The following is a 57,671-nucleotide window of genomic DNA, read 5'->3' as shown; positions in this document are numbered from 1 at the left end:
GAAATCGATCCACTTGTGAAAAAAGCGAAGCGTGTTGTAGTAGTAGAAAACAATGCAACTGGTCAGCTTGCTAACATTATGAAAATGAATCTTGGCAATGGTGAGAAAATTTCTAGTCTTTTAAAATACGATGGAAATCCATTCTTGCCGAAAGAGATTTACAACGAATGTAAAAAAGGGGTTGTATTAAATGGCAACATTTAAGGACTTTCGTAACAGTGTAAAACCAAACTGGTGCCCAGGTTGCGGAGACTTCTCGGTGCAGGCTGCGATTCAGCGTGCGGCAGCTAACGTTGGTTTAAATCCAGATGAGCTAGCTGTTATTTCTGGTATCGGCTGTTCCGGTCGTATTTCAGGGTATATTAATTCATATGGTTTGCATAGTATTCACGGACGTGCTCTTCCGATTGCACAAGGTGTGAAAATGGCAAATCGTGATTTAACAGTTATCGCATCAGGTGGTGACGGTGATGGTTTTGCGATTGGTATGGGACATACAATCCATTCTATTCGTCGTAACATTGATATTACGTACATCGTAATGGATAACCAAATTTACGGATTAACAAAAGGTCAAACTTCACCACGTAGTGAAGCTGGATTTAAAACGAAAAGTACACCACAAGGTTCAATTGAACCATCACTAAATGTTATGGAAATGGCTTTAACAGCCGGTGCGACATTTGTGGCGCAAAGCTTTTCAAGTGATTTAAAAGAATTAACGCAAATTATTGAAGCTGGTATTAACCATAAAGGCTTTTCATTAATTAATGTATTTAGTCCATGTGTTACTTACAATAAAGTAAATACTTATGATTGGTTTAAAGAGAATTTAACGAAACTAAGTACAGTAGAAGGATATGATCCATCTAACCGCATGATGGCTATGCAAACATTAATGGAAAAGAACGGGTTAGTAACAGGTTTGATTTATCAAAATACAAAGCAGCCTTCTTACCAAGAGCTTGTAAAAGACTATAGTGAAAAGCCTTTAGTGCAAGCTGATTTGAATATGGATCAGAAAATGTTTGATGAGCTTGTTGCTGAATTTATGTAATGATCGGAGAGAAGGTTGCCACTTGGCAACCTTCTTTTTGAGGGAATAAAAATAATTAATAGATTTGTTTACTTAGAAAATTCAGAATGATAAAATAATATATAAATCGTTGTATAAAAATAGCATGTTCATTAACTGTGAAATGTAATGTAGGATAAGGCTTTTTCTTCGTTAAAGTTGGCTAAACGTTCTATACTATGATAATGTGTATAGGGATAAAGCAATATGCTTTTCAATAGGACAAGATGAAATAATAAAAAGGGAATGTCTATTTGTGTGGGGAAGACTTCATTCTTACGGATGATTAGATCGATTACTCAAGTTTCAAAGGGCAAGTTATCTCTCAAGCTATCTAACATCATTGAGATGGGTCTAAGCGCATTAAAATGGACTACAGAGAGTGTGTATAGTTAAGGGTGAAAGGAGATTACCGATGAACGAGCAACAACGATTAGCAAGTCGACAAGCAAATTCCTCTACGAAAAAAGAAGAGAAAGATTATAGTAAATACTTTGAAAGTGTATACCAACCACCTTCCTTGAAAGATGCGAAAAAGCGTGGGAAAGAAGAAGTTAAAATTGAACGAGATTTTGGCTTACCTGAAGAGTTCCGTGATTTTGGCGCAGGAAGAAAGTTTTACATTCGTACATATGGCTGTCAAATGAATGAGCATGATACAGAAGTAATGGCTGGGATTTTTACAACACTTGGATATGAGCCAACCTTTTCAACTGAAGAGGCAGATGTGATTTTATTAAATACTTGTGCAATTCGTGAAAATGCTGAAAATAAAGTGTTCGGTGAACTTGGTCATTTAAAATCATTAAAGCGAAGAAATCCGGATCTTTTAATTGGTGTATGTGGTTGTATGTCTCAAGAGGAATCTGTTGTAAATAAAATTATGCAAAAAAATCAGCATGTAGATATGGTGTTTGGTACACATAATATTCATAGATTACCGTATATCTTAAAGGACGCAATGTTCTCAAAAGAGACGGTGGTTGAAGTTTGGTCAAAAGAAGGGGATGTAATTGAAAACCTTCCGAAAGTACGTCGTGGTGATATTAAAGCTTGGGTAAATATTATGTATGGCTGTGATAAATTCTGTACATATTGTATTGTACCGTATACACGCGGAAAAGAGCGCAGCAGACGTCCAGAAGATATTATTAAAGAAATTCGCCATTTAGCTGCGAACGGTTATAAAGAAATTACGTTACTTGGACAAAACGTAAACGCATACGGTAAAGACTTTGAAGATATACAATATGGTCTTGGCGATTTAATGGATGAACTTCGTAAAATCGATATCGCACGTATTCGTTTTACAACAAGCCATCCACGTGATTTTGACGATCATTTAATTGATGTTCTTGGAAAAGGTGGTAACCTAGTAGAACATATCCACTTACCGGTTCAATCTGGTAGTACAGATATGCTTAAAATTATGGCGCGTAAATATTCGCGAGAACACTATTTAGCGCTTGTACGAAAAATTAAAGAAACCATTCCGAATGCAGTACTAACGACTGATATTATCGTTGGTTTCCCAAATGAAACGGATGAGCAGTTTGAAGAGACGATGTCGTTATATCGTGAAGTAGGATTTGATACGGCATTCACATTTATTTATTCTCCGCGTGAAGGTACACCAGCTGCAAAAATGCAGGATAATGTTCCGATGGAAGTGAAGAAAGAGCGATTACAACGCTTAAATACACTAGTGAATGAATATGCAGTTAATAAGAATAAGCGTTATATAGGACAAATTGTAGAAGTATTAGTTGATGGGGAAAGTAAGAATAACCCTGAAGTACTTGCGGGATACACACGTACGAATAAACTTGTAAACTTTGTTGCTTCAAAATCTTTAATTGGTCAGCTTGTGAAAGTAAAAGTAACGGAAGCAAAAACTTGGTCTCTTAACGGGGAATTGGTTAAGGAACCGATTGAGGTGAAATAATAGATGAAAGTATATACGAAAGATGAAATTGTTGAGCAAGCGAAAGAATTAGCGAAAATGATCTCTGAAACAGAAGAAGTCGATTTCTTTAAGCGAGCAGAAGCACAAATTCATAAAAATGAAAATGTAAAGCGAGCAATTGATGAAATAAAAGCTTTGCAAAAACAAGCAGTAAACTTGCAACATTATGGGAAATGGGAAGCTTTGAAAAAAGTAGAAGCTGAAATTGATGCACTTCAAGATAAGTTAGATAATATCCCAGTTGTACAGGAGTTTAAATCTTCACAAACATATGTAAATGACTTACTACAGCTAGTTGCTAGTACCATTTCTAACAATGTAACAGATGAAATATTAGTTTCAACTGGCGGCGATGTATTGAAGGGTGAAACTGGTGCAGCGGTAGAAAGTAAAAAAGGAAATTGTGGTTGTTAAAGAGATGTCTTATTGACATCTCTTTTTTTTTTGTGGGTTATATCGTAAATTCTTCTCAAAAAAAAGAATGACACATTCCGCTATTGTCACGCATATGATTAAGTGAATAGTGATTGAGGAGGGTTACGAATGTCCGAATTTAGAGAGATTATTACAAAAGCAGTAGTTGGAAAAGGACGTAAGTATACAAAGTCAACGCATACATGTGAATCGAATAATGAGCCAACAAGTATTTTAGGGTGCTGGGTAATTAACCATTCGTACGAAGCGAGAAAGAATGGGAAACATGTGGAAATTGAAGGTTTCTATGATGTAAACACTTGGTATTCATTTGATGGAAACACAAAGACTGAAGTTGTAACAGAACGTGTTAACTACACTGATGAAGTAAGCATTGGGTATCGTGATAAAAACTTCTCTGGTGACGATTTAGAAATTATTGCTCGTGTAATTCAGCCGCCAAATTGTTTAGAAGCTCTTGTATCGCCAAATGGTAATAAAATTGTTGTGACGGTAGAACGTGAATTTGTAACAGAAGTAGTTGGGGAAACGAAAATTTGTGTAAGTGTAAATCCTGAAGGTTGCGTAGAATCAGACGAGGATTTCCAAGTCGATGATGATGAGTTTGAAGAATTAGATCCGAACTTTATCGTCGATGCAGAAGAAGAGTAAGAGAAAGCTAGGGAGAAGTTCTTCCTAGCTTTTTACAGTACATAAGTGGTGCTGCATGAACATGATTCCTTATGAAATGTGCTATAATGAGGAAAGACTCCTGGAATAGGAGATATGGGTGTCCGTGAAATTTGATATATATGAATATAGATTATTATGTAAGAATTATGGAGGAAAGACATGACGCAATATACGCCTATGATACAGCAATACTTAAAGGTTAAGGCAGACTATCAAGATGCCTTTTTATTTTTCCGATTAGGTGATTTTTATGAAATGTTCTTTGAAGATGCGGTTAAAGCAGCTCATGAACTTGAAATTACATTAACGAGCCGAGATGGTGGTAGTAGTGAACGTATACCGATGTGCGGTGTACCGCATCATGCAGCTAAAAATTATATTGAACAACTTGTTGAAAAAGGATATAAAGTAGCTGTTTGTGAGCAAGTGGAAGATCCAAAAATAGCTAAAGGTGTAGTACGTCGTGAAGTAGTACAACTAATTACGCCAGGAACGATGATGGAAGGGCGTACAATAGACGAGAAAGAGAATAACTTCTTAGCAGCATTAACACATTTCGAAGATGGATCTTATGCGCTAGCTTGTAATGACTTAACGACTGGACAAAATACAGTGACGTTATTAACAGGTTCGGTAGAAGACATTTTATTAGAAGTGTATGCGACTGGTTCGAAAGAAATTGTTGTAGATTCTACTTTTTCAAAAGATGAATTAAATAAATTAACTGAAACATTAAAAATGACGATTTCGTATGAAGATGCAACAACTATTCCAGAAGGACTAGAACATCTTGTGAAAAATGTTTCACAAGCAAAGTTAATTAAAGCAATTGGACGCTTATTTAACTATGTGATAAGAACACAAAAACGTTCGTTAGATCACTTGCAACCAGTAGAAATTTATTACACGAACCAATTTATGAAAATTGATGTGCATTCAAAACGTAATTTAGAGTTAACAGAGACTCTTCGTACGAAGGAAAAGACAGGCTCATTATTATGGCTATTAGACAAAACAAAAACGGCTATGGGTGGGCGTATGTTAAAACAGTGGATGGAACGTCCACTTATCCAGAAAGAAAAAGTTGAAGAGCGTTTAGAAATGGTTGAAACGTTTGTAAATGATTACTTCTTACGTGAAGATTTAAAAGAAAAGTTAAAAGAAGTATATGATTTAGAGCGTTTAGCAGGGAAAGTTGCATTTGGTAATGTAAATGCACGGGACCTATTACAATTAAGACGTTCTTTACTTCAAGTACCAGCTATTTTAGAAGCGATTAGTCTTTTAGATAATGCTTATGCAGCAAGGTTAATTCAAGGTGCGGATCCATGTGAGAGCTTAACTGAATTACTAGGAAGAAGTATTCAAGAAAACCCACCGCTTTCTATTAAAGATGGAGATATTATTAAAGACGGTTATAATGACAAGCTTGATCAATATCGTTACGTTAGTAAAAACGGAAAAACGTGGATTGCTGAGCTTGAAAAACGAGAGCGTGATATTACAGGGGTTAAATCATTAAAAATTGGGTATAACCGTATTTTCGGCTACTACATTGAAGTGACGAAGGCGAATCTTGCAGCACTTCCAGAAGGGCGCTATGAGCGTAAACAAACACTTGCAAATGCAGAACGTTTCATAACAGATGAACTAAAAGAAAAAGAAACATTAATCTTAGAAGCAGAAGAGAAAATTGTACAATTAGAATACGATTTATTTACAGCACTTCGCGAAGAAGTAAAAGCATTCATACCGAAATTGCAACACTTAGCGAAAGTAATTAGTGAACTAGACGTACTGCAAAGCTTTGCGACAGTTAGTGAAGAAGAGCAGTTTGTAAAACCTGTTTTAACAACTAAGCGCGAAATCTTTATTAAAGATGGTCGTCATCCTGTCGTTGAAAAAGTATTGAACGGGAAATTGTATGTACCGAATGATTGTATTATGCCGGAGAAGATGGATGTCTTTTTAATTACAGGACCGAACATGTCTGGTAAAAGTACGTATATGAGACAATTAGCACTTGTTACTGTTATGTCACAAATTGGTTGCTTTGTACCAGCGACAGAAGCAGTATTACCTGTCTTCGATCAAATCTTTACGAGAATTGGTGCAGCAGATGATTTAATCTCAGGTCAAAGTACATTTATGGTTGAAATGTTAGAAGCGAAAAATGCAATTGCAAATGCATCAGAAAGAAGTTTAATTTTATTCGATGAAATTGGACGCGGTACATCTACGTACGATGGTATGGCACTTGCACAAGCAATCATTGAACATATTCATGACCAAATTGGTGCGAAAACATTATTCTCTACACACTATCATGAATTAACAGTGTTAGAAGAAAGTTTAGACCAACTAAAGAATGTACATGTTTCAGCAATTGAAGAGAATGGAAAAGTAGTTTTCCTTCATAAAATTCAAGATGGAGCGGCTGATAAAAGTTACGGAATTCACGTTGCTCAACTTGCCGAGCTTCCAGATAGCTTAATCGCTCGTGCGAAAGAAGTGTTAGCGCAACTAGAAGGACAGGAAGAAATTATTATTCCGAAACGAGTAGAAGTGAAAGTGCAAGAAGTTGCTCCAGAACCAGTTATTGTAAAAGAAGAACCGGCAAAAATACAAGAAAAGAAAGAAGAGACAGACGAAGAATCACAACTATCTTTCTTTGGAGGAGAACAATCTTCGAAAAAACAAGACAAGCCTGTGCTCAATCAAAAAGAAACGGCAGTACTTACACAAATTAAAAAGATTGATTTACTCGATATGACGCCTTTAGAAGCGATGAACGAACTGTATCGTTTACAGAAAAAGTTAAAGAAAGGATGAGTAAGTAGATGGGGAAAATTCGCAAACTCGATGATCAACTCTCTAACTTAATTGCGGCAGGGGAAGTAGTAGAGCGCCCTGCCTCAGTTGTAAAAGAACTCGTGGAAAATTCCATCGATGCGAATAGTACATCTATTGAAATCCACTTAGAAGAAGCTGGGTTATCGAAAATTCGCATCATTGATAATGGAGATGGCATTGCAGAAGAAGATTGTATCGTTGCATTTGAACGCCACGCAACGAGCAAAATTAAAGATGAAAATGATCTATTTCGTATAAGAACGCTCGGTTTCCGTGGAGAGGCCCTGCCGAGTATTGCTTCTGTAAGTGAATTAGAATTAATCACAAGCACCGGTGATGCGCCTGGTACACACCTTATTATTAAAGGTGGAGACATTATAAAACAAGAGAAAACGGCGAGCCGAAAAGGAACAGATATCACAGTACAAAACTTATTCTTTAATACACCAGCGCGCCTTAAATATATGAAAACTATTCATACAGAGCTTGGTAACATTACAGATATCGTGTATCGTATTGCAATGTCACATCCCGAAGTATCGTTAAAACTGTTTCATAATGAAAAAAAATTGCTTCATACATCAGGAAACGGTGATGTAAGACAAGTACTTGCATCGATTTACAGCATTCAAGTTGCGAAGAAGCTGATTCCGATTGAAGCTGAGTCTCTAGACTTTACCATTAAAGGTTATGTAACATTACCAGAAGTAACGAGAGCGTCTCGTAACTATATGTCAACGATTGTAAATGGCCGTTACGTTCGAAATTTCGTATTAATGAAAGCAATTCAGCAAGGATATCATACGTTACTGCCAATCGGACGATACCCAATCAGCTTCTTATCAATTGAAATGGATCCAATGCTTGTTGATGTAAACGTACATCCAGCAAAATTAGAAGTACGCTTTAGTAAAGAACAAGAATTGCTAAAGCTTATCGAAGAAACATTGCAAGCTGCATTCAAAAAAATACAGCTCATTCCAGATGCTGGTGTAACAACGAAGAAAAAAGAAAAAGATGAAAGTGTGCAAGGGCAGTTCCAGTTTGAGCATACAAAGCCGAAAGAACCACAGGTGCCAAACATCGTTTTACCGACTGGCATGGATGAGAAACAAGAAGAAACAACGACTGTGAAACAACCAGCACAACTTTGGCAACCGCCGAAGCAAGAATGGCAACCACCACAGTCACTCGTAAGAGAAGAACAAAGTTGGCAGCCATCTAATAAACCGATAATCGAAGAACCAATTAGGGAAGAAAAATCATGGAACAGTAACGAAGAAGACTTTGAATTAGAAGAATTGGAAGAAGAAGTCGGGGAGATAGAAGAGATTGAAATGAACGGTAATGACCTACCACCGCTTTATCCAATTGGACAAATGCACGGAACATATATTTTCGCTCAAAATGATAACGGGCTATATATGATTGACCAGCATGCAGCACAAGAACGTATCAATTATGAATACTTCCGTGATAAAGTGGGACGAGTTACGCAAGAAGTACAAGAACTACTTGTACCGTACCGTATCGATTTATCTCTTACCGAATTTTTACGTGTTGAAGAGCAGCTAGAAGAACTGAAAAAAGTCGGTCTATTCTTGGAGCAATTCGGCCATCAATCCTTTATTGTTCGTTCGCACCCAACGTGGTTCCCAAAAGGACAAGAAACAGAAATTATCGACGAAATGATGGAGCAAGTTGTCAAACTAAAAAAAGTTGATATTAAAAAACTACGAGAAGAAGCAGCCATCATGATGAGCTGTAAAGCTTCCATTAAAGCAAATCAATATTTAACGAACGATCAAATATTCGCTTTACTCGAAGAACTTCGTACGACGACAAACCCATATACATGTCCGCATGGAAGACCGATTCTGGTGCATCATTCTACTTATGAGTTAGAGAAGATGTTTAAGAGGGTTATGTAGGGGAAATTGCTTTTTTCTAAAATGTTTTGGATTTAATAAAGATAAAGTTAGATTAAAAAGGGAGCAACAGTAATTAGTTGCTCTCTTTTTTTATGTAGATTTGTTATTGTTCAATGAGTGTGAAGCAGTTTAGTTTTGAAATAAGAATTGGAAAGAGTATTTAAGAGGTTATAACGGTATGTTGTTTTTTAGTATGTATTCATTTTTGAAGGAATTACTTTCTTGGCTATGGTTACTTTATCCTGTTATCAAATCCTACTAAGAATAAAAAGAGCGCGGTATATCAGCACCTTTAAAAAGGAAAGTTTTCCAGTAAACTCTCCTTTTTAAAGGGTGTGTGAGCTGTAAAATCAAGATTTAGACACTACTTAAATCGTAACTGTGCATGGTCGCAATGATGCTCTATAGAATTATTTATGTTTGTTATTATTTATTTTTTCGGTATATAGAACTTTTTCTTTGTAATGTTTTGTTATTGGGAAATTATGTGTACCTGTGCCGTTTTTGTATTGTTTATAAACTGGGTTTTTTATGGGGATTGTTGTAGTTTCGGTAAATTCATATGGGTAATTTATTTTAGATTTATCTTCAAACATGAAAATGCCTCCTTTTTAGGATTTCCTAAATTCTTTACTATAACATGATATGCATATATATTTTTTTGGACTAGTTATTTATATAGGTTAATAGAATTTAATTACATAAATGCTGAAATATTTTAAAGGAAACAATTCGAGAAAGATATTGTATTGATAGCCGTTGAATACTATTGTTGTTTTTTAAGTTGTCGTGATGTATCTGAAATTCTGAAGAGACGTGGCATCTCGGTTCATCTAACAACCATTATTTGGTGGGTTCTTTTATTTATCAGCGAAGCAAACGTCGCATACATATTCATTATAGATTGTTTTTATAATGTACTCTATATGTGATGTTCCTAATAATTTAATGTAGTATAGTATACTCGTATTAAGCTATTAGGAACATTTAATGTTGTCTCACAACTGAAAGGGAATTGAAAAAAAACTGAAACTTTTCTCATAAAAATTCAATCTTACTTGAAAAATGAAAGGAAAATGAAATTTTCCAAAAGGAATTCTTTGTTAAGATAAAAAGCATACATACAAAAAAAGTATTGACATATGGAGAAAAATGTATTTTTCAAGATATAGTGGGGGAAAAGATGAGATTAGAAAAACAATTAATAAAAAAGGTGTATTATGAAACATTCCTAATGGAGAATGAAACACATCCACCTCTTCAAGTACTTGGAGAAGCTTATTTAAACGAAGAAAAAAATGAGATTTCCGATGGATCTTATATTCGTTTTGCACAAGGTGAATTTTATTATCACCATCAAGATTTTGAAGCAGCTATTTTTAAATGGGAGAAAGTTAGTAATGAATTAGCACCATGGGCACAAAAAAATATTGCGGATGCTTACTTCGAACTTAACCAATTATCAGTTGCTGAAAACGTGTATACTTCCATTACTACTGATAACAAAATACTGATGACCGAAATTGTACTGCAATTACTGTCTCTTTACATCGAGCAAAATAATTTTGATTCAGCTTTCGCTGTTATAAAAGAAGCGGTTTCTTTAAATCCCGATTATCCAAACGTCACAACAATTGCACGTTCCTTTTATGAAGAACAGCAAGATTTTGATAGTGCAGTAGAGCTTGCTGTGAACGAGTTAATTCGAACAGAATCTTATCCGTGGTTTGAGGTTCTAAAAGAATATATCGATAAAGGATTTACTAAAAATATTTCACCAGACTATTTTTATAAAGTATTAGTTACATTAAATAATGTAGATCAAGTACAATTTACGCAAATTGTTTCATCACTTTGGCACAGCTATAAAGATGAACAAAATTACTTATTATGGCTCAACACAATAAATGAATTTTTCATACATATCGAAATACATTCGTCCGATATATGGGACGAAATTTCTTCTCTTTACGAAGAAACATACTTTGAATTAATTCAAGGTCAATATATGCTTAGACAATTACACGATATTATTCCAAATCTGTTAACAAATTGGTTAAAGGTAGTCAATCCCTCTCATGCTGTATTTCCATCTGCAGCAGTATTGGCATGGGATGAGATTTTTCCTTCCAAAATAGATTCAGCGGATATAAAATATGCGGAAAACCTACTGTCATATTCTATTAATCATGTGAATGGTTTAGAGTATAGTTTACATCTTTTTGAATCTATTACAGGGTGGGCACAAGAATATGATTTAGAAATGGGTCACCGATTTAGCTGGTTAGTTGGCGAGCTTGCAGATTTAAGAACAAATCGCCTATTAGTAACTGGAACTTCAGGAAACGGAAAAGCTTCATTTATTAACTCTATTTTAGGAGAAAATATATTAGAAAACTCAATCTCAAATGTAGTTGTTTTTAAAAATGACGCTTATACAGAAATTAACGCTATAACAGATTCGGAAATTACAACAACTGAGAATTTCTCTGATTTCCATAACATGATGTCTCTACACCGTCAAACATATAGAGATAGAGCTTGTGTTGAATTTAAATTACCATGCAGATTTTTAAGTAAAAACAAACTTACATTCGTTGTTACACCTAGCTTTAATAGGAACAATGACGCGAAAGATGAGGTATTTGAATATTTAAATTCTACAGATGAATTATTATTCGTATTGAATGCGGATTCACCTTTTACTGACAAAGAACGTGACATTCTATTAAGTATTCAAGAACATACACCAAATCTACAAGTTCATTTCTTATTAAATAAAATCGATAATATTTACAATGAAGCAGAAGCAAAAAGAGTTGTACAAGATACGCAAGTGAGAATAAATACATATTTCCCTAATGCAAGAATTTTCCCTTATTCTTCGTTATATACAAATAGTAAACAACTAAACGATTTAACTGAGTTTATTCATTTTAACTTTAACCATAAAAATATCGATGCAGAACGTAATGAAAAGCTATTGTTTTTCATTCGAAAAACAATTACATATCTTTTGGATAAACGCGTCGAGAGGGAAAACAATCTAGTGGATTCTATTAATTGGAATGAAGATATGTTAGTTAAACTAAATGGTTGTATTAATAACCTTACTGCTTTTGAGAAGGACAAAATTCATTTAATTACAGAATCATATCGTACAATGAAAAACGAAATTACTAATGATCTTACAGAACATATTCCGAAACTATTGCAGAGTTGTTCCGATTTAATTAGTGAAGAAAGCGATTTTGGTCACATTGATATTGAACTAAACACAGCGATGAATGAAAGAGTGCAACAATATCTAGAACAAACTGTATTACCTAATCTTGCTCGCTCTATGCAAAATTGGATTGCGACTTCTAATAACGAGCTCCTTCAAAGTCAATTGTACTTAGAAGAAACCAGTGAAGGACTTAATTCTTTATTTGGAGAAAATCGAATACAGTTAGAATGTGACTTTAAAGTAATTGATGATTGGCGCAGAGATACTGATAGAATGACAACTAGAATACAAATGGAAGAAGTAAATATTTTACGCCGATTTACACCAGCACAATTTTTACTGAAAAGTGCCGGTAAATTATTTGGAGTTCTTCCTAAAAATAAAGCTATGCTATATAACAAATACAAACAGTATTTAGAAAATGAAGATTATACCGATGTAACGGCTTCTATTATGAAGAAGTTTTTCTTGCAATTTGAGCTGTTTGAAAACACACAAGAGCGGGATATTAATATGTTCTTTAGAAATCCATTTGGTGCGTTGGAGCAAGCTATAGAAAATACTCATTTAGAAATAAAAGAAAAACAAGATAAGCTGCATAAAATGAAATCAAACCCTGAAGTTTATCATGATCCTATAAAGCTCTTTGAATTGAGATTACGTCAATGTGAAGTAATCTTGAATATAGGTGAGGATAATTCCTATACAGATTTATCTTTAGAAACAATCATAGAATAAACGTAAAGTAACTCCAAAATATACAATGAAAGTTGATTTTGGAGTTGTTTTTTGTTTACATCTGTATAATATGTCAGGTCTTTTTTAATATTAAATTGCATCATGTGTTATAAGAGAGTAAAAAGGGAGCAACTGTAGTTAGTTGCTCCCTTCGCATATATAGATTATTTTTCAGTTTCTTTAATTTTAGTTTTTACTTCTCCAGTTTTAATTTTATTACTTTCTGAGAAACGTAATAAATCGCCTTCAATAATTTTGTCAGACATTCGTAATTCATTTTGTGCACGGTTAATCATTTCTTGAGCTTCTTTTTTTGGTAAATCTACAACCTCACCTGTTTCTCGATTATAAAAAGTATGATTTGTATATGCATACTTGTCTGTAACGAAGCTACCATCACGGAAAACAACAAATCCGTTATATTCATCTGAAAACATATCATGACCAAAACGGATATCGTTAGTAGTATCAACCCCTAATAAATTTAGAATAGTAGGTTTCATATCGATTTGTCCAGTAGGCTTTGAAATGGTTTGACCTTCTTTTTGTCCAGGGACATGAATATATAAAGGTGTACGTTGTAAATTTAAAGTATCAAATTCTGTTATTTGATCTTTTTCTAAAAACTGCGCCATTGCGCGATTATGTTTTTCGGAAATGCCATAATGATCACCGTATAACACAATAATAGAATCATCATAAAGCCCCTCAGCTTTTAAACGCTCAATAAAGTTTTTAATTGATTCGTCTAAGTAACGAGCTGTTACGATGTAACGATCAAATACGCCATTACCAGAGTTATATGGTTCAATGAATTTTGTATCTTCATCATACGTAAATGGATAATGGTTTGTTAAAGTGAGGAAACGAGCATAAAATGGTTGATCAATTGTTTTTAATATGTCTACTGATTGATCAAAGTATTCGATATCTTTTAATCCCCAATTTAAATTTGTTTCTGGCGTAATCTTGTAATCTAGTTCATTGTAGTAACGATCATAACCAAGAGCAGAGTACATGATATTACGATTCCAAAATGTTGCGTTATTCGCATGGAATACAGTAGTGAAATAGCCTTGCTGACGTAAAATTTCTGGAGTCGCAGTATAATCGTTGTTACCGTGCGTGAAGAATACAGCTCCTCGATTTAATGGATACAACGATGTATCTATTAGAAATTCAGAATCTGATGTTTTTCCTTGACCAGTTTGGTGGGAAAAGTTATCAAAGTAATAGCTTTCATTTATGAATTCATTCAAGAACGGTGTAACTTCTTGACCATTGACGGATGCACCTATTAAAAAGGTTTGTAAGGATTCAAGAGTAACGACAATTACGTTTTTTCCTTTCGCTGCACCAAACATATTAGGATTTGGTTCACTTTGGTTTGCTTTTACGTAGTTTTCAGTTTCTTGTAATTTACTACTATCAGCAAGAGCCTTTTGTGATCCTGCTTTTACTTGCAGTGTTAAATCATATACTTGATGAGTATATAGTCCTAAATTTTTAACAAGCATTACTCGGTCGAAGGATCTCGTTAATAATTCAGGTCGCTCTTTTTCTGCAAGATTTAGATTCGCAAAAAATACAGCAATTGTTAAGAGAAAATATAACAAGCGTGCAGAATGAGTTACACGTCCTGTTTTAAAGACTATTGATCTCTTCTTTAACAAAATAAAGAAGAAAATAATATCTACGAATGCGAGTATAATTTTGTAGTTTAATATTTCTTTAATACTGCCGCCTAACTGTGTAAAGTTAGATGTTTGCCCAAGTACTGGCAAAGTAACAAAATCGCTATAAAAATCATAGAACATTACATTTCCAACGAGAACTATAGTTAATAAGAAATTAATACATAGCGCTATATAATTTCGTTTTTCACCAGTTGCAAATAATGCTAGTCCAACAAATGCTAATGATGCAGCTAGAGGGCTAATAAACAAAATAAGCTCTTGTGTAGAAGACTCAATTTTCAAATCAAAACTGAATCGCGTAATAAGATATGTTTTTAACCATACTGCTAAAGCAATTATTAAAACAAAGCTTATATTTTGCATTTGTAAATTTATTTTATTCTTCATTTTTACACCTTCTTTATCTAATTTATTTAACTAGAGTTATATATTATATTTTTATAACTATTAGAGTGTAATGAACCATTTAGATTATGTTTTCTAAAGGTAATAATTTGAAGTGTTCATATATATACAATGGGGAATTTTAAAGCGAAGTAACATAAATCTAATTTTTTTAGAAACGGAGCAGAAAAAGTCATAGTTGTTGTAGTGAAAGTGACTTATAGACATCCTAACATATTAAACACTATGATGATGTTACAAAATATCGAACAAATGAAAGTGGAAATGAATAGATGATTTTTAAACTATTGACATTTAATCGGTTAGAATTTTCAAAAAGTTAATTTAAAGTAAACGGTTATATTAATTAGTAGAAAACTACATTCTATATAGAATGTAGTTTTTCATGTGCTTTTAATATATCCCGTAAAATCATGATTCTTTGTGGGTTAATCATCAGCGGGGGAGGGATAATAATTTCGTTAAAGCTATTATTAGATAAGTAAAGTGTTGGTGAAACTTAAAACATTTGACTGGCATCTTAATTAAAGAGTTTAAATACCTGATAAATATTTTCCAACATACAGACCGCTTGCGGCTGCTTGAGATAATGAATGAGTGACGCCTGAACAATCTCCAATTAAAAATAGCCCATTCATACTTGTTTCAAAATGGTTATTGATTTTTATCGTAGGAGCATAGAACTTTCCATCAATTCCATATAATAAAGTATCTTGATCGATAGGTTCTTCGGTAAATTGTTCTAAACGTAATAAAAATGCTTTGAGCCCTTCAATATATAATGGAGGGATTTCTTTGTGCAAATCCCCAAAATCTCCGTGTAGTGTAGGTTGTATACGATTATGTTTCATATCTTTTTCCGTAGTAGGTTGTTTCTTTATTAAGTCCTCTAAGCGCTGTATAATAATCCGATCTCGTCCTTGGTTAATACTTTTAATAATTGAACTTGCGTATACATTTGCTTCTTTGAGAGTTGGAAAATAGCGCGGGATAAATAAAGTGAAATTTAAGTTAGGAGTGCCAGTTCCTTGCTCTCGAAAATTTTGGCCGTCAGGCATAACTAAACCTTCTTCGTACTTTCGAATAATGCGTCCTTTTGGATTCATACAGTAAGTAGTAGCTGTGAAATTTTCGCTTTGATAAGAAAGTTTCGTTTCGAAAGTATCCTTTAATATAGAACGTAATTGATGTTCTTTCATTTCTACTCTAATACCTAAATCTACACGTGTTTGCTCCTGAGGAATATTTAGAGAAGTACACATTTCTTTTAACCAATCCGCCCCAGAGCGCCCAGTTGCAAATACTAGTTGCTTAGAATGAACTATTCCTTGGTTTGTTTCTATTTTGAAATGATCTTTCTGTTTCATAATATGTTGTACATCTATATGAAATTGAATATTTATTTTCGTAAGTAAAAATTCATAGAGTTGCTGAAAAATGCTGCTGGAAAGTTTAGTACCCAGATGCCTTACTTCCGTTGTTAACATTTGTAAACCACACGCTTCAGCTCTCTTAGTGAGATTTAAATTTTCTGTAGAATATTTTGAAACTGAACTTCCGCCAAACTGACATAGAATTTCATCTACTTCAGCCATGAGGTGCATAAAACCTTCTTTACCTACTTTTTGCTCAAGTTCGCCTCCAAAGCCGTTTGTATAATTAAATTTCCCTTCAGACTTTCCTAAACCACCAAATCCGAAATATTTATCACATGCAGTACAGTTACATATTTCCCCTTGTTCTAAAGAGCAATTTCGATGTTCTAACGATTTGCCTTTATCAAGAATTAAAACCTTTTTGTTGCTTTTGGCTAATGTATAAGCCATAAAAATGCTACTCACTCCAGCACCGATAATTGTAATATCATACATATTTTTTCACCTGCTACCGAATAGTTTGTTTGCTATTTTCCTAGTGTATAACAATTTTACGAAGTTAAGAAATAGCTTGTATTAATAAAGTCATAGTTGTGGATTTGATGCTCTCTCAATTACTCTAAATGGTGAATGAGATACAACAGTTTTTTTATTTGAAAAGAGAGATACTTTTAAACAATCATTTTATCATAGGGTTAATAAAAAGCTTACATATAAAAAGAACAGACCTTTTAAGTAAAGAGGTCTGCTAATAATTTGAAATTAATTATAGTTTTATTACGTATCTTTATTTAGCAAAGACATGGTTACCTATGACTGCTACTGTTTGACGTGTAGTAATCCATTTGCTTGTTGATGTTTTCGGATTATAGAAATAAAGCCAATCAGAATGTATTCCATTTGTGGAGATAGCCTCTTCTACTGCCATCTTTGCTTCTGCACTTGCAGGCTGATTAATTCTTCCATCTGTAACAGGAGTAAATGCATATCCGTGTTTAATAGGTTCATAAATAACGCCTGTTATTGTATTAGGAAAACCTTTTGCATTTACACGATTTAAAATAACTTTCGCCACTGCCACTTTTCCTTTATATGATTCGCCACCTGCTTCAGCAGTAACTAAGCGTGCCATTAAGTCTTTTTCTTTTTCTGAAATACTTGAATTAATTTTTAAATGTTGTCCTGTATAAAGCTTGTTTCCGACTGTATTGTTAATTTGTTTTATAGATTGAACGGTAACATTGTAACGCTTTGCTATAGTTTCTAATGAATCTCCCGGCTGTACTTGATAAATAATTTGTCCAGAGATGTTCTTAGGGTTGTCATTTTGATGAACAGTGACCTCATTTGATTTCATGGATCCTGGAATATTTAACTGTTCACCAATAAAAGTTTGATCGTTTCCTTTATTATTTGCTTGTTTAATAGATTGTATTGAAACTCCATATTGTTTACTGATACCCCAAAGTGTATCATTCTTTTTTACTGTATGAATGGTGGAAGCCTCAGCTACACCTTGATTACATACGAATGTAATGGCTGCCGCAGATAAAGGAATTATATGTTTTATTTTTAATAATTTCATTGTAAATCCTCCCAATAAAAAATTAAGTTTTAACTGTTGAGTAATGTAGTTCAGAGTATATAAGATATGTATTTATATTTTAATATAAGTATATTAGAACGTATGAAATAAATAATCATTATAAGTTTTTTATTTATATCGTGTAGGACCCAAATATGAAATATTGCATATGAAAGCCCATTGAAGTTCATGTTGTTGATTACTATAATTTATCTAGTGGAAAGGGATTTTAAATTTTCCTAATGCATTGAGAATATGTGAATGCTTTTAAATTTTACTTCTATGCAATATTCCATATTTATGAAATGTTATTTATTAAGTAGCTTATATTATATTCAATAAGTTTGATGTAAAAACAGAAAAAGAGAGGAATAAAAATGAGCAATAAGAAGTTTATTTTGAAATTATTCATATGTAGTACTATACTTAGCACATTTGTATTTGCTTTCAATGATAAGCAAGCAGTTGCTGCTAGCTCTGGTAATGGGCTTGAAAACTGGTCAAAATGGATGCAACCTATACCTGATGACATACCGTTAACACGAATTTCAATTCCAGGAACACATGATAGTGGAACGTTCAAGTTGCAAAATCCGATAAAGCAAGTATGGGGAATGACGCAAGAATATGATTTTCGTTACCAAATGGATCACGGAGCTAGAATTTTTGATATTAGAGGGCGTTTAACAGATGATAATACGATAGTTCTTCATCATGGGCCACTATATCTTTATGTAACATTGCACGAATTTATAAATGAAGCGAAACAATTTTTAAAAGATAACCCAAGTGAAACGATTATTATGTCTTTAAAAAAAGAGTATGAGGATATGAAAGGGGCAGAAGATTCATTTAGTAGTACGTTTGAAAAAAATTATTTCCTTGATCCTATCTTTTTAAAAACAGAAGGGAATATAAAGCTTGGAGATGCTCGAGGGAAAATTGTACTACTAAAAAGATATAGTGGTAGTAATGAATCTGGAGGATATAATAATTTTTATTGGCCAGATAATGAGACGTTTACGACAACTGTAAATCAAAATGTAAATGTAACAGTACAAGATAAATATAAAGTGAGTTATGATGAGAAAGTAAAATCTATTAAAGATACGATAAATGAAACGATTAACAATAGTGAAGATTGTAATCATCTGTATATTAATTTTACAAGCTTGTCTTCTGGTGGTACAGCATGGAATAGTCCATATTATTACGCCTCTTATATAAATCCTGAAATTGCAAACTATATGAAACAAAAGAATCCTAAAAGAGTAGGCTGGATGATTCAAGATTATATAAATGAAAAATGGTCACCAATACTTTATCAAGAAGTTATAAGAGCGAATAAGTCACTTATAAAAGAATGAAGATTGTAATAGTAAGAAGCGATAAAATACATCGCTTCTTTTTTGTTTTCTAAAAATTAACATTAGGTATAGTTTTACATATCGTACTTTCATGATAGGAAAAAATCGAAACTTGCGATATAATTACACATATAAAATTTGTACCTATAAATTTTATATGTAGTAATAAATTTGATTTATTGTAATGAAACGGAGGTATATACTATGAAGTTTCCACATGATTTTTTATTCGGGGCTGCTTCAGCTTCTTATCAAGTAGAAGGTGCATGGAATGAAGATGGAAAAGGTGTTACGAATTGGGATGAGTTTTCAAAAATTCCTGGCAAAACATACAATGGAACAAATGGTGATGTAGCTGTTGATCATTATCATCGATATAAGGAAGATGTTCGCTTAATGGCTGAGATGGGATTAGAATCGTATCGCTTTTCTATTTCTTGGGCGAGAATATTGCCGACTGGAGATGGAGAGGTAAATGAAAAAGGAATAGAATTTTATAACAACTTAATTGATGAATGTTTAAAATACGGGATTGTACCGTTTGTAACTTTATATCATTGGGATTTACCTTTACCATTAGAAAAAGATGGTGGATGGACGAATAAACGAACAGCAGAGGCTTTCGTAAAATACGCAGAGATTTGTTTTAAAGCATTTGGTGATAGAGTGAAACATTGGATTACTTTTAACGAAACAGTAATGTTTTGTGGACTAGGGTATTTAAAAGGTGCACATCCACCAGGAATACAAAATGATGTTTCAAAGTACTTTCAAGCGACTCATTATGTATTTTATGCACATGCAAAAACAGTTGCAGTGTACAAGCAGCTGAAACAATATGGAGAGATTGGGATTACGCATGTTTTCTTACCTGCTTATAGTGTGGATGATCAAAAAGAAAATATACTAGCAGCAAATCATGCGAATGAATATGAAATGTATTGGTACTATGATCCAGTTTTAAAAGGTGAGTATCCGTCTTATGTTGTGCAGGAATTAAAGGAAAAAGGATGGACTCCTAATTGGACGGTTGAAGAATTAGAAATCATTAAACAAAATGCTGGAAAAAATGATTTTATTGGCTTGAATTATTATCAACCGATACGAGTAGAAAGATACGATATGGATATAAAGAGCGAGGAACATTCTCGAGAAAACTCAACACTTGCTCCGGGTAATCCTTCTTTTGATGGTTTTTATCGAACAGTTAAAATGGATGATAAAACATATACAAAATGGGGATGGGAAATATCTCCCGAAGGTTTCTTAGATGGATTGCATATGTTGAAAGTACGCTACGGTGACATAAAGATGTATGTAACGGAAAATGGACTTGGTGATGAAGATCCAATCATTGACGGAGAAATTGTAGATATTCCGAGAATTAAATTCATTGAAGAGCATTTAAAAGTAATGAAGCGTGCAATTCAAGAGGGAATTAATTTAAAAGGGTATTATGCATGGTCTGTTATCGATTTATTAAGTTGGCTAAATGGATATAAAAAGCAATATGGCTTTATTTTTGTCGATCATAATGATAACTTAAAACGTAAGAAGAAACTTTCGTTTCATTGGTATAAGCATGTGATCGAAACGAGAGGAGAAGAGTTATAACAGATAAAAGAGTATTTTAGGAGAAAGTGTATGCGTGCAAAGTATAAACAAATTGCAGATGTGTTAGAGCAAAACATTCGAGACGGGCTTTTTAATGAAACGAAAAAACTACCTACAGAAGAAGCATTGATGAATCGATTTGAAGTAAGCCGTAATACGATACGTAAAGTGATTAGCCAGCTTGTTAATAGAGGCTATATATTTCAAGTACAAGGTAGTGGCATGTTTTTACGCGAAACTTCTGTAACAGATTACATTAATCTAGGCAGTTTGCGTGGATTAACGAAAAACCTCGTTTCACAAAATATTGAAACGAAAGTGTTAGAGCTTGAAGTAATAGATGCGGAAGAAGAGATAGCAAAGCGGATGCAATGTGAAGTTGGAACTAGGTTATATTTTTTGAAGCGCTTAAGAATTGTAGATGGGAAACCATTCTCTATGGAAGTAAGTTATTTCAAAAAGGATATCATTCCTTATTTGAATGAAGAAATAGCATTAAGCTCTGTATACAGTTATTTCATTGAAGATTTACGATTAAATATTGGTTTTGCCGATAAAGTTATTAGTTGTGAAAAAGTAAATAAAGAAAATGCACAGCTTTTAGAACTAAATGAAGGTGATCCGGCGCTTCTTATTGAAAATACAGTTTATCTTGTAAATGGAACAATTTTCGAGTTATCTCAATCGATGTTTCATTATGAAAAGACCAAACTTCTGAATCGGATTAATTTCAAGTGAAAATGAATATAAATAATCCTGCGAAAAAGCAACTGGCCATAAGTGATCAGTTGCTTTTTATTTTTAAAGTGGATGAGCAAAAAAACACGAAAGTGGTTGGTCCGTTTTTTACAAACATCTATTATGATAAGAGAAGAAAGGTAGTATTTTATTGATACCTTAAGAAGGACATTTTATATGTATCTCCTTTGTTTAAATAGACTGGTTTTAGAGAGGTGAAAAGACAATGAGTTTTGCAATTTCACTAGTTGTTATTATTGTAGTTGTATCACTGTTTGGGACCGTACTAGTCGCACGAAATGTGGAAGAGAATTACGGTAAGTCTACAAAGAAGAATGTGAAAAATTTATCTGCTATCTATGTCATCCTTCTTTTAGGACTACTTGTGGGGGTTACATGGTATGCGGTCGTTATTTTATAGAGTTTGTATATGATGGAGGAGTTAATGTATTGATGAAAAATGAGCGCCACGTTTTAGTTGTTTTCCCGCACCCAGATGATGAGTCGTATTGTGTGGCTGGCACAATTTTGGCTTATACTGAGCAGAAAGTCCCTCTTACTTATGTTTGCTTAACACTTGGTGAAATGGGGAGAGCGATGGGGAATCCACCTTTTGCAACACGTGAATCTTTATATGCTATTAGAGAGAAAGAGTTAAAGCGAGCTACAAATATTTTAGGGATTGAAGATTTACGTATGATGGGATATCGTGATAAAACTCTTGAATTTGAAGAGCCTGGACAATTAAGAGGTCTGATTCAAAACTATATTGAAGAATTGAATCCTTCTGTAGTTATTTCTTTCTATCCTGGGTATGCAGTTCATCCAGATCACGATGCAACAGGGGAAGCGGTAGTAGAGGCAGTAGCTAATATTTCGGAAAGTAAACGACCGGTCTTTTATGCTGTAGCTTTTTCGAAAAATCATGAAGACGAAATTGGTCCTCCAGATTTTAAAAATGAAGTGACGGAATATGTTCCGAAAAAATTGGAGGCATTACGAGCACATGCATCACAATTTACAACTAAAGTGGATGAGCTGGAAAGAGAGTATGAAGAAGGTGTTCCAGAAACAGTTGAGTGGTTAGAAAGAGAACCGTTTTGGATATATCCATTCAAAGATAAGAATAAGTGATGCTATAACTGAAGGTGATGAATATGTATTTTGAATATAAGAATCGAAAGATTTTAAACAATATAGAAGGATCGGGTCCTGTCATATTGTTTAAAAATAGCGGGCACTTGCCTTATTTAGAACAGCCGACTAGCTTTAATATGACGGTAGAAACATTTTTAAATCATGCGCTTAATTAATACTATTGTTACAGTGAATACTGTTATTAGTGAGTAAGGTATAGTTAGTTTTGAGAGGAGGCAACTATATGGAATGGAAACCAAATCGTGCAGATAAGACACCTGTATATAAACAAATTGCTGATTATATTGAAAGGGGTATTTCTTCAGGTGAATTTCCTTCTGATAGCAAGTTACCTTCTGAGCGTATGTTAGCAAAGGAATTACAAGTGAACCGGAGCACAATAGTAGCTGCGTATGAAGAATTAAAATCACTTGGGGTAGTAGAACGGAAAAAAGGAAGCGGAACACGGGTGAATACAGACATATGGGGTGTGTCACATAAACGAATACCGAACTGGGGTAGGTACGTTGAGGATGGATCGTTCTTACCTAATGTACCACTTGTTCAACAAATTCGAACGGAAACACAAAAAGATGACTTAATTAATTTAGCCAGTGGTGAATTGTCACCAGAATTAATTCCGAGTGATAGATTTCGAACAATTTTGTCGGAGAAAACGTTTATGGAAAACCTCGGTTATGACCATCCACTTGGAAATGAAATGTTGAGAAAAACAATTGCAGCACATGTTCAGCAATATAAACAAATTGAAGCGGATTCAAGTTCTATACTAATTACATCTGGAGCACAACAGGCGCTTAATCTTATCGTTCAATGCTTATTAAAACCTGGAGATGCGATTGCGATTGAGGATCCTTCGTATTGTTTCTCACTTCCGATGTTTAAATCCGCTGGCTTAAAAATATTCCATTTACCTGTTGATCAGCATGGAATGAATCCAGATGACTTAATTGATTTGCATAAAAAGCATCGTATTCGTATGGTGTTTTTGAATCCAGATTATCAAAATCCAACTGGCACTGTGCTTTCATTAGCAAGACGTAAAAAGATTTTAGAACTGTCTTCTGAATTCGGTATACCAATTGTAGAAGATGATCCGTACAGTTTAACTACATTTAATGGAGAAGTGAATCCAACATTAAAATCGATGGATCAAAATGGAAATGTTCTTTATGTAAGTTCATTATCAAAAATTGTTGCATCAGGATTACGTATTGGCTGGGTAATTGGACCTACGCGTGTAATAGAACGTTTAGCAGATGCGAAGCAACAAGTTGATTTTGGCCATAGTGTATTTACGCAGTGGGTGGCAAATCAATTTTTAGAATCAGAAGATTTTCATGCACATATTACAATGCTTCGTGGACAATTGAAACAAAGAAGAGATGAGTTAATTAGAAAGCTTGAAGAATTATTAGGGGATCAGGTTGAATTTTTCGTTCCGGAGGGTGGAATACATTTATGGTGCAAAGTGCAAGGAACGTTTGATGAATATCATTTATTAGGTGAATCTATACGAAATGGTGTAGCGTTTGTCCCAGGAAGTGTTTTAGGTTCTAAAAGTGAATATATTCGTTTTACTTTTGGGAGAGTAGATGTAGAACAAATCCAACTTGGAATTACAAGGTTTGCGGAAACGTTAAACGAGATTTCATAATAGTGATGCGTAATATTGAAATGAGGGAAAGAAATGAAGTACGTGACGCTTTTACTTCAAGTAGGCGTGCTATATGTATTTAGCTTAACTGGTACGTGGATTCAGGGAATATTCCATCTATCGATGCCAGGAAGTTTAATAGGGATGTTAATGCTGTTCTTACTCCTTTCTACTCGTATTTTGCCATTAAAGTGGTTTGAGGTAGGTGCGGAAAAATTAATAGTATTTTTACCGTTATTTCTAATCCCTTCGACAACAGGGTTAATGGAATACGGATCTTTTCTTTTAAGTAAGGGGAGTGTTATATTCCTTTTAGTTGTTGCAAGTACGATAGTAACATTGATTGTTTCAGGGTATGTAAGTCAATTGTTAGTAACATCAAAAAAATAAAATCGACAAGGTGCGCTATTCAAATGGTCTTAATTATTATTACTGTAGTAATATATTTATTTGCGACAAAGCTGTATAAAAAATATACGTTTCCATTTACGTTACCGGTATTAACAGTTACAGCAATTATGATTTGCTTATTTTTGATTTTCGGCATCTCTCATCATGAGTATAAGGAAAATGGGGGAGATATCCTTTCAGGATTCTTGAGCCCTGCAATTGTAGCGTTAGCCATACCTCTATTTAAAGAGCGAAAGATACTTATGAAAAACTTTTTATCGATACTTATCGGCGTAGTGATAGGTATAGTGGCTTTAACAAGTATGAATGTAGTGATTGGTGGAATTTTAAATATAGATAAGGAGTTTATACTAACAACTCTTCCGCAATTAGCGACAATGCCAATTGCCATTTCATTATCGGATCAAATTGGTGGTATTCCTTCTATGACTTCTAGTTTTGTAGTTGTTGCAGGAATAACAGGTGCTATTATCGGACCAACAGTACTTAAGTTTTTCCGTATAACAAGTACAATTGGAAAAGGAGTTGGAATGGGCTGCGCATCACATATTATCGGTGTGAGTCGTCTAGTGAAGGAAGGGGAGAAAGAAGCGACTATCGGTTCGGTAACGATGATTGTAACAGGAATACTCATTAGTATATTAATACCTTATGGAACGAAATTTATATTTTAAGAATTGTAATAAGAAATATAATACTATTTATTTGAGAATGTAATGGAGATGATGAAAATGACAACATGGTTTATAGTTACATTATTTATTTTTGGTGCCCTTAAAGTACTAGTTTCTAGTATGCCAACTTCTGTTGTAGAATCAATTATTAGTAGATTTGAGTTACATCAAAAACTTGATGAAGAAAATACTACTGTATCGCTAGATGGAAAGAATATAGAGGGTGAAATGAAACTTCAAGTTATAAACGACTTTAACGAGGCTTTATTTTTAGATAAGCATTACTTTCCGCCGCACGGTGAAGGGATGCCGATAATCATTGAAACGAAGAAAGGAAAAAGAATAATTACATTATCGATATATAGTTATAAGGAACATGTTGATGTAATAAAGCAATATAAGAAGAAAGCCGTTGCCTATCGTTTACGATCTAAAAGTCTTCAAACTCCTACAACATTAGCGATAACTGAAGATTATGCTTAAGGAGAGACCGTTTTTACAACGGTCTCTTTATTATAGGTAGGGTCTATATAATTATTAAACTTTTATTCATATCGTAGTCCATTTGAAAGTTCTTCAATAGCTTTCCAATCATCAACAATAATTTGCTTATTATTTTTATGAATTATATTGTTAGTTATTAGTTTTTCAATGATTCGATTAAGATGACGAGTAGTTGACCCGATTAATGAGGCAATTTCACGATGATCTTTAGTATGAATTTCTCGCTCAAATAAATTAGATGGATTTCGGGCTGTGCATAAATAACTAGCAAAGCGTGTCTCCACAGAAGCCAGTAAATTGATACGTGAAGCAGTTGTGCAGGTTTGTAGTTTATAAGTGACATGATGAATTAGCTCTTGAAGAAAGGCTACGTCTTGTAATAGGTAATTTGTTACATAATTTTTATCGATAAAAAGAAAATCAGTCTGTTGCTCGGAGGTTACATGAGATTGTATGTCTACGGATTGAATTAATTCAATATCTCCCATGATAGAAACTGCGGAACAAAAGCGTAGTAATAATGCTTTACCTGTAATTACACTGGAAGTTATCTTTGTACGTCCTGACATTTGAATGTATAGGCCGTCAATAGTCTCGCCTTCTTGTAATACAGTTTCTTTTGCTGCATATCTGCGAATCTCAAATGGATGATTGAATTGTTGGAATAACTTCTTTATGTACTCATTATTTAAGTAGCTTAATAGTAAGGTATTATCTACAATCTTTTGCATAATATTTCTCCTTTTGGGACATCTGTCCTGTCTATTATAAAATAATTCATTTACATTAAAAAGAAAGGAGTGATGTATATGAAATTTATTTTTGATATCGATGGTACTATTTGTTTTAAAGGAAAAGCAATAACCAAAGAGATTATTCAAGCGCTCGACGCTTGTCATAGTAGAGGACATGAGATTATATTTGCATCTGCTAGACCTATTAGAGATTTATTACCTGTTCTACCAACTCATATGCATCATTATTCAATGATTGGTGGGAATGGTGCCTTTATCGCAAAGGAGAGAAAAGTTGTTGAAGTTATACCTTTTGATATTGAAACAGTAAGTGCGATGCGTTCAATCATAGAAAAGTATAGTCTTTCATATTTGGTAGATAGTCAGTGGAATTATGCTTATACAGGAAGCGAGAATCACCCTATCTACAAAAATATCGACCCTAATCAATTGGCTATTAATATGAATATTGATGAAATTGATGAAGTGGTAAAGGTGGTTTTATTTCCTGATAATATAAAAAAAGAATTAATTATAAATGCGTTGGAAGAACTTCCTATAAGAATATATGAGCACGATAAAGAGGGGATTATTGATATAAGTCCGCCACATATTGATAAATGGGAAGGCTTAAAACGATTAGGTATACAAGAGGGAGAATTCGTAGTGTTTGGTAATGATTCAAACGATTTATCAATGTTTATACATGCTAAGGAAAGTATTTGTATTGGTAGTCATGAAGTATTAATGAATCATGCGTCAACATGTTTAAAGATTGACGAGAGAAGTATCGGTGATAAAATTATTGAGTTATCAGAGTCATATGCATAAAGATTTGTATGTGAAAAAGGAAGAACGGATTATAATAAAAACGGGTATTAAAAGGATTGTTAGCCTTTTAGTATCCGTTTTTACTAATAATTGACTGATAGACCTTCCATATGAAAAATAAAAATAACATATATCCAAACAAAGAGTAACTATGATGCCAATCTGCACTATGAATAAATAAACCTAACCTCTCAGCAATTTGCTCAAAAATGCTAGCGCAAACGCCTATTGAAATAATAAATAGAGTTCTAGAAACTGTAGATAATGTTTTTGAAATTTGTATAAAAGAGGCTGTTAAAATCGGTAGTACGAGTAACGTGAAAGCTATGTTAACTGAAAATGTGGATGAGAAGGGTCTAACCGGAAAAGCATATATTTGTTTATTAACAAAGAAAGCATCTAAACAAGTTCCAATAATAGCAGAGAGTAAGATTGTAACTGCTAATGCTAGAAAATTATTCTTCTTCTCGAAGGAGGACATTTTTCTTTGCGAGAATGGCAAGTTCAATTTTTTCGAGTGTTTTGCAGTAGTCTTCTGAAATTTGTCCACTTATACTCTCCTCCTTATCAACTAAGTAATTTACAACTTGCCAATCAGTAAACCAATCTTTACTTTCATCTTCTTCATGTTTCATATCGCGCCATGCGTAGATGAGTGCAGGGCTGTATATACGATATGCGCCACTACGCAACTGGCATTTCTTTATTCGGCGTTTATAAAACTCACGGGAAAAAGATTCATTTACACTTGAAAATAAATGAGGCCAGTAATCTTTCCTTGAGCCTGTGTGTGGATGATGTTGGGCCCAACTTATTATTTGAGATAAAATATGTGTATCCCGAAATAATAGTGAATACAACCTTTTTCCAATTAAGATTCGTTCATGCAAGGACGTAAAATGCTTCATTGTATCACCAAATAGTAATACTTTTTGTTTCTTATCATTTTCGTGGAATGGGAAAAGGATATGATTAAACTGAAAGAAATCAAAGAGTTTAAATCCAATACTATTTAGTACAGTCTTTTTAAAGTGTACATTTTGAATAACTCTTTTTTCTAAGTAGTTTTGTTCATTAATAATAGTTGCAATGGCTAATGTTTTTTTGTTACCTGTTTTCCAAAAATCGTTCCACATCGTTTCCATAAATGTAGAAACATTTAGGTGAGGGAGAAGGTGAAATAGCCTTTGTGATCTTTTTACACTTTGTTCATATAGCAAAAATTGAGGATATACATCTTGGAAAATGAGCCAATTTCCTCTTTCTAAGAAAGTAAAAAATGTAATTTGATCTTTCTCAGATAAAATTCTCGTATATAAATCTCCCTTTAAATCGGTCATATTCCAACCACCGTTACGTGATACCATATGTCCAAGTAGTGCCCAATGTATTTCTGGATATTGAGTGTAAAATTGGTAGTATGCACGTGTTCTTGTTACATTATTTTTATTTAGTTGTTTTGTTTGTGCTTTTATGTTGTCGATGATGAGTTGCTCTTCTTTCGTTAATTTATACATGGTTCCAGAATGAATAAGTTTGCATTTTTGTTTTAACTCATTTTTCACATCAAATAGGGAGAGAGGAAGTGCTTTGGAAGCTTCGTTATATGTATTATTTGAGTTGCTTTGGTACATTCCATTACCTCCCTTTTCATGAATTTAAACATGATATTGGTTATGAATCATTCTATTTATTTTATTACGAGTATATGAAATAAATGAGTGGTGTTTTTTTACAAGTAATATAGTTATCGTGCAAACAGTATGAAAAAATCTTACTGTTAAGAGGTGAAATGAAAAACAGAAACTATGTTTAATAGTTTCTGTTTTTTTATTTTGTCAATTTAATGTAACAAACGACGATTATGATTTGAATCAATTGAAAATAATTCAATAGCTTTGGTAAGTACAATTTTTATTGAAATGTATGGTAGGAGGAAAAGGAATGCTTAATAAAATAATTTTAATTACTGGTGGAACAGGTTCGTGGGGACATGAACTTATAAAACAACTATTAGAAAAATCGCCGAAAGAAATTAGGGTTTTTTCAAGGAATGAGACAGTTCAGTTTGAAATGCAGCAACAGTTTATAAATGACGATAGATTAAAATTTATTATTGGAGATATTCGTGATAAAGACCAACTAGTCTATGCTTGCCAAGGTGTACATTATGTATTCCATCTTGCAGCTTTAAAACATGTTCCAGTATGTGAGTATTATCCTTATGAAGCTATAAAAACAAATATACATGGTACGCAAAATGTAATTGAAGCATCAATCCAGAAGCAAGTTGAGAAAGTTATATATGTTTCAACTGATAAAGCGGCCGACCCATCAAATACGTATGGGATGACAAAAGCAATTGGTGAAAAGTTAATGGTTCATGCGAATGTGCAAACGAAGAAAACAAAATTCATTTGTGTTCGTGGTGGAAATGTTTTAGGGACGAGTGGAAGTGTGGTACCGCTTTTTAAAAAGCAAATTAAAAAGTCTTCACAGGTAGGGATTACTGATGAAAATATGACTAGATTTTTCTTAACAATTGAAGATGCTGTTGGATTGTTATTTAAAGCAGCATCTGAAGGAAGAGGAGGGGAGATCTTTGTTATGAAAATGCCAGCATGTAAAATAACGGATTTAGCAAAAGTGTTGATTGAAGATTCAAAAAAAGAAAACGTGAAGATAAAAGAGGTAGGGATAAGACCTGGTGAAAAATTAAGTGAAATGCTTTTATCTGAGGTAGAGAGTAAAACAAGTATAAGTTTTGATCAAAATTATTTTGTGGTACTACCGACTATTCCTATAGAGGGACTTCAAGAATATTATGCTAGTTATCCGCTTGTGGATGTGAAGAGTTTTAGTTCTCAACAAGACTTACTTGCAAAACATGAGGTGAAACAAATGTTAGAAAAAGGAGGATTTTTACTATGAAAAAAAATGCGAAGCTTTTAATAACTGGTGCAAATGGCTTCACAGGGCGCCATGCTTGCCAATATTTTTTAGACAAGGGCTTTCATGTAATTCCTATGTTTCAAAATCGCTCATATAGAGAAAAATTCAGGAATGGCATTACTTGTAATTTAACTAATAAGAGCGAAGTAATGAAGGTAATTAAACAAATAAAGCCAGACTATGTATTGCATTTAGCAGGAAGGAATTCGGTCATAGAGTCTTGGACAGCTGCTCTTGAATACATGGAGATTAATGTAATAGGGACGTTATATTTATTAGAAGCAATTAAGCAAGAAGCACCACATTGTAGAACATTAGTTATAGGATCTGCATTGCAAGCAGATAGTATGAACAACATAAAGGTTTCAAATCCATATAGTTTAAGTAAAACTATGCAAGTAATCGTCGCAGAGGCTTGGGGTGGATTAATGGATTCAAATATTATCATTGCAAAGCCCTCGAACTTAATTGGTCCAGGAGTATCGAATGGCATTTGTTCTATTCTTGCAAAAAAAATGATAGATATAGAGTCGGGTAAAAGTGAACCAATTATTGAAGTAAACAGTTTGAAAGATAGTAGGGACTTTCTAGATGTACGTGATGCAGTTAAAGCGTATCATTTGTTATTGCATGATGGTATAAATGGAAAAGAATATAATATTGGATCAGGAGTAAAACGATCTTTATTAGATGTATTAGAACAATATAAAGGATTAACACAGCTGAACTTTACTATAAAAGAAACAGAGAATTTTGAGAGTGACTCAAATAAAAGTTTAGTGTTAGAGGATATAAAAAAGTTAGGTTGGGTCCCAAAAATCCAATTTCATCAATCATTAAAAGATGTACTTGAGTATGCGAAGCGCAGTGACATCTGCATTCAATGAAAAATAAAAAAGGGTGTAAGAAGTATATGAATGGTTATGAAGCAATAGATAATCAAAATACGCTATTTCTTTCGATTGTTGATACGCTGGATTGGAAAGATGAAGAAGCGCATGTGTTGCACCTCTATGAGGCAATAAATCAATATCGAGCGTATGTGGAAGAAAAAAAGGTTGATCCAATAAAGCCAGCACTAGAGACAAGAACTAGGCATGTGATTCAAGTTTTTGCTCAGTATGAGTGTAGTGAGTATGGAAATGATTTTTATGAACTCATCAAAGATCTTTTACAAGATATAGGAATAGATTTAAAGATTTATATAAATAATAGTAAGTATATTTACATTTGAAAGATTAATATAAAGCTAGATTTTTAATGATAAAGGTGGATATAAGTTATGAGCAAAAAGATTCTTTTTACTGGGGGCGGTACAGCCGGACACGTTATGATTAACATTGTATTGATTCCTAAATTTATAGAAAAGGGATGGAGAGTTGAGTATACTGGATCTCAAAATGGAATTGAAAAATTATTGGTTCAAAATGTTAAGTATAATAGTATTTCAACCGGGAAGCTTAGGAGATATTGGGATTGGGAGAACTTTAAAGATCCTTTCAAAATTATACACGGTTGCTTACAAAGTTATAAATTAATTAAGAAAATGAAGCCTGACGTTATCTTTTCTGCAGGAGGATTTGTTTCAGTTCCTGTAGTTATAGGGGCATGGTTAAATCGTGTACCTATAATAATACGTGAACCAGATAGTACGTTAGGGTTGGCAAATAAAATAGCATTACCTTTTTCTAAAAAACTATGCACAACATTTCCTCAAACAGGGGGTAATGTAAGTACTGAGAAGAAGGTTTATGTGGGGCCAATTGTAAGAGAAGAAATCGAGAGAGGTAACGTATTACGAGGAAGAAGCTATTGTGAATTTCAGCAAGATAAACCGGTATTGTTAATTATGGGCGGGAGTCAAGGTGCGCAATGGATAAATGATATGGTAAGGAAAAGTTTAGATACATTATTAATAGGTTTTAATATTGTTCATATGTGCGGTAAAGGAAAGATGGACTCATCTATTGGCATGGAAGGTTATATGCAATTTGAATATATAGGGGAAGAGTTGCCGCATATATTGAATATGGCAAGTGTTGTAGTCTCCAGAGCGGGTTCTACTGCTATTTCTGAATTGTTATTTTTGAAGAAACCGATGTTGCTTATTCCGTTAACTAACGGTTCCAGTAGAGGGGATCAAGTTTTAAATGCTGACTATTTTGCACAACAAGGGTATGCGGAAGTTTTACTTCAAGATAGAGTAAGTAATAGTACATTTACACATGCAGTAAATCAGTTGTATGCCAATAAGGAGAGATATATTCAAAACATGAATGGATATAAGAAAACAAATGATGAGGGGATTCATCAATTAATAGATTTAATAAATGAAGTCGTCAAATAATAGAAATTTGAATGGAAAAATAAAAGGAAAGAAGGTATCTTCTTTCCTTTTTACTGTAGTTGTTCAAATTCATTGTTACTTATGCCGATTATATTCTGTATAGAGCTATATACTATGGACGAATACCGTTTTCTAACAGCTTAGTAAATGCATTTGTATGAATAGGTTTACTGTAATAATAACCTTGAATAAACTGACATTTATTTTTTTGAAGGAAATTTACGTGTTCTTTCGTTTCTACACCTTCAGCAATGACAGACATTCCTAGTGTATGTGCTAATGTGATGATCGTTTTAATGATTTCCATTCCATCTTCACACGTTTCAGACATTGTAATAAATTCTCTCGGGATTTTTAACGTATCGATTGGATATAAAGGTAAGTAGGCTAGGGAAGAATAGCCTGTACCAAAGTCGTCGATTGAAATGTGAATGCCTAAACTTTTTAGTGTACGCAGTTTTATCAATGTTTCTCTCTCATCCATCATTGCAATTCGTTCTGTTAATTCAAGATCGAGAGAACTTGCTGGTAAACCTGTAGTTGCTAATGTAGAAGAAATAGACTTTACAAAATCTTCTTGTTCAAATTCTTTAGCAGATAGATTTACTCCTATTTTTAAATGTGAATATCCGAGTGCGTGCCAACGTTTCATTTGCTGACAGGCTTGCTGTAATGTCCATTTTCCTATTGGAATAATTTGTAGTGTTTCTTCGGCAATCGGGATAAATTCATATGGAGAAATAACACCTAATTCGGGATGATTCCATCTGATTAAAGCTTCAGCACCGATAATTTTATTAGATTCACTATCAACCTGAGGTTGATATAAAAGGAATAATTCTTCATTTTGAATTGCGTTTGGTAAATCTTTTTCTAATTGTAATCGTCTTTCAATTTTTTTAGCGATTACATCGTCATAAATAGAGACAGAGTTAAGCTCTTTTTCCTTAGCATCATACATTGCAACATTAGCGTTTTTTAAGAGTGTAGCGGTATCGATTCCGCCAGATGGATATATAGCGATGCCGATACTAAGTGATAAAGTTAATTTATGCTCATGTATGACAAACGGTTTTTTCATGCTTTCAAATAGTTTGTTACATAACTGGAATAAGGAATCATGGTCTATATAGTTTTCGATTAAAATTGTAAATTCATCGCCACCGATTCTTGACACATGAGTATGTGATGGAAGACATGATTGGAAACGTTTTGCTACTTCTTCTAATATGTAATCACCTGACGAATGTCCAAGTGTATCGTTAATTACTTTAAAGCGATCTAAATCTAAATATAATAATGCAAACTCACTTTGTGTTGTTTGAGCATTCTTTATAACTTTTCTTAATTTCTTATGGAAAAAGGCTCGATTCCCGATTTTCGTTACAGTATCGTGGAATGCTAAATATTTTATTTCTTCTTGTTGTTTTTTGAGCGCAGTAATATCCTTTACCATAATATAGCTTCCTGAAATTTGTCCATCTATCATAATAGGAACGATGGTAACGTATAAAAAATAAGTAAAGCCATCTTTATATTGAGAACTAAGTTGTAAAGATGCTGATTCTTGTTGTTTAACCTTTTCTAATGCAGATGCTAGTTTATGTTTATCTTCTTCTAAAATAATCGAAAAACATGTTTCACCAAGTAACTCGTTCGTTGGTGCTCCAAGTAGTATACTCCCAGCTTTATTTACATTTAAGAATATTCCATTTAAATCAATCGTAAAAATAGGATCAGGATGATACTCATATAAAGATTTGAATTTTTGTTGTTTTTGCGATAAAGCCTCTGATTTTTGGACTAAATCAGAGGTCCGTAAAGTAACTTTTTCTTCTAGTTGAGCATTAAATGCTTGTAGACGTTTTGTTAGGGAATTGTTTTGCATACGTACAATAGAATGACGAATGAGTACGAAAACAAAAGTAATACAATTTCCTGTAATGAGAGTTGAAGATGCTGTTTGTTCTTTTAATGTAAACCCGATTAGTATTGCAACAGCAAGATAGGGAAACACGACTAATACTTTTTTTCCTAGTATAGGGTTTACAATGAAATAATTTTTATGACTATTATAATCTTCTGAAATAGCCCCAGCTATTGCGATAAGTAATATAGGTATTCTATATAAAAGACGTAATGATGTTATCGTGTCAGTTGATAAATGGTTATGTAAGTAAAAATAAATATAGTTAAAAGTTGCAGAACTTATTAATACAAAAATAAAAATATAAATTTTCCGTTTTGAATTAAAAACAGTTGGACGGAAAAAGAGACTAACACCTAGTAGAAGAAATAATAGGTCTGCAACTGGATATAGAAAGGAGAGAAAAATATCTCCCAGTGAAAGGGAAAATATATTTAAATCTGGCTGATTAAATAAATACCATTCTAATGTAAATATAGAAATGAGTACGATACATAGATCACAAATAAAGAACGCCTTTTCCCATTTATTGCACTCTTTTAAGATTTTATAGCAGAAAGCGATAAGGCAGAAGAATAGAAAAAACATGTAAAATACATCAGAAATAGTAAAATGATGTATTGGAATTTCGAAAAAGGTATCTTGATACGTATATACTATTTTTCCCAATAAAAAACTACCAATTGCTATTGTGATACATATCCAAAAAGGATTTGAACTAACTTTTTTAGAATATATAGAGTAAATTAGTGATATAAATGTAATGGCTTCAACGATGAGTGAAGCGAAGCGTACATTGAAATTTGAAAAATGAGTAGGGAACAGAAAGAAAAACATAGAATAGATTGAATAGCATATTAACGTTGCGATTAATATACATATTTGTAAATTTTTATTTAATTTCAATAAAATCACCTTCTTAAAGTATGTACTATATTCGTAATATCTATACATAGTAATATTAATTAAGGATTGTACCAGATTTCCTTATAAAAAGTATGCTTATAAGAAAAAAACGAAGAGTATAATACTTCTTAAAATTGAAAAAACGTTGTAGTTAATAATTTTTAGTTTATAAGGAATGTAGATAAAATTTGTATATTTAGTCATCTTGTAAATTTTAAAGGTTTTTTAGTAATTTGCAAGTGAAGATGCAAAAGTGCATATAAAATGATGGGAACTTCTCTCTAGATGAGGGGAGTTTTTCGTTATTATAGAGTATTAAGTAAGACCTTTGTATGTAGCTATTCTCGTACTAATGAGGGATTTCAGAAAGATGTTAAGTATATACAATAATAAGTAACACTTCATAAAATTTTTAGTATGGGAGGAAGAGCATGAAAAATTGGGTGAAGTTTAGAATAGCACGTCCAACAGATAAGTTTGAAGAGATTATAGCATTCTATGAAAAAGGGTTAGGTTTAAAACGTATAGGTGAATTCTACGATCATGAAGGCTATGATGGAATCATGTTCGGTCTACCAGATGAAGAGTATCATTTAGAATTTACAAGACATATAGATGGGAGCCCTTGTCCGGCTCCAACAAAAGACAATTTACTTGTATTTTACATGCGTGAAGATAGTGAAATGAAAAAAGTGAGTAAAAGGCTGCATGCAATGGGATACGATGAAGTAGAACCAGAAAATCCATATTGGAAAGATAAGGGGATAACGATAGAGGATCCGGATGGTTGGAGAATTGTGTTGATGCAAATAGAAGGATAAGGTGTAACGGAACTGTTAGAAGGAGGAGGAGATTTCAACTTTCAATTTGGATAAAAGAAAATATAAAAAGGCTCCTTAGTAAGGGTAGAAACTTAAAGGCAAGCCTTTTTGTGTTTATAATCTGAAAATTTACATTTGAAAAAAAGTTATCGAATGTTATAAAATAAGAACGCATATTCTTATGGTTTTGTCTCTAAAGAAGGATATAAAAAAGGAGGACATTTTATGATATGCCGGATTAAGGATGCAGAAATATACTATGAAATTGTAGGAGAAGGTAAACCAGTCCTTATCATACATGGTTGTGCTCCTGACCATAGGTTAATGAAGAGGTGTATGGAATCAGTATTTCAGAAATATGAAGGTTATCAGAGAATTTATATTGATTTACCTGGCATGGGGAAATCGAATGCTCCAGGGTGGATAAATAGTTCAGATCGTATAGTAGAAGTGCTTATCACATTTATTGAGGAAATCATTTCTGCTGAAGAATTTTTATTGGTAGGAGAATCATACGGGGGATATTTAGCTAGAGGGATACTTTCAAAGATGTTTGAGAGGGTTAATGGATTATTATTAGTATGTCCTGTTGTTGTAGCACAACCAGGAAAAAGACTTCTACCAGATAAACAGGTAATTGTAAGAGATGAGGAATTTTTAAAAACGCTCACTTCAACCGAAAGGGAAGAATTTTGCGAATTAGCAGTGGTAGCGAATGAATATACATATAAGCGATTCAAAGAAGAGATTAAGCCGGGGCTAGATATTGCTAATTATGAGTTTATTGACAGATTGCAAAAAAATTATCCTCTTACTATGGATTTTCATCGTAAGAAATATGAGAAACCCGTTCTTTTATTAGCCGGAAGACAAGATATAACGGTAGGTTATCAAGATATTGTACGAATGATTGAAGATTACCCAAGAGCAACATTAGCGGTGTTAGATATGGCGGGACATAATTTGCAAATTGAACAGCCGGATTTATTTGAGAGTTTAGTTTGGGAATGGATTAGACGAACAGTTTAGCAAAGTTCATAAAATAGTTTAAAAGAAGAATTAATTTATATTTTGCTTGTACTCAAGTTTTGGGACGGCAGAGATTAATATAAGTAATTAACTTATAAATATTTTCAAGGAGGAATTATGAATACATACATCTATATGGTTAGACATGGTGAATCACCAAAATTAGAAGGAAATGAAAGAACACGTGGATTAACTGAGAAGGGAACTTTAGATGCCCATAAAGTAACTGAGATATTAAAAACAGAGGGGATTGATACTTTCATTTCAAGTCCGTATAAGAGGGCTATGTTAACGATAGAAAAGTCAGCTAATTCTCATGAAAAAGAAATAATAGTATATGAAAATCTCAAAGAGTGTAGGTTTTTAAGTGAGGATAAGATTATATCAGATAAGGAAGTGTATCCACTCGTAAAGAAGATGTTTTCTAATCCAGATTTCACACTAACTGAAGGAGAATCGTATGTTGATTGTCAGAGAAGAGTAGTGAAAGTATTAAAAGAAATATTAATAGATTTTCAAGGACATAAAATTGTAGTTGGTACACATGGGCTTGTAATGACATTGATGATGAACCATTTTGATAACCAATATGGGCTTGAATTTTTAATGAATACATCAAAACCAGACGTATATAAGTTAGAATTTAAAGACGAGCAATTAATGAATGTAGAGAAATTGTGGAGAGAAGAATGAAACTGAATATATGGAGTGTGTTTTAAAAGTAACTTTTAAAACACACTCTTTTTTTGAAGAGAAAGCATTTTTATCAACTATTTTTAGAATGTTAAACCAATTTTAAATGTGACAAAACTCCAAACGCTGGATTTATATTCAATAGGAGAAAAAAATGTAGAATTTTGTCTTACTATACACGTTTACTTTTCATTTCTTAACATATAGGCTTTGTGGTGTAAGGGGGGCATCGCCTTTACACTAAAATTATAAGGAGGTCATTGTGATGAAAAAAATGAAGAAATTTGCAGGAGTAGCTCTAGTGGGTTCAATCGGATTAAGTGGATTACTTTTTTTAGAACCAAGTGTAAGCGCTGCAGAAACAACGCAAGTGAAAGAGGAGAAGTTCAATGCTATTAATGTAGCGATGAATCAAAGTGAATCTTATTTATTGAGTGGTAGAAGCATCGACGTTCTTTCTGGAAATAAGGAGGCAATTCAGTTAAACAAATACACAATTAGTTTTAGTGAGCCTGGGAAGTATGTTATTAGAGTAAATGGTTGTATTTATAATGATGTATATACTTTTATTGTGAATGAGTAGTATATGCTCTTGATGTTTAATTAAATATATTTTTTCGGATGAAAAAAGAAACACCCTATTTGCGGTGGGAATCGTAAATAGGGCGAATTATTTGTAAGAAAGTTAATGAAAAGAGTAATTGGTATTAAGTTATGTTTTATATATTTTCATTAATTTGCTCTTTGTTTTTGTTATGTAAAGTATGTAAGAATGTTTGAAATATCTTAAATGATTGCTGAAAGATTGGACTTTGAATAAAAGTGTATAGAAAAGTTACGATGAAAACAGGACCTCCTAGCATATATCCAATAACTAGTACAACACATTCTACAATGATTCGAGCCCGGCTAATAGACAGTCCAGTTTTGTCAGAAATAGTAAGCATGAATTCATCGCGTGGTCCAGCACCAATTCCAGCCGCAACGTACATACCGCCCCCAATACCTGTAATTACAATACCAGAAAACAAAATGAATAAATTTATCCATAAATAATCAGTAGCGTTTGGAAGGATGTTTGATTGTAAGAAAAAGTCCATAATAGGGCCGATAAGCAATGCATTTAAAAATGTGCCTACGTTTATATATTTTGGATCTACTAATAAAGAAATAAGTACGAGGCATAACCCGCATATAACACTCCAAGTACCAAGTGTCCATCCGAATCGTTCATAGAGAGCCATATTTAAAACTTCCCAAGGATGTAACCCGAGGAATTTAACTTTGACTGCAAGAGCGTTTCCGAGCCCAAAGAAAATTAATCCTAAGAAAAAAAGAAAATAGCGAAAGAGAGTTAGTCTCATCTTTTAAACCTCCCATTATATAATTATGTATATTACATGTTAGAATTTCAATGTACAAATATTATGTCTTTTTATGATTTTTTTAAAAGTGTTAACAATGTACATGAAATATACATCTTCACAGTCAAAAAAGTTAAAATATTTCGTTTTAAGGATTATAATAGAGAAAGAAATATAAAAGGGAGTGAACGAATTTGAAACAAGAACTTATTGAAAGATTTACGAGATATGTAAAGATTGATACACAATCAAATGAAGAAAGCCATACAGTACCAACAACACCTGGACAAATTGAATTTGGTAAGTTATTAGTAGAAGAGTTAAAAGAGATCGGATTATCAGAAGTGACGATGGATGACAATGGTTATGTAATGGCGACACTTCCTGCTAATACGGATAAGGATGTTCCTGTAATCGGCTTTTTAGCCCATTTAGATACGGCAACAGATTTTACAGGGGAAAATGTAAAGCCACAAATTCATGAGGATTTTGATGGGAAAGCTATTACGTTAAATGAAGAATTAAATGTTGTGTTAACACCAGAACAGTTCCCAGAATTACCATCATATAAAGGACATACCATTATTACAACTGATGGCACAACACTTCTTGGAGCAGATGATAAAGCTGGTCTTACAGAAATCATGGTCGCAATGAATTATTTAATACATAATTCGCAAATTAAGCATGGAAAAATAAGAGTAGCATTCACACCAGATGAAGAAATTGGCCGTGGACCAGCACATTTTGATGTAGAAGCGTTTGGTGCATCATTTGCTTATACGATGGATGGAGGTCCATTAGGTGGTTTAGAGTATGAAAGTTTTAACGCTGCAAGTGCTAAGTTAACTTTTAAAGGGACAAACACACATCCTGGAACAGCGAAAAACAAAATGCGTAACGCCACTAAGCTTGCTATGGAGTTTAATGGGCATTTACCAGTAGAAGATGCACCAGAGTATACGGAAGGATATGAAGGATTTTATCATTTACTTTCTTTAAATGGTGATGTCGAGCAAAGTAAAGCTTACTATATTATTCGAGATTTTGATCGTGAAAATTTTGAAGTACGTAAAAATAACGTTAAAAATATTGTGAAGAGCATGCAAGAAAAGTATGGCGAAGATGCGGTCGTTTTAGAAATGAATGACCAATATTATAACATGCTTGAAAAAATTGAACCGGTGAGAGAAATTGTTGATATTGCTTATGAGGCAATGAAAAGTTTAAATATTGAGCCGAATATTCATCCGATTCGTGGCGGGACAGATGGATCGCAATTATCATATATGGGATTACCGACGCCAAATATTTTCACTGGCGGTGAAAATTACCACGGTAAATTTGAATATGTTTCGGTAGATACTATGGAAAAAGCTGTTCAAGTTATCGTAGAAATTGCAAGACGATTTGAAGAGCAAGCCTAAAAAGAGAACCAAGTAGTAATGAGTGCTACTTGGTTCTTTTCTATACTAAAAAATACAAGGTAAAGTGATATACTTGTTTACAATATATTTGTAAATTCCTGCTTTGTGAAGGGGGTAATGCTATGAGTGAAAATGAGTTTCATGGTTATATAGGGACATATACAAAAGCAAATAGTAAGGGGATTTATAAATTTATACTTGATACGAAACTTGGAGAAATTAAAGAGATTAAATTAGCAGCTTCTATAGGAAGTCCTACATATGTAACACTTAGTCATAACAATCAATATCTTTATTCAGTTGCGAAAGATAGTAGACTCGGTGGAATTGCTAGTTTTTCCATTTGTAATAAAACAGGTAATCTGGATTTGATTAACACGCAACTTTTAGAAGGGGCATCTCCGTGTCAATTAAGTGTGGATCGAGAGAATAGTACAGTAGTAGCAGCGAATTATCATAAAGGAACAGTTGAATCTTATGTAGTAAAACAGAGCGACGGAAGTATAAATGCTACTACGGCAATTGTAGAACATAAAGGTTCAGGACCGAATAAGGAAAGACAAGAAAAGGCGCATGCTCATTATGTGAATTTTACGCCTGATGAAAAATATGTAGTAGCAGTTGATTTAGGAATGGACAAAGTGATTACATATAAAGAGAGTGACGGGAAATTAATAGAAATCAATGGTTTATCTGTTAAACCTGGTAGTGGTCCGCGGCACCTTGTATTCCACCCCAATGAACAGCTTGCATACATTATGACGGAACTAAGTTCAGAGATTATTGTACTTCAATATGATGCGAAGAGTGGTGGTTTTAAAGAAAAACAATACATTTCTACATTACCTGAAGAGTATAGTCGGGATAGTTATGGAAGTGCGATTCAGATTTCTTCTGATGGTAAATTTGTTTACGCAGCAAATAGGGGACATAATAGTATTGCAGTTTTCCGAGTGAACGAGCACAATGGAGAGCTCGCTTTTATTGAAACAGTATCGGCAGAAGGAGATTGGCCACGTGATTTTTCTTTAGATCCGGATGGTAAATTTTTAATTACTGCGAATGAAAGATCCAATACTTTGACTTTATTTGCTAGGGATGAAATGACAGGTGAGCTGACGCTTGTACAGACGGACGTCAATGTTCCAGAGCCAGTATGTGTGAAGTTTTCACATGTGAAAAATAGGTAGGAGAACATTTATGAATTTTAAAGATTATAAAATATGTCATATATACGGACAACAAATGTGGCATGATCAAGCTATTATTATTGGAAATAAAGAAGGATTAGAGCAATTAAAAAATATGATTGATATAGCATTAAATGAAAATCAAAGTGAAGAGGTTTTCTATCCAGTTGATTTAGCAGGATATAATTTAAAAATTATGTGTGTAGAAGACGATGAGAAATTAGAACACTTATCGTTACCATATCATGATGAAAACTATTATACAAAAAGTGATGATGAAATATCACCTGAAAATATATTGAAAAAAAGCACTCGCCATAAATAAAATGTTGCGTAAGACTCCCAATTTATCCAATTTGCTGCAAATTCTTTTATTTCATTTTTAGTCGGTTTATTTTCGGAACCTGTTATAAATTTAATCGCATTATGCAGACCGACATCGTCAATTGGAAAGGCAGAAGGGAATCGTAAGCATCGCATTAAAACATAGTGAGCTGTCCATGGTCCTATACCCCGAATGTCAGTTAATTGTTTTTCGGCTTGCTTCATATCTTGTATTTGTAATAGAGATTCTTTTGATAATTTACCTTTTGTAATGCGCTGTGCGGTATCAATTAAGTATTCGCACTTTCTTGTAGTCATTTTTAATGTAGCGAGATCTTCTACATCTAGATTTGCTATTATTTCAGGTGATGGAAATATCCAATGTTTTCTATCATTCCATTCTACATAATCCCCAAAGTGCTCAACGAATCTTCTTTTTAAAGTATAGGCATATGTGAGGTTAATTTGTTGACCGATAATTCCCCCAGCATAGTGCTTCAAATAAATCCGGAATTCCCAAAGTACGAAGACCGTAAAATTCTTTAATGGGTTTTTGAAGGAGTGGATCGTGTTTAGCTAATTTATAGAAGGGAGCTAAATCAGTAGTTAAATCAAACCACTCTTTTACATAGTTAGATACGGCATCGTGTACCCATTTTTCAGAGATATATGATTCTCCTAAAAAAAGTATTTGAATATTGCCATCAGTATTCAAACTAATTTCAACTAATGGATTTATGTTTTGAACAGGAATGACTTTATAGATTTTATTATTTTCAATGTGAAACATACATTCATTTTTAGAACGTGAAAGATAGCGTAAGTTTTCTTGAAAACTAAATTCTTTAGGAACGACTAAAGATAATATTTCATTACAACCTTCTGTCATATTTATTCCTCCCGTATTGCTTCTAATTTGAGCAAAGCTTTCTTCATTTCCAAGCCACCTCTAAAACCAGTAAGTTTTCCGTCTTTTCCTATAACACGGTGACAAGGAATTGTAATAAGAAGAGGATTTGCTCCAACAGCGGCACCGACAGCACGTACTGCATTAGGGCTTTGTATTCTTTCCGCAATTTCTGAATAAGAATGTGTCTTTCCATAAGGAATTTCACGTACCGTACTCCATACAGATAATTGAAATTCAGTTCCGTAAGCATCGATAGGAAATGTAAAGGCTTCTCGCTTGTTTTCCAAATACTCGCTGATTTCTTTCGTAAATGTTTGCAAATAATCTGGATTTTGGATGAGTGTATGTTGTGGTAGTTTTTTTCTAGCCCACGTATTTAGTTCTTCAAAAGTTTCATTTTGCGACCCGATGAAGCATAATCCAGTTGAAGTGGCTGCAATATGCATACGCCAATGTTTATGAACAAGCAATGTCCAATATATAGTTTTATTTTCATGTGGTTCCATTATTTCATTCCTCATTTATCTCGTTCTTTTTTCGGTATTCAGTAGGGGTAAACCCTGTCTTCTTTTTAAATAAAGTCGCGAAATATTCCGGGTTTTCTATCCCGACAGCAGTACTAATTTCCATAACGGTTTGGTTCGTATTTAAAAGGAATTCTTTCGCTTTAACGACTCTGAATTGCTGTATATATTCTATTGGACTTATTCCCGTCAATCTTTTGAATGTGCGTTGTAAATGATACGGACTGCCGTGGCACATTTCTGCGAGTAGGCTGAGAGTTAATGCTTCGTTATAATGATTTTTGATATAGTTTTTAATTTGCTCTACCCATTCTTCAATAGGCAAAGTAAGCCCATTTGGTTTACAACGTTTACAAGGACGAAAATTTTCATGCATTGCTTGCTCGGCATGAAGAAAAATTCGTACATTGTTTTTATTCGGTATTCTCGATTTGCATGATGGCCGGCAAAAGATACCAGTTGATTTTACAGCATAAAAGAATTTGTCATCATATGCGGTATCATTCTGAATAATCGCTTGCCAATACTCATTTGTTACTGTGAACTTTTCATTATGCACAGAACATCACCTCTGGCATTAGTATAACCTGAATAAAGTACGTATGTACGTATGTACGTATTTACGAATGTAAGAGCAAGATTACAAAGGTGAAAATGTGATAGTTTCTCACTTTTGTGTTAGCATGGATTTTGAAAGTGCACACCAAGAGGAGGAACATAAATGAAGTTGATTTCATGGAATGTAAATGGTTTGCGAGCAGTTATTGCAAAAGGTGGATTTCTAGAATATCTAGAAGAATCTAATGTAGATATATTTTGTTTACAAGAAATTAAATTACAAAATGGACAAATTGATTTAAATCCAGAGGGATACTATACATACTGGAATTATGCTGTGAAAAAGGGGTATTCAGGAACTGCTATTTTTACGAAAAAAGAACCGATTTCTGTTATGTATGGTTTAGGAATTGAAGAGCATGATCAAGAAGGACGAGTTATTACATTAGAATTTGATGATTTTTATATGATAACGCTGTATACACCAAACTCAAAACGAGGATTAGAGCGTTTAGATTACAGAATGAAATGGGAAGATGATTTCAGGGCCTATATAAAGCGATTAGATGAAAAGAAACCAGTTATTTTCTGTGGTGATCTAAATGTTGCCCATAAAGAAATCGATTTGAAAAACCCAAAAAGCAATCGGAAAAACCCTGGTTTTTCTGATGAGGAAAGGGAGAAGTTTACACGCATTTTAGAAGAAGGATTTGTTGATACGTATCGTTACCTTTATCCTGATCAGGAGGAAGCATACTCGTGGTGGTCATATCGCATGGGAGCAAGAGCGAAAAATATTGGATGGCGTTTAGACTATTTTGTTGTCTCTGAAAGAATGAAAGAGCAGATAACGGATGCAAAAATTAATAGTGAAGTGATGGGATCAGACCATTGCCCAGTTGAATTACATATAGATTTCTAAAAAAGAAGTATCTTCCTGGAGAAAGGAGGATACTTCTTTTTTTATTCAGTTTGTTAAAATTTTTCAAATCATTCTTGAAATAATCTGATATTAAATATATACTTAATAACGATAATCATTATCACTGATAATGAGTATCGTCGGATGAGGGTTGTAAAGAATTTAATACTAGGGGAAGTGAACGAGAATGGCTCTCCATTTTAAGTAGATTTATTAATGATGTGAAATATAGATGAGAAATATGTTTCATGTAATTAGGTTTCATAGTTGAAATAATATATTTAAAGGATTCGAGAGGAGATATACAAAAATGAACAAGAAATTATTTACATTAGGGATGGTTACAGTTTTAAGTGTAGGTTTAGCAGCATGTAATAGTGCGGATAAAACTTCAGGGGAGCAAAAGCAACAGACGAAAGCTACGGAAACGAACAAAGATGAAAAGCGAAAAATTACATATTTAGGTAAAGAATATACAGTGCCAGCAAAAGTAGATAAAATTGCGACAGCTAGTTTAGAGTCAATGGAAGATGCGGCAGTACTTGGAATTAAACCAGTGGGGGCAATTACGATTGGTGGGAAATTACCAGGGAACGTTGCGAAAGATTTAGAAGGTGCGAAATCTATCGGTGAGAAAATGGAACCAAACTTTGAAACATTACTTCAATTAAAACCTGATGTTATTACATCAAGTACGAAATTCCCAGCAGAAGCGGCTGAGAAATTTACGAAGGTAGCTCCAACAATCCCAATATCACATGTTTCTACAGATTGGGAAGAAAACTTAAAATTAATGGGAGAACTATCTGGTAAAAAAGACAAAGCAGAAAAAATTATTAAGGATTATAAAGCAGATGCTGAAAAAGCGAAAGCAAAAATTGGAGATAAGTTAAAAGATAAAAAGGTACTTGTAATAAGATTAAGAGCAAATACATTATTCGTTTATCCAGAAGAAGTATACTTCAACCCTGTAATTTATAAAGACCTTGGGTTAACGGCTCCAGAACAACTTAAAAATGTAAAAGCGCAAGAGAAAATCTCTTTAGAACAATTGGCTCAAATAAATCCGGATTACGTATTTTTACAATATGAAGCAAGTGAAAATAATAAACCAAAAGTACTAGAAGAAATAGAAAGTAATCCAATTTGGCAAAGTGTAAATGCTGTAAAAGAGAAGAAAGTATTTGTAAATACTGTAGATCCTATTGCACAAGGTGGTACTGCTTGGAGTAAAACAGTATTTTTAAAAGAAGCAGTGAAAAATTTGACTAAATAATAAAATTAGTAAGGTGCGTTGAATGATATGCGGAAAATAAATTCACTTCCAATGATAATTTTATGCTTAGCACCCATATGTATTTTACTTACTGTTATTTTATCTATCTTATATGGGACAAAAAATATCGATTTTGAAACGACGTGGAATGCATTGTTTCATTTTGATTCGAGTAATGTAAATCATAATATTATTGTTACGTCTCGTTTACCAAGGGTAATTGGAGCTCTTTTAGTTGGAGCTTTTCTAGCCATATCAGGAGCACTTATGCAGGGGATGACAAGGAATTATCTTGCATCCCCTTCTATTATGGGTGTGACGGATGGTTCTGCTTTTGTTATTACAATGTGTATGGTATTCCTTCCGGGAATGTCTTCAGTCAACATGATTTTATGTTCTATGCTGGGTTCAGCATTAGGCGCAGGAATTGTTTTTGGATTTGGTTCACTGCTTAGAAACGGATTGTCACCTGTAAGATTAGCAATTATAGGAACCGTGATAGGGACATTTTTAAGTAGTCTTTCTGCCGCAATTGCTTCTTATTTTCAAGTCTCTCAAAATATTAGTTTTTGGTACAACGCGAAATTAGATCAAGTAGATCCCAATATACTTAAATTAGCAATTCCGTTTGGTATAGTTGGTATTATTTTAGCACTTCTCATTTCGAAATCTATTACAATCCTTTCATTGGGAGAAGAAGTGTCTATTAACTTAGGACAGCGTACGAAAATTATAAAAGTGACTGCAATTTTATCTGTTGTGTTTCTGACTGGTACAGCAGTTGCTTTAGTAGGGAAAATAGGTTTTGTAGGACTAATTATTCCTCATATTACTCGCTTTCTAATCGGTATAGATTATAAATGGATTGTGCCTTGTGCTGGAGTAATTGGTGGTGTTTTTCTTGCTTTATGTGATGTATTAAGTAGATTTGTAAATTATCCATTTGAAACACCAATAGGCGTTGTTACGTCTCTAATTGGAATTCCTTTCTTCCTTTATTTAATTCGTACAAGAGGGGGAGAGAGACATGCTTAAAGGTTCAAGTCAGCGTTTTGTAATGACTATGGGGACTATTATACTTTTAATTTTATGTACCATTTATATTAGCTTAACGAATGGTACATTTGATATTACAATTACGGATGTCTTTCGAACAATTTTTCGGATTGACCCAGTCCCAGAACATGATTTAGTTATATTTGATTTTAGACTGCCGCGAATCATAATCGCTGGCCTAGTAGGATTAGGCCTAGGGATAGCTGGCGCTGTTATTCAAGGGATTACGAGAAATGGTTTAGCTGATCCGGGTATTTTAGGAGTAAATGCCGGTGCAGGAACTGCAATCGTAATTTTTATGTTCTTTTTCCAAGGACAAGTAAAGAGTACGGATTGGATTTCGATAATGATGATGCCGATGTTTGGCTTAGTTGGAGGGTTAGGCGCGGCTGTATTAATTTATATATTTTCTTGGCGAAATGGAAAGTTAGATTCACAACGCCTTTTACTAACAGGGATCGCAATAGGATCAGGATTCGGAGCATTTTCTATGTGTTTATCATTGAAAATGAAAGCAACTGACTTTGAAATGGCAGCTGTGTGGGTTTCAGGTAGCATATATAATGCAAACTGGAAATACATTATTGCAATGTTGCCATGGCTTATTATATTAATTCCAATTATAAAAAAGAAAGCTTATTTGCTAGATTTATTTCAATTGGAAGAAACGAGTATTACAAGTTTAGGCGTTTCAGTAGAAAGAGAGAAGTCCATTTTGTTATTAAGCAGCATTGGACTTGTAAGTGCATGTGTTGCTGTTTCAGGAAGTATTGGATTTATTGGTCTAATGGCGCCGCATATAGCCAAAAGACTTGTTGGCATTCAACATAAATATGTAATTCCCACATGCGGAGTGATTGGGATGCTACTTGTAATTGCTTCAGATTTTATCGCAAAAACAATTTTTATGCCTGCAGAATTGCCTGTCGGGATTGTTATTGCTATTGTCGGTGTACCGTATTTCTTATATTTACTTTATAAGGCGAAAGCGTAAGAGGAGGAAACAAAAGTGAATATTTTAAGTGCAAAAAACTTAGAAGCAAATTATGAAAAACTTACAGTGTTTCGCGATTTAAATGTGGAAATACAAAAAGGAAAAGTAACGACAATTATCGGTCCAAATGGGTGTGGGAAATCAACACTATTAAAAACGATGGGACGAATTTTAAAACAAAAAAGCGGTAAAGTATATTTACAAGGCCAAGATTTAAATACGATTTCAACGAAAGAAATCGCGAAACAGTTAGCTTTACTTCCGCAAAATCCAATTGCCCCGGGAGAGATTAAGGTAGAAGAGTTGGTTTCTTATGGGCGCTACCCACATCGTAATAACGTGAATAAGTTAACTTCAAAAGATAAAGAAATGATTGATTGGGCATTAGATATTACCAAAACATCAGCGTTTCGGACGAGACAAATTGCGAATTTATCAGGTGGACAAAGACAAAAAGTATGGCTAGCGATGGCTTTAGCACAAGAGACTGAAGTTTTATTATTAGACGAGCCAACGACATACCTTGATATGTCACACCAATTAGATGTACTGCAAATCGTGGAGAAATTAAATAAAGAACATAATTGTACGGTCGTAATGGTACTGCATGATATTAACCATGCAGCGAGATTTTCAGATGAAATTATTGCAATGAAAGAAGGGGAAATTGTTACAATTGGTAGCCCAGAAGAAATTATTACGAATGAAGTATTAAAAGAAGTATTTCATATTGATGCACGTGTCATGATTGATCCATATAATGGGGCCCCTGTTTGTTTCGGTTATGATAGTGTTGTATCCCAAGATGAAAAAGTGGAAATATATGTAACGAGTTAAAGAAGGGGGATATACAATGAATACCACTATCGAAAAACAGCAGATTATTACATCTAATACAGAACGATGGAAAATGTATTCAAAATTAGAAGGTAAGGAATATCAAATTCATATTTCAAAGCCGAGGCAACCAGCACTAGATTCAGGATATCCTGTCATATATGTATTAGATGGAAATGCCTTTTTTCAAACGTTCCATGAAGCGATTAAAATACAATCGGTTAGAGCAGAAAAAACAGGTGTTTCACCAGCTATTATAGTTGGTATTGGATATCCGATTGAAGGGGCATTTTCAGGAGAGGAAAGATGTTATGATTTTACACCTGCCGTAATTTCAAAAGATGCTCCTTTAAAACCGGATGGCAAACCGTGGCCTAAAACAGGAGGGGCACATAACTTCTTTACATTTATTGAAGAAGAATTGAAACCACAAATTGAAAATGTTTTTGAAATCGATAAAGAAAAGCAAACGTTATTTGGACATTCTTTAGGTGGATTATTTGCGTTACATATACTATTTACAAATGTAAACGCTTTTCAAAATTATTTTATTAGTAGCCCGTCTATTTGGTGGAATAATCAATCCGTACTTGAAAAAGAAGAGAATCTTATAAATGAATTAAATGAAGCGAAGGTTGAAACGGGAGTATTCCTTACAGTGGGATCATTGGAACGAGGACATATGGTTGTAGATGCAAATGCATTATCAGAGCGTCTTCTTCAATTCAAACATGAGAAGTTTAGGCTTAAGTTTTATGAGGCTGAAGGAGAGAATCATGCATCAGTTGTACCGACTTCTTTAAGTAAAGGATTAAGATTTATTAGCAAATTTAATTAGTGCATGGGGAGTAACAAAACATTCCATTCATATACTTATGGAGGGTACACCTGTTTCAATTGAAATAGAACAAGTTAAGCAAGCTATTAAAGGAGTAGAGGGTGTACGTGATATACACGATCTTCATATTTGGACAATTACATCAGGATTAGATGCTTTAAGCTGCCATGTAATGATTGATAAAAATCAGGATGATCAAGAATTGCTTCAAAATATTATTAATATGTTAAAGCATGATTTTTATATTGAACACAATACAATTTAAATTAAAACTCTTAAAGAGTAAGCATAGTGAAATGGTTGTTTAATAAAACGAAACGAAGAGGCTATGGAGAAAATTCTCCATAGCCTCTTCGTTTTACGTAAATAGAATTGTCCTTTTTGAAAGTTTTGTTTCAATTTTTCGTCTAAAGAGACAAAAAGTTGTCACAATTCCGTCACAATTAGCATAAACATAAAATAGACGAAATGAACTTACCCCATAAAAGCTCGACTGATTCAACTAATGATTAGTAGGGCTGAAATAAACACCGATTAAAAGTTCACTTTATTCTCAAGGAGGTAGATCGTATGAAAACTATTCTTGCTATCGCTGGGCTTATTTGGGTTTTATCACATGGCATTCCAATTTATGAAGGAGAGCAAATTCGCAGTGCTCTTAATAAACAATTTAATGAATATCATATCATTGATCGACAAGATAACGTTGTTACTGTTCGAGTAAATGACTGTTTTCATACGGTAACTGTTGAAGGAACTTCAGTAGTGAATGACACAAGAGTATGTGATCAACAATAACTTTATATATAATAGGAAGAAAAAAGCCTCAATTCAAATATGTGAAGATTGAGGCTTTTATTTATCCAGCTATTTGCGGGTTAATAATAAGTGGGAGATGAACAAAAACCTCGTTGATTAAAGTTTCACTTAAATGGTTTTTGGAAAAGGGACAGGGTATAATGATAATTGAGATTGAGAAGCTAATAATTTGTTAAGAATAATCATATAAACATTAGATACTCATATGGGGTATCAATACATAGATATTTAATGCTATAATTGATATACTCAAAAAGACATTTATTTTTATCAGATGAAGAGAAACTTTAAGAAGGTGATAATATGGATCATAAAGAACATGAAGCGGTAACACATAGATCAGAAAAAGAAAAAGAGCAAATTATAAATAGATTAAAGCGAATTGAAGGACAAGTCCGTGGTATTCAAAATATGATTGAAAATGATCGCTATTGTGTAGATATTTTAGTGCAGATTTCAGCGATTAATGCAGCGATGAAAAAAGTAGGAATGGGTGTTCTCAAAAATCATACAAGTCATTGTGTTTCAGGTGCTATTAAGGATGGTAATGGTGATGAAGCAATTGAAGAATTAATGACCGTATTTGAACGATTTTCAAAGGCTTAAAAAACAAGCTAGTATCTAACTAGCTTGTTTTTTGTTTATTTAAGACCTTTACCTTAAAGCTTAGCGACAGCAAGAAGGCTAGGGAATTTCAGAGTGTACGTAATAGTTCGATTGATTAAACTCCTGTCATATACCTATAAGGGGTATATATATGTTTTGTCGTAGAATGAATGGATTTATTTCAAAGAATGCTGTGTGGGATAAGAGAAAACAAGGAATTTATAAAAAAATATAAAAATCATTATATAAAACCATTGATTACCTTAGGGGGGTATGGTAAAATGAGGTTGTGATTAACAAACAATGAATGAACAAGAGGAGGATTTTAAATGGAACAGTTAACATTAAAGGTTGAGGGTATGTCTTGTGGACATTGTGTAAATTCTATTGAAGGAAGTGTAAAAGAATTAAACGGTGTGGAACAAGTGAAAGTTCAATTAGCAGAAGGAATTGTTGAAGTTACTATTAATCCATCAATCGTCACTTTAAAAGACATTGTTGTTGCAATCGAAGATCAAGGATACGATGTCCAATAATAATTTTTAAATATAGAAGTAAATCGTACTTTATATGGAGTACGATTTATTTTGCTAATAATTATACCTCGTGAGGGTATATAGAGGTGAGAGGAATGAATGAACAAAAAGAGGCCAATCTTCAAATATCAGGAATGACATGTGCAGCATGTGCAAATAGAATTGAAAAGGGTCTTAAAAAAGTTGAAGGTGTTCAAGATGCAAATGTGAATTTTGCACTTGAAAAAACAAAAATTGTGTACGATCCAACTCAAACAAATCCGCAAGAATTTAAAGAAAAAGTTGAATCGTTAGGATATGGGGTTGTAAGTGATAAAGCTGAATTTACCGTATCGGGAATGACGTGTGCTGCATGTGCGAATAGGGTGGAAAAACGTTTAAATAAGCTAGATGGTGTGAGTAAGGCAACAGTAAATTTCGCTTTAGAATCAGCTACTGTAGAATTTAATCCTGATGAAATTAATGTTAATGAAATGAAGAGTACGATTACAAAATTAGGGTATAAATTAGAAGTGAAATCAGATGAGCAAAATTTATCAACAGATCATCGATTACAAGAAATTGAGCGACAAAAGAAAAAGTTTATTATTTCGTTTGTTTTATCATTTCCGTTATTGTGGGCAATGGTAAGTCACTTCTCATTTACATCGTTTATTTATTTACCTGATATGCTTATGAATCCGTGGGTGCAGCTAGCTCTTGCAACTCCAGTGCAGTTTATAATTGGAGCTCAGTTTTATATTGGTGCGTATAAAGCATTACGCAATAAAAGTGCAAACATGGATGTTCTCGTGGCACTCGGAACGTCAGCAGCTTATTTCTATAGTGTGTATTTAAGTGTTCAATCGATAGGTTCCTCGGAACATATGACAGATTTATATTTTGAAACGAGTGCGGTACTTATTACATTAATTATTTTAGGTAAATTATTTGAGGCAAAAGCAAAAGGACGTTCATCAGAAGCTATTAAAAAATTGATGGGATTACAGGCGAAAACTGCTACAGTTGTACGAGATGGAACAGAAATGAAAATTTTAATCGAAGAAGTGGTAGCTGGTGATGTTGTCTATGTTAAACCTGGTGAAAAAATCCCAGTAGATGGAGAAATTGTAGAAGGAAAATCAGCGATAGATGAATCGATGTTAACAGGCGAGAGTATTCCAGTTGATAAAACAATTGGGGATGTAGTAATCGGTTCTACAATGAATAAAAATGGATTTTTAAAAGTTAAGGCAACTAAGGTAGGAAGAGACACTGCATTAGCTCAAATTATTAAAGTAGTGGAAGAGGCTCAAGGTTCGAAAGCTCCTATTCAAAGGGTAGCTGATCAAATTTCAGGTATTTTCGTACCTGTTGTAGTTGTGATTGCTATAATCACATTTGCGGTATGGATGATATTTGTTACACCTGGTGATTTTGGAGGAGCACTTGAGAAAATGATAGCAGTGCTTGTTATCGCTTGTCCATGTGCATTAGGTCTTGCAACACCTACATCTATTATGGCGGGCTCAGGAAGATCAGCTGAATATGGCATTTTATTTAAAGGTGGAGAGCATTTAGAAGCAACCCATCGATTAGATACGATTATTTTAGATAAAACAGGTACAGTGACAAATGGAAAACCGGTATTAACTGATATAATTGTAGCAGATGGATTTGAAGAGAAGGAAATATTAAAATTAGTCGGTGCAGCAGAAAGAAATTCTGAACATCCACTTGCAGAAGCAATTGTAGAAGGAATTAAAGAAAAGGGAATTGATATCCCAAGTTCAGAAACGTTTGAAGCAATTCCGGGATTTGGTATTGAATCGGTTGTGGAAGGAAAACACTTATTAATTGGTACACGCCGATTAATGAAGAAGTTTAATATTGATATTGAAGAAGTTTCTAAATCGATGGAAGAACTAGAACGAGAAGGAAAAACAGCAATGTTAATAGCGATAGATAAGGAGCATGCTGGAATAGTTGCCGTTGCGGATACTGTAAAAGATACTTCAAAAGCAGCAATTGCAAGGCTTAAGAAAATGGGTCTAGACGTTGTTATGATTACAGGGGATAATACACAAACTGCTCAAGCAATTGCTAAGCAAGTTGGTATTGATCACGTAATTGCAGAAGTATTACCAGAAGGAAAAGCAGAAGAAGTGAAAAAACTTCAAGCTAGTGGTAAGAAAGTGGCTATGGTTGGAGATGGAATAAATGATGCTCCTGCTCTTGCTACAGCAGACATCGGAATGGCAATCGGAACAGGAACAGATGTAGCAATGGAAGCAGCGGATATTACGTTAATCCGTGGTGATTTAAATAGTATTGCTGATGCAATTTTTATGAGTAAAATGACGATTAGAAATATTAAGCAAAATCTATTCTGGGCGTTAGCTTATAACGGCCTAGGAATTCCAATTGCGGCGCTCGGTTTCTTAGCTCCTTGGGTTGCAGGTGCAGCAATGGCATTTAGCTCTGTATCGGTCGTATTAAATGCATTAAGATTACAAAGATTTAAATTAAAAACTTAAAAACTTAAAAACTTTTAACTATAATGAGAATTAAATATGCTTTTTTACAAAAAACAATATTTTGAATAAGTATTGTTTTTTGTTCGTATAGAAAGAAAAAAGATATAATATAGCAGAAATAGAAGTGATAGCTTGATGAGGAGATTTATATATGTTTAAAGATATTATAATTAGAACATTTCAGAAAGAGGATTTAGAACAAGTATTGCAATTATTCTATGAAACGGTTCATACGGTTAATGTAAAAGATTATAACTTGTTACAGTTACAGGCATGGGCTCCAGAGCGACTAGATAGAGAGAAATGGCTACAGTCTTTAGAAGAGAATATTTGTTACGTTGCTGATTATAAAGGTGTGATAGTAGGATTTGGGGATTATAATGAGGAACATTACGTAGATCGTTTATTTACGCATAAAGATTATCAAGGAAAAGGAATAGCTTCTTACATACTACAGAAGTTAGAAAAAGAAGCAGTGAACTTGCAGCATAGAGATATATATACAGAGGCCAGTATTACAGCAAAACCATTCTTTGAAAGGGTAGATTATATTTGCATAAAGGAACAAAATAAGCAGCATAATGGTCAGATTTTTATTAATTATGTAATGAAAAAAATAGCCTCCTCATAAATGAGAAGGCTATTTTTTCATTATTTTACAGCTTCTTTTAGTTCTTTACCAGCTTTGAAAGCAGGTACTTTAGAAGCTGCAATTTGCATTTCTTCACCAGTTTGTGGGTTACGGCCTGTACGAGCAGCTCTTTCGCGAACTTCGAATGTACCGAATCCGATAAGTTGTACTTTTTCACCAGCAGCTAAAGTGTTAGTGATTGATTCTACTACAGTTTGTAAAACTACAGTAGCTTCTTTTTGAGAAATCTCAGCATTTTGTGCTACGCTTTTAATTAATTCTGTTTTATTCATGTTTTTCACCTCATATGTAAATAATGCTATTTAAGTTGTTATTATAACGTATAAAACATTCGAGAACAAGTGTACGTAGATATATTCACGAAAAAAATGAAATTTGTAATATTTTTTAGGATCACTTTATAGACATTCAATTTAAGCGGACACAGATTTGTTCTTTATTTCAGTCTTCTCTGTAGTGGAAGATAGTTTCTTATTATAAGATATGAAATAAGGTAATGCTACAAATAACATACCTCCTACTAAATTGCCAAAGAAAACAAAAATGAAATTTGGAAAATATTCAGCCCAAGTTAAATGACCAGCAAAAATGGCAGCTGGAAGGACAAACATATTGGCTACAACGTGCTGAAAGCCAATAGCAACGAATGTCATAACTGGGAACCAAATACCGATAATCTTTCCGATAAATTCTTTACTTCCCATACTAAGCCAAACAGCTAAAGAAACGAGCCAATTACATCCAATTGCAGAAATGAAGGCTTGCAGTGGTGTATCTTGTAGTTTAGCTTGTGCAATAGATACTGTTTTCGCTAGAAAAGCTCCCTCTGTTAAGCCGACGATGTGACCGAAAAAATAAGCAACGAATACAGCGCCTATGAAATTGCTAAACGTAACAATAACTAAATTTCGTATTAAGTGAAATAAGGTGATTTTTTTGTGAAGCCAAGCCATTGAAACTGTCATCATGTTTCCGGTTACTAATTCGCCGCCCGCAAGAATAACGAGTATAAGACCGATAGGGAAGACAGCAGCACCTAAAAAACTAGTAAATGATCCCCAAGATTTTGGCATTGTCCCAATAACATGAATATCGAGTAAATATCCTAATGCTATAAAAGCACCACCGAAAAATCCGAGAATTAGCATAGGGAGTAAGGATAAATGAGCTTTTTTTCTTCCGGAATTAGCAGCAAGTTCAGTAATCTCTTCTGGTGTACATACAGACATGAATAACCCCTCCATAAATATTGTGATGGAACGAATAGAAGAAACATTTTTAAAAATCTATGTATTATAAAAATATGTTATGGAATGTGTATAAATTTGTCAAATTTATATGGGGATAAAATCGAGTGTAGCTTAACATTTTTTCATATTGTCACATCAATGTAACAAAAAGGTTTTAAACTACATCTAGAGGTGAAAACGTGAATACGCATCATGTAAAAAAAGAGAAAAAAAAATCAATCTTAAAGAAACTTATTATTAGTTTCATAAGTATATTAATGATTCCAGTAAGCTTGTATTTCTATGCGGCAGAAATAGAAAGAAAACTAGTAACAGTTACGTGGAATGAAATAGAAGCTCCTACGATTCCTAAAGAGTTTAATAACAAAAAAATATTGCAATTCTCAGATGTACATTTAGGGCCAGAGTTTACATTGAAACAACTAGAAAATTTGGTGGAGAAGATGAATGATTTACATCCAGATATAGTAGTTTTTACAGGAGATTTAATAGATAAGTTTGGATCTTATAATGCGGAAAGAGAAGAAGCGAAAGGGATTTTGCAGAAAATTCATGCTCCCCTAGGGAAATATGCTGTGTTTGGGAATCATGATAGAGGTGGGGGTGGTAGTTTATTTTACAAAAAGTACATGGAGGAGGCTGGTTTTTCTGTTTTAGTAAATGAAGTGCAGAAAATTAAAGTGGAAAATGGCAAGTATATTACAATATCAGGTTTGGATGATTTCTTATTAGGAAAACCACAAATAG

The 57,671-nt window shown here is 33.5% G+C and carries 54 protein-coding genes and 5 pseudogenes (2 of these 59 only partly in view); 45 read left to right on the top strand and 14 right to left on the bottom strand.

Annotated elements, in window-relative coordinates; genetic code table 11:
• From CQZ94_RS10910 to mutL, 7 genes are all read left to right on the top strand, one after another.
• Positions 1 to 204, top strand: the end of a protein-coding gene (locus CQZ94_RS10910; protein WP_105585414.1) for a 2-oxoacid:acceptor oxidoreductase subunit alpha. It extends 1,554 nt beyond the left edge of the window; the window shows 204 of its 1,758 coding nt (coding positions 1,555–1,758); the start codon falls outside the window, past its left edge; it ends in the stop codon at positions 202 to 204.
• Positions 191 to 1,057: a 2-oxoacid:ferredoxin oxidoreductase subunit beta gene (locus CQZ94_RS10905; RefSeq protein WP_002088040.1), complete on the top strand. Its 867-nt coding sequence runs from the start codon at positions 191 to 193 to the stop codon at positions 1,055 to 1,057. The genes CQZ94_RS10910 and CQZ94_RS10905 overlap by 14 nt, the downstream gene beginning before the upstream one ends.
• Positions 1,058 to 1,490: 433 nt before the next feature.
• Positions 1,491 to 3,020, top strand: coding sequence for a tRNA (N6-isopentenyl adenosine(37)-C2)-methylthiotransferase MiaB (gene miaB / locus CQZ94_RS10900; RefSeq protein WP_105585413.1), 1,530 nt, complete (start codon positions 1,491 to 1,493; stop codon positions 3,018 to 3,020).
• Positions 3,021 to 3,023: 3 nt separating this feature from the next.
• A complete protein-coding gene (locus CQZ94_RS10895) occupies positions 3,024 to 3,455 on the top strand; it encodes a YlbF/YmcA family competence regulator (protein ID WP_002033698.1) in 432 nt (143 codons plus the stop codon).
• Between the two features lie 129 nt (positions 3,456 to 3,584).
• The gene (cotE, locus tag CQZ94_RS10890) at positions 3,585 to 4,127 is read left to right on the top strand and encodes an outer spore coat protein CotE (RefSeq protein ID WP_001288802.1); all 543 of its coding nucleotides are present in this window, start codon (positions 3,585 to 3,587) and stop codon (positions 4,125 to 4,127) included.
• Between the two features lie 180 nt (positions 4,128 to 4,307).
• Positions 4,308 to 6,980, top strand: coding sequence for a DNA mismatch repair protein MutS (gene mutS, locus CQZ94_RS10885; protein ID WP_105585412.1), 2,673 nt, complete (start codon positions 4,308 to 4,310; stop codon positions 6,978 to 6,980).
• An 8-nt stretch (positions 6,981 to 6,988) separates the two neighbouring features.
• Entirely contained in the window at positions 6,989 to 8,932 is a 1,944-nt protein-coding gene (gene mutL / locus CQZ94_RS10880) for a DNA mismatch repair endonuclease MutL (protein ID WP_105585411.1), read from the top strand.
• A gap of 410 nt (positions 8,933 to 9,342) precedes the next feature.
• Here the strand turns inward: mutL and CQZ94_RS10875 are convergent, their stop codons facing one another.
• Positions 9,343 to 9,528, bottom strand: coding sequence for a hypothetical protein (locus CQZ94_RS10875; RefSeq protein ID WP_105585410.1), 186 nt, complete (start codon positions 9,526 to 9,528; stop codon positions 9,343 to 9,345).
• A gap of 112 nt (positions 9,529 to 9,640) precedes the next feature.
• Here CQZ94_RS10875 and CQZ94_RS31700 point away from each other — a divergent pair.
• Both CQZ94_RS31700 and CQZ94_RS10865 read left to right on the top strand, forming a co-directional pair.
• Positions 9,641 to 9,789 (top strand): annotated as a pseudogene (locus tag CQZ94_RS31700) (IS6 family transposase); the annotation flags it as partial.
• A gap of 326 nt (positions 9,790 to 10,115) precedes the next feature.
• Positions 10,116 to 12,899: a dynamin family protein gene (locus CQZ94_RS10865; protein ID WP_105585409.1), complete on the top strand. Its 2,784-nt coding sequence runs from the start codon at positions 10,116 to 10,118 to the stop codon at positions 12,897 to 12,899.
• 164 nt (positions 12,900 to 13,063) lie between these two features.
• Here the strand turns inward: CQZ94_RS10865 and CQZ94_RS10860 are convergent, their stop codons facing one another.
• The 3 genes from CQZ94_RS10860 to CQZ94_RS10850 all read right to left on the bottom strand — a co-directional run bounded on the left by CQZ94_RS10860 (position 13,064) and on the right by CQZ94_RS10850 (position 17,962).
• A complete protein-coding gene (locus CQZ94_RS10860; RefSeq protein ID WP_105585408.1) occupies positions 13,064 to 14,983 on the bottom strand; it encodes an LTA synthase family protein in 1,920 nt (639 codons plus the stop codon).
• Between the two features lie 551 nt (positions 14,984 to 15,534).
• The gene (locus CQZ94_RS10855) at positions 15,535 to 16,872 is read right to left on the bottom strand and encodes an NAD(P)-binding protein (protein WP_105585407.1); all 1,338 of its coding nucleotides are present in this window, start codon (positions 16,870 to 16,872) and stop codon (positions 15,535 to 15,537) included.
• A gap of 292 nt (positions 16,873 to 17,164) precedes the next feature.
• Complete coding sequence (locus CQZ94_RS10850; protein WP_105585406.1) at positions 17,165 to 17,962, bottom strand: cell wall hydrolase; 798 nt, start codon at positions 17,960 to 17,962, stop codon at positions 17,165 to 17,167.
• A gap of 377 nt (positions 17,963 to 18,339) precedes the next feature.
• Here CQZ94_RS10850 and CQZ94_RS10845 point away from each other — a divergent pair, with 377 nt between their 5' ends.
• The 11 genes and pseudogenes from CQZ94_RS10845 (at position 18,340) to CQZ94_RS10805 (ending at position 26,064) form a co-directional block, all read left to right on the top strand.
• Positions 18,340 to 19,329, top strand: coding sequence for a phosphatidylinositol-specific phospholipase C (locus CQZ94_RS10845; RefSeq protein ID WP_105585405.1), 990 nt, complete (start codon positions 18,340 to 18,342; stop codon positions 19,327 to 19,329).
• A gap of 204 nt (positions 19,330 to 19,533) precedes the next feature.
• Complete coding sequence (locus tag CQZ94_RS10840; protein ID WP_105585404.1) at positions 19,534 to 20,943, top strand: glycoside hydrolase family 1 protein; 1,410 nt, start codon at positions 19,534 to 19,536, stop codon at positions 20,941 to 20,943.
• Between the two features lie 30 nt (positions 20,944 to 20,973).
• Entirely contained in the window at positions 20,974 to 21,681 is a 708-nt protein-coding gene (locus tag CQZ94_RS10835; RefSeq protein ID WP_105585403.1) for a GntR family transcriptional regulator, read from the top strand.
• Between the two features lie 226 nt (positions 21,682 to 21,907).
• Entirely contained in the window at positions 21,908 to 22,102 is a 195-nt protein-coding gene (locus CQZ94_RS10830; RefSeq protein ID WP_105585402.1) for a hypothetical protein, read from the top strand.
• Positions 22,103 to 22,134: 32 nt separating this feature from the next.
• Positions 22,135 to 22,815 carry a bacillithiol biosynthesis deacetylase BshB2 gene (gene bshB2 / locus CQZ94_RS10825; protein ID WP_105585443.1) on the top strand — a complete coding sequence of 227 codons (681 nt, stop codon included), beginning with the start codon at positions 22,135 to 22,137 and terminating at the stop codon, positions 22,813 to 22,815.
• Between the two features lie 17 nt (positions 22,816 to 22,832).
• Positions 22,833 to 22,907 (top strand): annotated as a pseudogene (locus CQZ94_RS32370) (alpha/beta fold hydrolase); the annotation flags it as partial.
• Positions 22,899 to 22,994 (top strand): annotated as a pseudogene (locus CQZ94_RS31175) (alpha/beta fold hydrolase); the annotation flags it as partial. The pseudogenes CQZ94_RS32370 and CQZ94_RS31175, both read left to right, overlap by 9 nt.
• Positions 22,995 to 23,062: 68 nt before the next feature.
• Entirely contained in the window at positions 23,063 to 24,496 is a 1,434-nt protein-coding gene (pdxR, locus tag CQZ94_RS10820; RefSeq protein ID WP_105585401.1) for a MocR-like pyridoxine biosynthesis transcription factor PdxR, read from the top strand.
• 33 nt (positions 24,497 to 24,529) lie between these two features.
• Entirely contained in the window at positions 24,530 to 24,886 is a 357-nt protein-coding gene (locus CQZ94_RS10815; protein WP_105585400.1) for a CidA/LrgA family holin-like protein, read from the top strand.
• A 23-nt stretch (positions 24,887 to 24,909) separates the two neighbouring features.
• Entirely contained in the window at positions 24,910 to 25,581 is a 672-nt protein-coding gene (locus CQZ94_RS10810; protein WP_105585399.1) for an LrgB family protein, read from the top strand.
• Between the two features lie 57 nt (positions 25,582 to 25,638).
• On the top strand, positions 25,639 to 26,064 hold the full coding sequence (locus CQZ94_RS10805; RefSeq protein ID WP_105585398.1) for a YfmQ family protein: 426 nt from the start codon (positions 25,639 to 25,641) through the stop codon (positions 26,062 to 26,064).
• Positions 26,065 to 26,126: 62 nt separating this feature from the next.
• On the opposite strand, the gene CQZ94_RS10800 is transcribed toward CQZ94_RS10805, so the two are convergent.
• Positions 26,127 to 26,816 carry a Crp/Fnr family transcriptional regulator gene (locus tag CQZ94_RS10800; RefSeq protein ID WP_105585397.1) on the bottom strand — a complete coding sequence of 230 codons (690 nt, stop codon included), beginning with the start codon at positions 26,814 to 26,816 and terminating at the stop codon, positions 26,127 to 26,129.
• Positions 26,817 to 26,894: 78 nt separating this feature from the next.
• Between CQZ94_RS10800 and CQZ94_RS10795 the strand changes: the two genes are divergently transcribed.
• Positions 26,895 to 27,650, top strand: coding sequence for an HAD-IIB family hydrolase (locus CQZ94_RS10795; protein ID WP_105585396.1), 756 nt, complete (start codon positions 26,895 to 26,897; stop codon positions 27,648 to 27,650).
• Positions 27,651 to 27,717: 67 nt separating this feature from the next.
• Here CQZ94_RS10795 and CQZ94_RS10790 read toward each other — a convergent pair whose 3' ends face one another.
• Entirely contained in the window at positions 27,718 to 28,131 is a 414-nt protein-coding gene (locus tag CQZ94_RS10790; protein ID WP_142395808.1) for a CBO0543 family protein, read from the bottom strand.
• Positions 28,106 to 29,284, bottom strand: a complete 1,179-nt coding sequence (locus tag CQZ94_RS10785) for a DUF2515 domain-containing protein (protein WP_105585394.1) — start codon at positions 29,282 to 29,284, stop codon at positions 28,106 to 28,108. The genes CQZ94_RS10790 and CQZ94_RS10785 overlap by 26 nt, the downstream gene beginning before the upstream one ends.
• Positions 29,285 to 29,594: 310 nt before the next feature.
• On the opposite strand from CQZ94_RS10785, the gene CQZ94_RS10780 reads away from it, so the two are divergent.
• Genes CQZ94_RS10780 through CQZ94_RS10765 form a run of 4 tightly spaced genes read left to right on the top strand, consistent with a single transcriptional unit; the run spans position 29,595 to position 32,949 of the window.
• Positions 29,595 to 30,581 (top strand): UDP-N-acetylglucosamine 4,6-dehydratase family protein, encoded by a 987-nt coding sequence (locus tag CQZ94_RS10780; RefSeq protein ID WP_105585393.1) that lies wholly within the window; start codon positions 29,595 to 29,597, stop codon positions 30,579 to 30,581.
• Positions 30,578 to 31,489: an SDR family oxidoreductase gene (locus CQZ94_RS10775; RefSeq protein ID WP_105585392.1), complete on the top strand. Its 912-nt coding sequence runs from the start codon at positions 30,578 to 30,580 to the stop codon at positions 31,487 to 31,489. Before CQZ94_RS10780 ends, CQZ94_RS10775 begins: the two co-directional genes overlap by 4 nt.
• A complete protein-coding gene (locus CQZ94_RS10770) occupies positions 31,486 to 31,836 on the top strand; it encodes a DUF6572 domain-containing protein (protein ID WP_105585391.1) in 351 nt (116 codons plus the stop codon). The genes CQZ94_RS10775 and CQZ94_RS10770 overlap by 4 nt, the downstream gene beginning before the upstream one ends.
• Before the next feature lie 48 nt (positions 31,837 to 31,884).
• On the top strand, positions 31,885 to 32,949 hold the full coding sequence (locus CQZ94_RS10765) for an undecaprenyldiphospho-muramoylpentapeptide beta-N-acetylglucosaminyltransferase (RefSeq protein ID WP_105585390.1): 1,065 nt from the start codon (positions 31,885 to 31,887) through the stop codon (positions 32,947 to 32,949).
• A 112-nt stretch (positions 32,950 to 33,061) separates the two neighbouring features.
• On the opposite strand, the gene CQZ94_RS10760 is transcribed toward CQZ94_RS10765, so the two are convergent.
• Positions 33,062 to 35,782 carry a sensor domain-containing phosphodiesterase gene (locus tag CQZ94_RS10760; RefSeq protein ID WP_142395806.1) on the bottom strand — a complete coding sequence of 907 codons (2,721 nt, stop codon included), beginning with the start codon at positions 35,780 to 35,782 and terminating at the stop codon, positions 33,062 to 33,064.
• Between the two features lie 431 nt (positions 35,783 to 36,213).
• On the opposite strand from CQZ94_RS10760, the gene CQZ94_RS10755 reads away from it, so the two are divergent.
• The 4 genes from CQZ94_RS10755 (at position 36,214) to CQZ94_RS10740 (ending at position 38,908) form a co-directional block, all read left to right on the top strand.
• Positions 36,214 to 36,603: a VOC family protein gene (locus tag CQZ94_RS10755; protein ID WP_105585389.1), complete on the top strand. Its 390-nt coding sequence runs from the start codon at positions 36,214 to 36,216 to the stop codon at positions 36,601 to 36,603.
• Between the two features lie 225 nt (positions 36,604 to 36,828).
• The gene (locus CQZ94_RS10750) at positions 36,829 to 37,632 is read left to right on the top strand and encodes an alpha/beta fold hydrolase (RefSeq protein ID WP_105585388.1); all 804 of its coding nucleotides are present in this window, start codon (positions 36,829 to 36,831) and stop codon (positions 37,630 to 37,632) included.
• Positions 37,633 to 37,749: 117 nt separating this feature from the next.
• Positions 37,750 to 38,325: a histidine phosphatase family protein gene (locus tag CQZ94_RS10745; protein WP_105585387.1), complete on the top strand. Its 576-nt coding sequence runs from the start codon at positions 37,750 to 37,752 to the stop codon at positions 38,323 to 38,325.
• A gap of 265 nt (positions 38,326 to 38,590) precedes the next feature.
• Positions 38,591 to 38,908, top strand: a complete 318-nt coding sequence (locus CQZ94_RS10740) for a hypothetical protein (RefSeq protein WP_105585386.1) — start codon at positions 38,591 to 38,593, stop codon at positions 38,906 to 38,908.
• Positions 38,909 to 39,044: 136 nt separating this feature from the next.
• Here the strand turns inward: CQZ94_RS10740 and CQZ94_RS10735 are convergent, their stop codons facing one another.
• Entirely contained in the window at positions 39,045 to 39,689 is a 645-nt protein-coding gene (locus tag CQZ94_RS10735) for a YczE/YyaS/YitT family protein (protein WP_105585385.1), read from the bottom strand.
• A 194-nt stretch (positions 39,690 to 39,883) separates the two neighbouring features.
• Here CQZ94_RS10735 and pepT point away from each other — a divergent pair, with 194 nt between their 5' ends.
• The 3 genes from pepT to CQZ94_RS10720 all read left to right on the top strand — a co-directional run bounded on the left by pepT (position 39,884) and on the right by CQZ94_RS10720 (position 42,631).
• Positions 39,884 to 41,116 carry a peptidase T gene (pepT, locus tag CQZ94_RS10730; RefSeq protein ID WP_105585384.1) on the top strand — a complete coding sequence of 411 codons (1,233 nt, stop codon included), beginning with the start codon at positions 39,884 to 39,886 and terminating at the stop codon, positions 41,114 to 41,116.
• A 122-nt stretch (positions 41,117 to 41,238) separates the two neighbouring features.
• A complete protein-coding gene (locus CQZ94_RS10725; protein WP_105585383.1) occupies positions 41,239 to 42,306 on the top strand; it encodes a lactonase family protein in 1,068 nt (355 codons plus the stop codon).
• Between the two features lie 10 nt (positions 42,307 to 42,316).
• Positions 42,317 to 42,631, top strand: coding sequence for a hypothetical protein (locus CQZ94_RS10720; RefSeq protein WP_105585382.1), 315 nt, complete (start codon positions 42,317 to 42,319; stop codon positions 42,629 to 42,631).
• On the opposite strand, the pseudogene CQZ94_RS10715 reads toward CQZ94_RS10720, so the two are convergent.
• From CQZ94_RS10715 to CQZ94_RS10705, 3 genes and pseudogenes are all read right to left on the bottom strand, one after another.
• Positions 42,565 to 43,519: pseudogene (locus CQZ94_RS10715) on the bottom strand (DNA-3-methyladenine glycosylase 2). The gene CQZ94_RS10720 and the pseudogene CQZ94_RS10715 sit on opposite strands and share 67 nt — an antisense overlap.
• A 2-nt stretch (positions 43,520 to 43,521) precedes the next feature.
• Positions 43,522 to 44,046 (bottom strand): methylated-DNA--[protein]-cysteine S-methyltransferase, encoded by a 525-nt coding sequence (locus CQZ94_RS10710; protein WP_105585381.1) that lies wholly within the window; start codon positions 44,044 to 44,046, stop codon positions 43,522 to 43,524.
• Positions 44,047 to 44,050: 4 nt separating this feature from the next.
• Entirely contained in the window at positions 44,051 to 44,623 is a 573-nt protein-coding gene (locus tag CQZ94_RS10705; RefSeq protein WP_105585380.1) for a bifunctional transcriptional activator/DNA repair enzyme AdaA, read from the bottom strand.
• Positions 44,624 to 44,785: 162 nt separating this feature from the next.
• Between CQZ94_RS10705 and CQZ94_RS10700 the strand changes: the two genes are divergently transcribed.
• From CQZ94_RS10700 to CQZ94_RS10645, 12 genes and pseudogenes are all read left to right on the top strand, one after another.
• Positions 44,786 to 45,544: an exodeoxyribonuclease III gene (locus CQZ94_RS10700; RefSeq protein WP_105585379.1), complete on the top strand. Its 759-nt coding sequence runs from the start codon at positions 44,786 to 44,788 to the stop codon at positions 45,542 to 45,544.
• A gap of 310 nt (positions 45,545 to 45,854) precedes the next feature.
• Positions 45,855 to 46,820, top strand: coding sequence for an iron-hydroxamate ABC transporter substrate-binding protein (locus CQZ94_RS10695; RefSeq protein ID WP_105585378.1), 966 nt, complete (start codon positions 45,855 to 45,857; stop codon positions 46,818 to 46,820).
• Between the two features lie 27 nt (positions 46,821 to 46,847).
• Complete coding sequence (locus tag CQZ94_RS10690) at positions 46,848 to 47,855, top strand: FecCD family ABC transporter permease (protein ID WP_105585377.1); 1,008 nt, start codon at positions 46,848 to 46,850, stop codon at positions 47,853 to 47,855.
• Positions 47,848 to 48,870 carry a FecCD family ABC transporter permease gene (locus CQZ94_RS10685; protein ID WP_105585376.1) on the top strand — a complete coding sequence of 341 codons (1,023 nt, stop codon included), beginning with the start codon at positions 47,848 to 47,850 and terminating at the stop codon, positions 48,868 to 48,870. Before CQZ94_RS10690 ends, CQZ94_RS10685 begins: the two co-directional genes overlap by 8 nt.
• Positions 48,871 to 48,885: 15 nt before the next feature.
• Positions 48,886 to 49,707 (top strand): ABC transporter ATP-binding protein, encoded by an 822-nt coding sequence (locus CQZ94_RS10680; protein WP_105585375.1) that lies wholly within the window; start codon positions 48,886 to 48,888, stop codon positions 49,705 to 49,707.
• A 16-nt stretch (positions 49,708 to 49,723) separates the two neighbouring features.
• The gene (locus CQZ94_RS10675; RefSeq protein ID WP_105585374.1) at positions 49,724 to 50,545 is read left to right on the top strand and encodes an alpha/beta hydrolase; all 822 of its coding nucleotides are present in this window, start codon (positions 49,724 to 49,726) and stop codon (positions 50,543 to 50,545) included.
• A pseudogene (locus tag CQZ94_RS10670) lies at positions 50,538 to 50,853 on the top strand (cation transporter dimerization domain-containing protein); the annotation flags it as partial. The gene CQZ94_RS10675 and the pseudogene CQZ94_RS10670, both read left to right, overlap by 8 nt.
• 262 nt (positions 50,854 to 51,115) lie before the next feature.
• Positions 51,116 to 51,343: a hypothetical protein gene (locus CQZ94_RS10665; protein ID WP_105585373.1), complete on the top strand. Its 228-nt coding sequence runs from the start codon at positions 51,116 to 51,118 to the stop codon at positions 51,341 to 51,343.
• A gap of 324 nt (positions 51,344 to 51,667) precedes the next feature.
• Positions 51,668 to 51,970 carry a metal-sensing transcriptional repressor gene (locus tag CQZ94_RS10660; protein WP_000349636.1) on the top strand — a complete coding sequence of 101 codons (303 nt, stop codon included), beginning with the start codon at positions 51,668 to 51,670 and terminating at the stop codon, positions 51,968 to 51,970.
• Positions 51,971 to 52,299: 329 nt separating this feature from the next.
• Positions 52,300 to 52,506, top strand: a complete 207-nt coding sequence (gene copZ, locus CQZ94_RS10655; RefSeq protein WP_105585372.1) for a copper chaperone CopZ — start codon at positions 52,300 to 52,302, stop codon at positions 52,504 to 52,506.
• Between the two features lie 95 nt (positions 52,507 to 52,601).
• Complete coding sequence (locus CQZ94_RS10650; protein ID WP_105585371.1) at positions 52,602 to 55,022, top strand: heavy metal translocating P-type ATPase; 2,421 nt, start codon at positions 52,602 to 52,604, stop codon at positions 55,020 to 55,022.
• A gap of 151 nt (positions 55,023 to 55,173) precedes the next feature.
• Positions 55,174 to 55,653, top strand: a complete 480-nt coding sequence (locus CQZ94_RS10645) for a GNAT family N-acetyltransferase (protein WP_105585370.1) — start codon at positions 55,174 to 55,176, stop codon at positions 55,651 to 55,653.
• Between the two features lie 20 nt (positions 55,654 to 55,673).
• Here CQZ94_RS10645 and CQZ94_RS10640 read toward each other — a convergent pair whose 3' ends face one another.
• Positions 55,674 to 55,946, bottom strand: coding sequence for an HU family DNA-binding protein (locus CQZ94_RS10640; RefSeq protein WP_001043913.1), 273 nt, complete (start codon positions 55,944 to 55,946; stop codon positions 55,674 to 55,676).
• 141 nt (positions 55,947 to 56,087) lie between these two features.
• Entirely contained in the window at positions 56,088 to 56,903 is an 816-nt protein-coding gene (locus CQZ94_RS10635; RefSeq protein WP_105585369.1) for a formate/nitrite transporter family protein, read from the bottom strand.
• Between the two features lie 200 nt (positions 56,904 to 57,103).
• Here CQZ94_RS10635 and CQZ94_RS10630 point away from each other — a divergent pair, with 200 nt between their 5' ends.
• Positions 57,104 to 57,671 carry the 5' portion of a metallophosphoesterase gene (locus CQZ94_RS10630; protein WP_105585368.1) on the top strand. The gene runs 326 nt beyond the window's last position, so 568 of the gene's 894 nt are visible here — the first part of the coding sequence; it begins with the start codon at positions 57,104 to 57,106; its stop codon lies off the right edge, out of view.

The sequence above is a fragment of the Bacillus sp. MYb209 genome (assembly GCF_002975175.1).
Classification (GTDB): Bacteria; Bacillota; Bacilli; order Bacillales; family Bacillaceae_G; genus Bacillus_A.
The sequence above is the reverse complement of the archived record's forward strand: the minus strand, read 5'-3'. Positions and strand labels throughout refer to the sequence as shown.

Excerpts from the sequence above, each read along its gene's own strand:
- CQZ94_RS10905 (WP_002088040.1), top strand. The coding sequence starts at position 191 with ATGGCAACATTTAAGGACTTTCGTAACAGTGTAAAACCAAACTGGTGC.
- miaB (WP_105585413.1), top strand. The coding sequence starts at position 1,491 with ATGAACGAGCAACAACGATTAGCAAGTCGACAAGCAAATTCCTCTACG.
- CQZ94_RS10895 (WP_002033698.1), top strand. The coding sequence starts at position 3,024 with ATGAAAGTATATACGAAAGATGAAATTGTTGAGCAAGCGAAAGAATTA.
- cotE (WP_001288802.1), top strand. The coding sequence starts at position 3,585 with ATGTCCGAATTTAGAGAGATTATTACAAAAGCAGTAGTTGGAAAAGGA.
- mutS (WP_105585412.1), top strand. The coding sequence starts at position 4,308 with ATGACGCAATATACGCCTATGATACAGCAATACTTAAAGGTTAAGGCA.
- mutL (WP_105585411.1), top strand. The coding sequence starts at position 6,989 with ATGGGGAAAATTCGCAAACTCGATGATCAACTCTCTAACTTAATTGCG.
- CQZ94_RS10875 (WP_105585410.1), bottom strand. The coding sequence starts at position 9,528 with ATGTTTGAAGATAAATCTAAAATAAATTACCCATATGAATTTACCGAA.
- CQZ94_RS10865 (WP_105585409.1), top strand. The coding sequence starts at position 10,116 with ATGAGATTAGAAAAACAATTAATAAAAAAGGTGTATTATGAAACATTC.
- CQZ94_RS10860 (WP_105585408.1), bottom strand. The coding sequence starts at position 14,983 with ATGAAGAATAAAATAAATTTACAAATGCAAAATATAAGCTTTGTTTTA.
- CQZ94_RS10855 (WP_105585407.1), bottom strand. The coding sequence starts at position 16,872 with ATGTATGATATTACAATTATCGGTGCTGGAGTGAGTAGCATTTTTATG.
- CQZ94_RS10850 (WP_105585406.1), bottom strand. The coding sequence starts at position 17,962 with ATGAAATTATTAAAAATAAAACATATAATTCCTTTATCTGCGGCAGCC.
- CQZ94_RS10845 (WP_105585405.1), top strand. The coding sequence starts at position 18,340 with ATGAGCAATAAGAAGTTTATTTTGAAATTATTCATATGTAGTACTATA.
- CQZ94_RS10840 (WP_105585404.1), top strand. The coding sequence starts at position 19,534 with ATGAAGTTTCCACATGATTTTTTATTCGGGGCTGCTTCAGCTTCTTAT.
- CQZ94_RS10835 (WP_105585403.1), top strand. The coding sequence starts at position 20,974 with ATGCGTGCAAAGTATAAACAAATTGCAGATGTGTTAGAGCAAAACATT.
- CQZ94_RS10830 (WP_105585402.1), top strand. The coding sequence starts at position 21,908 with ATGAGTTTTGCAATTTCACTAGTTGTTATTATTGTAGTTGTATCACTG.
- bshB2 (WP_105585443.1), top strand. The coding sequence starts at position 22,135 with ATGAAAAATGAGCGCCACGTTTTAGTTGTTTTCCCGCACCCAGATGAT.
- pdxR (WP_105585401.1), top strand. The coding sequence starts at position 23,063 with ATGGAATGGAAACCAAATCGTGCAGATAAGACACCTGTATATAAACAA.
- CQZ94_RS10815 (WP_105585400.1), top strand. The coding sequence starts at position 24,530 with ATGAAGTACGTGACGCTTTTACTTCAAGTAGGCGTGCTATATGTATTT.
- CQZ94_RS10810 (WP_105585399.1), top strand. The coding sequence starts at position 24,910 with ATGGTCTTAATTATTATTACTGTAGTAATATATTTATTTGCGACAAAG.
- CQZ94_RS10805 (WP_105585398.1), top strand. The coding sequence starts at position 25,639 with ATGACAACATGGTTTATAGTTACATTATTTATTTTTGGTGCCCTTAAA.
- CQZ94_RS10800 (WP_105585397.1), bottom strand. The coding sequence starts at position 26,816 with ATGCAAAAGATTGTAGATAATACCTTACTATTAAGCTACTTAAATAAT.
- CQZ94_RS10795 (WP_105585396.1), top strand. The coding sequence starts at position 26,895 with ATGAAATTTATTTTTGATATCGATGGTACTATTTGTTTTAAAGGAAAA.
- CQZ94_RS10790 (WP_142395808.1), bottom strand. The coding sequence starts at position 28,131 with ATGTCCTCCTTCGAGAAGAAGAATAATTTTCTAGCATTAGCAGTTACA.
- CQZ94_RS10785 (WP_105585394.1), bottom strand. The coding sequence starts at position 29,284 with ATGTACCAAAGCAACTCAAATAATACATATAACGAAGCTTCCAAAGCA.
- CQZ94_RS10780 (WP_105585393.1), top strand. The coding sequence starts at position 29,595 with ATGCTTAATAAAATAATTTTAATTACTGGTGGAACAGGTTCGTGGGGA.
- CQZ94_RS10775 (WP_105585392.1), top strand. The coding sequence starts at position 30,578 with ATGAAAAAAAATGCGAAGCTTTTAATAACTGGTGCAAATGGCTTCACA.
- CQZ94_RS10770 (WP_105585391.1), top strand. The coding sequence starts at position 31,486 with ATGAAAAATAAAAAAGGGTGTAAGAAGTATATGAATGGTTATGAAGCA.
- CQZ94_RS10765 (WP_105585390.1), top strand. The coding sequence starts at position 31,885 with ATGAGCAAAAAGATTCTTTTTACTGGGGGCGGTACAGCCGGACACGTT.
- CQZ94_RS10755 (WP_105585389.1), top strand. The coding sequence starts at position 36,214 with ATGAAAAATTGGGTGAAGTTTAGAATAGCACGTCCAACAGATAAGTTT.
- CQZ94_RS10750 (WP_105585388.1), top strand. The coding sequence starts at position 36,829 with ATGATATGCCGGATTAAGGATGCAGAAATATACTATGAAATTGTAGGA.
- CQZ94_RS10745 (WP_105585387.1), top strand. The coding sequence starts at position 37,750 with ATGAATACATACATCTATATGGTTAGACATGGTGAATCACCAAAATTA.
- CQZ94_RS10740 (WP_105585386.1), top strand. The coding sequence starts at position 38,591 with ATGAAAAAAATGAAGAAATTTGCAGGAGTAGCTCTAGTGGGTTCAATC.
- CQZ94_RS10735 (WP_105585385.1), bottom strand. The coding sequence starts at position 39,689 with ATGAGACTAACTCTCTTTCGCTATTTTCTTTTTTTCTTAGGATTAATT.
- CQZ94_RS10725 (WP_105585383.1), top strand. The coding sequence starts at position 41,239 with ATGAGTGAAAATGAGTTTCATGGTTATATAGGGACATATACAAAAGCA.
- CQZ94_RS10720 (WP_105585382.1), top strand. The coding sequence starts at position 42,317 with ATGAATTTTAAAGATTATAAAATATGTCATATATACGGACAACAAATG.
- CQZ94_RS10710 (WP_105585381.1), bottom strand. The coding sequence starts at position 44,046 with ATGGAACCACATGAAAATAAAACTATATATTGGACATTGCTTGTTCAT.
- CQZ94_RS10700 (WP_105585379.1), top strand. The coding sequence starts at position 44,786 with ATGAAGTTGATTTCATGGAATGTAAATGGTTTGCGAGCAGTTATTGCA.
- CQZ94_RS10695 (WP_105585378.1), top strand. The coding sequence starts at position 45,855 with ATGAACAAGAAATTATTTACATTAGGGATGGTTACAGTTTTAAGTGTA.
- CQZ94_RS10690 (WP_105585377.1), top strand. The coding sequence starts at position 46,848 with ATGCGGAAAATAAATTCACTTCCAATGATAATTTTATGCTTAGCACCC.
- CQZ94_RS10685 (WP_105585376.1), top strand. The coding sequence starts at position 47,848 with ATGCTTAAAGGTTCAAGTCAGCGTTTTGTAATGACTATGGGGACTATT.
- CQZ94_RS10675 (WP_105585374.1), top strand. The coding sequence starts at position 49,724 with ATGAATACCACTATCGAAAAACAGCAGATTATTACATCTAATACAGAA.
- CQZ94_RS10665 (WP_105585373.1), top strand. The coding sequence starts at position 51,116 with ATGAAAACTATTCTTGCTATCGCTGGGCTTATTTGGGTTTTATCACAT.
- CQZ94_RS10660 (WP_000349636.1), top strand. The coding sequence starts at position 51,668 with ATGGATCATAAAGAACATGAAGCGGTAACACATAGATCAGAAAAAGAA.
- copZ (WP_105585372.1), top strand. The coding sequence starts at position 52,300 with ATGGAACAGTTAACATTAAAGGTTGAGGGTATGTCTTGTGGACATTGT.
- CQZ94_RS10650 (WP_105585371.1), top strand. The coding sequence starts at position 52,602 with ATGAATGAACAAAAAGAGGCCAATCTTCAAATATCAGGAATGACATGT.
- CQZ94_RS10645 (WP_105585370.1), top strand. The coding sequence starts at position 55,174 with ATGTTTAAAGATATTATAATTAGAACATTTCAGAAAGAGGATTTAGAA.
- CQZ94_RS10640 (WP_001043913.1), bottom strand. The coding sequence starts at position 55,946 with ATGAATAAAACAGAATTAATTAAAAGCGTAGCACAAAATGCTGAGATT.
- CQZ94_RS10635 (WP_105585369.1), bottom strand. The coding sequence starts at position 56,903 with ATGTCTGTATGTACACCAGAAGAGATTACTGAACTTGCTGCTAATTCC.